General features: G+C 62.2%; 49 protein-coding genes and 2 pseudogenes (1 of these 51 running past the window's edge). 25 read left to right on the forward strand and 26 right to left on the reverse strand.

The genetic code is table 11. The annotated features are described in order from the left end of the window. The 4 genes and pseudogenes from ASF84_RS07100 to ASF84_RS07110 all read left to right on the forward strand — a co-directional run. Positions 1–1,275, forward strand: a 1,275-nt coding sequence (locus ASF84_RS07100; RefSeq protein WP_056836689.1) for an IS1182 family transposase, incomplete at its 5' end; no start/stop codon positions are given. A 182-nt stretch (positions 1,276–1,457) separates the two neighbouring features. After that, positions 1,458–1,637 (forward strand): annotated as a pseudogene (locus ASF84_RS28400) (DUF1289 domain-containing protein). A gap of 109 nt (positions 1,638–1,746) precedes the next feature. Next, the gene (locus ASF84_RS07105) at positions 1,747–2,295 is read left to right on the forward strand and encodes a hypothetical protein (protein ID WP_056836691.1); all 549 of its coding nucleotides are present in this window, start codon (positions 1,747–1,749) and stop codon (positions 2,293–2,295) included. A gap of 87 nt (positions 2,296–2,382) precedes the next feature. Next, positions 2,383–3,030 (forward strand): hypothetical protein, encoded by a 648-nt coding sequence (locus ASF84_RS07110; RefSeq protein WP_156684169.1) that lies wholly within the window; start codon positions 2,383–2,385, stop codon positions 3,028–3,030. Between the two features lie 144 nt (positions 3,031–3,174). Here the strand turns inward: ASF84_RS07110 and ASF84_RS07115 are convergent, their stop codons facing one another. The 5 genes from ASF84_RS07115 to ASF84_RS07135 all read right to left on the reverse strand — a co-directional run bounded on the left by ASF84_RS07115 (position 3,175) and on the right by ASF84_RS07135 (position 7,016). Next, positions 3,175–3,423 carry a DUF6124 family protein gene (locus ASF84_RS07115; protein WP_056836695.1) on the reverse strand — a complete coding sequence of 83 codons (249 nt, stop codon included), beginning with the start codon at positions 3,421–3,423 and terminating at the stop codon, positions 3,175–3,177. 516 nt (positions 3,424–3,939) lie between these two features. Then, positions 3,940–4,857, reverse strand: coding sequence for a restriction endonuclease (locus ASF84_RS07120; protein WP_082481414.1), 918 nt, complete (start codon positions 4,855–4,857; stop codon positions 3,940–3,942). Between the two features lie 123 nt (positions 4,858–4,980). Beyond that, positions 4,981–5,718 (reverse strand): hypothetical protein, encoded by a 738-nt coding sequence (locus ASF84_RS07125; protein ID WP_056836699.1) that lies wholly within the window; start codon positions 5,716–5,718, stop codon positions 4,981–4,983. Positions 5,719–5,931: 213 nt separating this feature from the next. Further along, positions 5,932–6,180 (reverse strand): DUF6124 family protein, encoded by a 249-nt coding sequence (locus tag ASF84_RS07130; protein ID WP_056836701.1) that lies wholly within the window; start codon positions 6,178–6,180, stop codon positions 5,932–5,934. Positions 6,181–6,767: 587 nt separating this feature from the next. Continuing rightward, positions 6,768–7,016 carry a DUF6124 family protein gene (locus ASF84_RS07135; RefSeq protein WP_056836701.1) on the reverse strand — a complete coding sequence of 83 codons (249 nt, stop codon included), beginning with the start codon at positions 7,014–7,016 and terminating at the stop codon, positions 6,768–6,770. 544 nt (positions 7,017–7,560) lie between these two features. Between ASF84_RS07135 and ASF84_RS07140 the strand changes: the two genes are divergently transcribed. Then, on the forward strand, positions 7,561–7,800 hold the full coding sequence (locus ASF84_RS07140) for a hypothetical protein (RefSeq protein ID WP_056836703.1): 240 nt from the start codon (positions 7,561–7,563) through the stop codon (positions 7,798–7,800). Between the two features lie 111 nt (positions 7,801–7,911). On the opposite strand, the gene ASF84_RS07145 is transcribed toward ASF84_RS07140, so the two are convergent. After that, on the reverse strand, positions 7,912–8,622 hold the full coding sequence (locus tag ASF84_RS07145; RefSeq protein WP_056836704.1) for a hypothetical protein: 711 nt from the start codon (positions 8,620–8,622) through the stop codon (positions 7,912–7,914). A 134-nt stretch (positions 8,623–8,756) separates the two neighbouring features. Here ASF84_RS07145 and ASF84_RS07150 point away from each other — a divergent pair, with 134 nt between their 5' ends. From ASF84_RS07150 to ASF84_RS07165, 4 genes are all read left to right on the forward strand, one after another. Beyond that, positions 8,757–9,413, forward strand: coding sequence for a VOC family protein (locus tag ASF84_RS07150; RefSeq protein ID WP_056836706.1), 657 nt, complete (start codon positions 8,757–8,759; stop codon positions 9,411–9,413). A 132-nt stretch (positions 9,414–9,545) separates the two neighbouring features. Next, positions 9,546–10,301 (forward strand): hypothetical protein, encoded by a 756-nt coding sequence (locus ASF84_RS07155; protein WP_056836708.1) that lies wholly within the window; start codon positions 9,546–9,548, stop codon positions 10,299–10,301. A gap of 119 nt (positions 10,302–10,420) precedes the next feature. Further along, positions 10,421–11,596, forward strand: coding sequence for an HWE histidine kinase domain-containing protein (locus tag ASF84_RS07160; protein WP_236709383.1), 1,176 nt, complete (start codon positions 10,421–10,423; stop codon positions 11,594–11,596). 133 nt (positions 11,597–11,729) lie between these two features. Next, entirely contained in the window at positions 11,730–12,167 is a 438-nt protein-coding gene (locus ASF84_RS07165) for a GNAT family N-acetyltransferase (RefSeq protein WP_056836710.1), read from the forward strand. Between the two features lie 511 nt (positions 12,168–12,678). Here ASF84_RS07165 and ASF84_RS07170 read toward each other — a convergent pair. Further along, on the reverse strand, positions 12,679–13,641 hold the full coding sequence (locus tag ASF84_RS07170) for a helix-turn-helix domain-containing protein (protein ID WP_056836711.1): 963 nt from the start codon (positions 13,639–13,641) through the stop codon (positions 12,679–12,681). Positions 13,642–13,808: 167 nt separating this feature from the next. Between ASF84_RS07170 and ASF84_RS07175 the strand changes: the two genes are divergently transcribed. The 4 genes from ASF84_RS07175 (at position 13,809) to hhe (ending at position 22,898) form a co-directional block, all read left to right on the forward strand. Beyond that, positions 13,809–14,831 (forward strand): nitrilase, encoded by a 1,023-nt coding sequence (locus tag ASF84_RS07175; RefSeq protein WP_056836713.1) that lies wholly within the window; start codon positions 13,809–13,811, stop codon positions 14,829–14,831. A gap of 1 nt (position 14,832) precedes the next feature. Beyond that, positions 14,833–15,867 carry a phenylacetaldoxime dehydratase family protein gene (locus tag ASF84_RS07180; RefSeq protein ID WP_056836715.1) on the forward strand — a complete coding sequence of 345 codons (1,035 nt, stop codon included), beginning with the start codon at positions 14,833–14,835 and terminating at the stop codon, positions 15,865–15,867. Between the two features lie 19 nt (positions 15,868–15,886). Beyond that, positions 15,887–16,765 (forward strand): transporter, encoded by an 879-nt coding sequence (locus ASF84_RS07185; protein ID WP_056836716.1) that lies wholly within the window; start codon positions 15,887–15,889, stop codon positions 16,763–16,765. 376 nt (positions 16,766–17,141) lie between these two features. After that, positions 17,142–22,898 (forward strand): DUF4011 domain-containing anti-phage protein Hhe, encoded by a 5,757-nt coding sequence (gene hhe, locus ASF84_RS07190; protein ID WP_236709384.1) that lies wholly within the window; start codon positions 17,142–17,144, stop codon positions 22,896–22,898. 262 nt (positions 22,899–23,160) lie between these two features. Here hhe and ASF84_RS07195 read toward each other — a convergent pair whose 3' ends face one another. The 7 genes from ASF84_RS07195 to rutR all read right to left on the reverse strand — a co-directional run bounded on the left by ASF84_RS07195 (position 23,161) and on the right by rutR (position 30,805). Then, a complete protein-coding gene (locus tag ASF84_RS07195; RefSeq protein ID WP_056836718.1) occupies positions 23,161–23,934 on the reverse strand; it encodes an outer membrane protein OmpK in 774 nt (257 codons plus the stop codon). Positions 23,935–24,108: 174 nt separating this feature from the next. Beyond that, positions 24,109–25,035, reverse strand: a complete 927-nt coding sequence (locus ASF84_RS07200; protein WP_056836721.1) for an ABC transporter permease — start codon at positions 25,033–25,035, stop codon at positions 24,109–24,111. After that, positions 25,035–26,150: an ABC transporter permease gene (locus tag ASF84_RS07205; RefSeq protein WP_056836722.1), complete on the reverse strand. Its 1,116-nt coding sequence runs from the start codon at positions 26,148–26,150 to the stop codon at positions 25,035–25,037. Before ASF84_RS07205 ends, ASF84_RS07200 begins: the two co-directional genes overlap by 1 nt. After that, positions 26,143–27,648: an ABC transporter ATP-binding protein gene (locus ASF84_RS07210; protein WP_056836724.1), complete on the reverse strand. Its 1,506-nt coding sequence runs from the start codon at positions 27,646–27,648 to the stop codon at positions 26,143–26,145. Before ASF84_RS07210 ends, ASF84_RS07205 begins: the two co-directional genes overlap by 8 nt. Further along, on the reverse strand, positions 27,645–28,748 hold the full coding sequence (locus ASF84_RS07215) for a BMP family ABC transporter substrate-binding protein (protein WP_056836726.1): 1,104 nt from the start codon (positions 28,746–28,748) through the stop codon (positions 27,645–27,647). The genes ASF84_RS07210 and ASF84_RS07215 overlap by 4 nt, the downstream gene beginning before the upstream one ends. A gap of 272 nt (positions 28,749–29,020) precedes the next feature. Further along, a complete protein-coding gene (locus ASF84_RS07220; protein WP_056836727.1) occupies positions 29,021–30,073 on the reverse strand; it encodes a PDDEXK nuclease domain-containing protein in 1,053 nt (350 codons plus the stop codon). Positions 30,074–30,103: 30 nt separating this feature from the next. Further along, a complete protein-coding gene (rutR, locus tag ASF84_RS07225) occupies positions 30,104–30,805 on the reverse strand; it encodes an HTH-type transcriptional regulator RutR (protein WP_056836787.1) in 702 nt (233 codons plus the stop codon). 363 nt (positions 30,806–31,168) lie between these two features. Here rutR and rutA point away from each other — a divergent pair, with 363 nt between their 5' ends. The 6 genes from rutA (at position 31,169) to ASF84_RS07255 (ending at position 35,735) form a co-directional block, all read left to right on the forward strand. Beyond that, the gene (gene rutA / locus ASF84_RS07230) at positions 31,169–32,293 is read left to right on the forward strand and encodes a pyrimidine utilization protein A (RefSeq protein ID WP_056836730.1); all 1,125 of its coding nucleotides are present in this window, start codon (positions 31,169–31,171) and stop codon (positions 32,291–32,293) included. Continuing rightward, positions 32,290–33,036: a pyrimidine utilization protein B gene (gene rutB, locus ASF84_RS07235; protein ID WP_082481417.1), complete on the forward strand. Its 747-nt coding sequence runs from the start codon at positions 32,290–32,292 to the stop codon at positions 33,034–33,036. The genes rutA and rutB overlap by 4 nt, the downstream gene beginning before the upstream one ends. A 31-nt stretch (positions 33,037–33,067) precedes the next feature. Further along, positions 33,068–33,460, forward strand: coding sequence for a pyrimidine utilization protein C (gene rutC, locus ASF84_RS07240; protein ID WP_056836732.1), 393 nt, complete (start codon positions 33,068–33,070; stop codon positions 33,458–33,460). Positions 33,461–33,468: 8 nt separating this feature from the next. Continuing rightward, the gene (gene rutD, locus ASF84_RS07245; protein ID WP_201783671.1) at positions 33,469–34,263 is read left to right on the forward strand and encodes a pyrimidine utilization protein D; all 795 of its coding nucleotides are present in this window, start codon (positions 33,469–33,471) and stop codon (positions 34,261–34,263) included. Continuing rightward, positions 34,260–34,757: an NADH-dependent FMN reductase RutF gene (rutF, locus tag ASF84_RS07250; protein ID WP_056836735.1), complete on the forward strand. Its 498-nt coding sequence runs from the start codon at positions 34,260–34,262 to the stop codon at positions 34,755–34,757. Before rutD ends, rutF begins: the two co-directional genes overlap by 4 nt. 216 nt (positions 34,758–34,973) lie before the next feature. Next, complete coding sequence (locus tag ASF84_RS07255) at positions 34,974–35,735, forward strand: SDR family NAD(P)-dependent oxidoreductase (RefSeq protein ID WP_056836737.1); 762 nt, start codon at positions 34,974–34,976, stop codon at positions 35,733–35,735. A gap of 87 nt (positions 35,736–35,822) precedes the next feature. On the opposite strand, the gene ASF84_RS07260 is transcribed toward ASF84_RS07255, so the two are convergent. The 4 genes from ASF84_RS07260 to ASF84_RS07275 all read right to left on the reverse strand — a co-directional run bounded on the left by ASF84_RS07260 (position 35,823) and on the right by ASF84_RS07275 (position 40,363). Continuing rightward, a complete protein-coding gene (locus ASF84_RS07260; RefSeq protein WP_056836740.1) occupies positions 35,823–36,476 on the reverse strand; it encodes a hypothetical protein in 654 nt (217 codons plus the stop codon). A gap of 103 nt (positions 36,477–36,579) precedes the next feature. Next, the gene (locus ASF84_RS07265) at positions 36,580–37,671 is read right to left on the reverse strand and encodes an XAC2610-related protein (RefSeq protein WP_056836742.1); all 1,092 of its coding nucleotides are present in this window, start codon (positions 37,669–37,671) and stop codon (positions 36,580–36,582) included. A 321-nt stretch (positions 37,672–37,992) separates the two neighbouring features. Continuing rightward, positions 37,993–39,237: a saccharopine dehydrogenase family protein gene (locus tag ASF84_RS07270; protein WP_056836744.1), complete on the reverse strand. Its 1,245-nt coding sequence runs from the start codon at positions 39,235–39,237 to the stop codon at positions 37,993–37,995. 28 nt (positions 39,238–39,265) lie between these two features. Further along, positions 39,266–40,363 (reverse strand): carboxynorspermidine decarboxylase, encoded by a 1,098-nt coding sequence (locus ASF84_RS07275; protein ID WP_056836746.1) that lies wholly within the window; start codon positions 40,361–40,363, stop codon positions 39,266–39,268. A 714-nt stretch (positions 40,364–41,077) separates the two neighbouring features. Here ASF84_RS07275 and ASF84_RS30155 point away from each other — a divergent pair. Continuing rightward, positions 41,078–41,899 (forward strand): annotated as a pseudogene (locus tag ASF84_RS30155) (cache domain-containing protein); the annotation flags it as partial. Between the two features lie 12 nt (positions 41,900–41,911). After that, positions 41,912–42,754 carry a methyl-accepting chemotaxis protein gene (locus tag ASF84_RS30160; protein ID WP_421957943.1) on the forward strand — a complete coding sequence of 281 codons (843 nt, stop codon included), beginning with the start codon at positions 41,912–41,914 and terminating at the stop codon, positions 42,752–42,754. A gap of 118 nt (positions 42,755–42,872) precedes the next feature. Here ASF84_RS30160 and ASF84_RS07290 read toward each other — a convergent pair whose 3' ends face one another. From ASF84_RS07290 to ASF84_RS07315, 6 genes are all read right to left on the reverse strand, one after another. Further along, positions 42,873–44,120, reverse strand: a complete 1,248-nt coding sequence (locus ASF84_RS07290) for an OprD family porin (protein ID WP_056836749.1) — start codon at positions 44,118–44,120, stop codon at positions 42,873–42,875. A gap of 184 nt (positions 44,121–44,304) precedes the next feature. Beyond that, on the reverse strand, positions 44,305–45,234 hold the full coding sequence (locus ASF84_RS07295) for a dihydrodipicolinate synthase family protein (protein ID WP_056836751.1): 930 nt from the start codon (positions 45,232–45,234) through the stop codon (positions 44,305–44,307). A gap of 132 nt (positions 45,235–45,366) precedes the next feature. After that, the gene (locus ASF84_RS07300; RefSeq protein WP_056836753.1) at positions 45,367–46,758 is read right to left on the reverse strand and encodes an MFS transporter; all 1,392 of its coding nucleotides are present in this window, start codon (positions 46,756–46,758) and stop codon (positions 45,367–45,369) included. Positions 46,759–46,901: 143 nt separating this feature from the next. Continuing rightward, positions 46,902–47,744 carry an IclR family transcriptional regulator gene (locus tag ASF84_RS07305; RefSeq protein WP_056836756.1) on the reverse strand — a complete coding sequence of 281 codons (843 nt, stop codon included), beginning with the start codon at positions 47,742–47,744 and terminating at the stop codon, positions 46,902–46,904. A 423-nt stretch (positions 47,745–48,167) separates the two neighbouring features. Continuing rightward, positions 48,168–50,441: a bifunctional acylase PvdQ gene (gene pvdQ, locus ASF84_RS07310; protein WP_177339455.1), complete on the reverse strand. Its 2,274-nt coding sequence runs from the start codon at positions 50,439–50,441 to the stop codon at positions 48,168–48,170. Positions 50,442–50,526: 85 nt separating this feature from the next. Further along, positions 50,527–51,015, reverse strand: a complete 489-nt coding sequence (locus tag ASF84_RS07315) for a sigma-70 family RNA polymerase sigma factor (protein WP_056836758.1) — start codon at positions 51,013–51,015, stop codon at positions 50,527–50,529. A 145-nt stretch (positions 51,016–51,160) separates the two neighbouring features. Between ASF84_RS07315 and ASF84_RS07320 the strand changes: the two genes are divergently transcribed. After that, positions 51,161–52,165 (forward strand): FecR family protein, encoded by a 1,005-nt coding sequence (locus ASF84_RS07320; protein ID WP_056836795.1) that lies wholly within the window; start codon positions 51,161–51,163, stop codon positions 52,163–52,165. Position 52,166: 1 nt separating this feature from the next. On the opposite strand, the gene pvdP is transcribed toward ASF84_RS07320, so the two are convergent. Next, positions 52,167–53,780, reverse strand: a complete 1,614-nt coding sequence (gene pvdP, locus ASF84_RS07325; RefSeq protein WP_156684170.1) for a pyoverdine maturation tyrosinase PvdP — start codon at positions 53,778–53,780, stop codon at positions 52,167–52,169. Between the two features lie 212 nt (positions 53,781–53,992). On the opposite strand from pvdP, the gene azu reads away from it, so the two are divergent. Further along, complete coding sequence (gene azu / locus ASF84_RS07330; protein ID WP_056836760.1) at positions 53,993–54,442, forward strand: azurin; 450 nt, start codon at positions 53,993–53,995, stop codon at positions 54,440–54,442. A gap of 5 nt (positions 54,443–54,447) precedes the next feature. Here azu and ASF84_RS07335 read toward each other — a convergent pair whose 3' ends face one another. Beyond that, a complete protein-coding gene (locus ASF84_RS07335; protein ID WP_056836762.1) occupies positions 54,448–55,572 on the reverse strand; it encodes a cupin-like domain-containing protein in 1,125 nt (374 codons plus the stop codon). 199 nt (positions 55,573–55,771) lie between these two features. On the opposite strand from ASF84_RS07335, the gene ASF84_RS07340 reads away from it, so the two are divergent. Continuing rightward, positions 55,772–57,130 carry a dipeptidase gene (locus tag ASF84_RS07340; protein WP_056836764.1) on the forward strand — a complete coding sequence of 453 codons (1,359 nt, stop codon included), beginning with the start codon at positions 55,772–55,774 and terminating at the stop codon, positions 57,128–57,130. A 15-nt stretch (positions 57,131–57,145) separates the two neighbouring features. Beyond that, on the forward strand, positions 57,146–57,671 hold the 5' portion of the coding sequence (locus ASF84_RS07345) for a DUF1624 domain-containing protein (RefSeq protein WP_056836766.1). It continues 683 nt past the right edge of the window; only the first 526 of its 1,209 coding nucleotides appear in the window; the start codon lies at positions 57,146–57,148; its stop codon lies off the right edge, out of view.

Below are 57,671 nucleotides of genomic sequence, written 5' to 3' on the forward strand. Positions count from 1 at the left end.
CCCAAGGCCACTGGGCGTCCTTCGTACGATCCCGCCGACCTGCTCAAACTCTATCTGTACGGCTATTTTCAGCGCATTCGTTCGTCGCGGCGACTTGAGGCAGAGTGTCGGCGCAACGTGGAGGTCATGTGGTTGTTGGGTCGACTGGCACCTGACTTCAAAACCATTGCTGATTTTCGGCGCGACAACAGTGCCGCGTTCACCGCAACCTGTCGTGCCTTCGTCCGATTCTGCCGACAGGCTGGTCTGATTGCCGGCGAGTTGGTGGCCATCGACGGCAGCAAGTTTCAGGCGGTCGCTTCCAGCCGCAAACACCTGACACCGAAAAAACTCCAGGACCGCGAAGCGGCGCTCGACAAGAAAATTGCGCGTTACCTGGCGCAACTCGATGAAGCGGATTGCGACGAAGAAGGAGAGTCGATCGACCGCTCAGCGGTACAGGCAGCGCTGGCCGGGTTGCGGGTAAAAAAGGCCAATAACCAGACCTGCCAAGTGCTGATGCAAGCTCAAGGTCTGGCTCAACACGTGGTTGGTGAGTCCGATGCGCAAAAAATGCGAACGGCCTCCGTCCCGCTGGTGGCTTACAACGTTCAACGTGTTGTGGACGCGAAGCACTGCCTGATTTTGCACCACGAAGTCACTCAGGAAGGTACCGATAACCGCCAACTCGAACCGATGGCCAAGGCCGCTAAAGACGAGCTGCAGCAATCAAAACTCTGCGTCACAGCGGATGCAGGTTACTCCAATGGCGCCCAGTTCCAGGCGTGCGAGGACGCGGCGATCACTGCTTTTGTTCCACCGAACAGGGCCAACAACCCTACCAGTGGTGAGGAGCAGTACTTTGACCGGACAGACTTCAGCTACGACAAAGATACCGATCAATATCAGTGCCCTGCTGGCAAACCACTGACACTTAAACAGCTGAACAAAGGCGATCGAATCTACCAGGCGGCCATCAGCGACTGCGGGAAATGCCCGCTGAAAAGCCGCTGCACCAAGGCTCAGCGTCGCTATCTGATGCGCCATGCCCATGAAGCGGCGTTTGAGCGAATGGAACAGCGGATGAAGGTCCATCCCGAGATGATGGTCAATCGCCGATCCATCGTTGAACATCCCTTCGGCAACCTGAAGCACTGGATCTTCGGCAATGGCCGGTTTTTGCTGCGCCAGTTGAAGGGGACTCGCGCAGAAATGGCGCTAGCGGTACAGGCCTACAACTTGAAAAGGGCTATCCAGGTGCTGGGAGCACAACAGCTGATAGCGCTGATGGGCTGAGAGGCGCTGTATTTTTTACATTCCAGAAAAGCAAATGCCCCGACAAGTCGGGGCATTTGCTTTACGCCGCCGCAAACTGCGTTTTCACACGGTCTGTACGGCCGTACTTTTTGTGCCTGCCATTCCGAGAACATGAGCAAAGCCAGGACGACATCGAACGCCCGGCACCGAGGCATTGAGCAATGGCCAAAGACATCGAACCCCCTGCACATCCACCAGCCAACTCAGCGGCGATCTGTGTGAGCTGTGGGCGCAACAAAGAAGACATTCGGAAATGGCGACGCATGAACCGACCGGAGAAAATGGCTGCGGTGCAGCGGGCTGATCAGCGGTTGAAGAGCCTTAACAAGAAGAAGGGCTGAGCAAGATGGATTGGCCGATGTGAGACCTGCTGCGGTCTGCAAGACTTCGCTAAAATCTCTGGCCTCTGACACTGACATACCGCCACCCTTACCAGCTACTGGACAATCCATGCACACAAAAAGCCTGGCCCTCTCATTTCTCATTACCCTACTGGCCATATTCCAAGCCAATGCCGCAGACAAAACCTGCGCCGAAGCCATCGGCCAGAAGCGCGCCGAGATGCTGGTCAAGCAATGCATCAACGTATCCCCCGCCACCCGCCCGCCATGCAACGCGGCCAACAGCTGCGCGCTAATCAACAGCGAAGTCGAACGCGGATGCGGCCTTCTAGGCGATGACGCAAACACGCCGGGCTACTGCCACTTCAAACTGACCAAACCGGAGACCGTGCAGGGTGCATTGATTACTGGTGGCGGCATCGATGACTACAGCATTACTGTGCTGGTCAATGACGGTCGACGGTTTAGCGCCTATTGCGATGGCAACTGCGGTGACTGGTTTACTGCCGAAGACGAAGGTGAGGCAAGCTTGTTACCGGCCATGATTGGCAAGAACGTCAAGGTTACCGTTGCCAGCGAACCCAACAACGAGCGCATCGCCGGGCCTGCTGCGGATGACACGCTGATCTTTGTAAAAAAGATCGAGGTCGTGAAGTGATAGCGGCGCGCTAGAATCTCAGAAACTCTGGTTTGAGCAGGGTGATATTCAGAACTCTCTTTCAACACGACCGAATTCGGAGCCCTCATGCCTCGCAGTACCGGACTGGACCCAGCACGCCTCCCAGACATCGCGACGCTGCGCCAACGAGCGAAAGCCCTGGCAATGCTCGACGCAATCCTTTCACCTGAATGGGAATACCGGTACTACAGCTTTGACGCACGCTGGAATGAAGGCGAGGAAATGGCCTCCATGCGAAACGGTTCGGGTGATGACTGGTTTCTGCTCTTTGGACCGTTTGGCGCAGCAATCAAGGGACTGGCTCACGAATCGTCCTTGGCAGGCGATCCGAGCCTGACAGCCGCCGTTAAAAGCCAGGTGCCGGAGACGTTCGCCTCATTTCTGAATGAGCCTGCATTCAGCATGGATGAATTGAGTTACTGCTATTGGAAAGGCGCAGAGGACTTGAGCTGGCAGAAGGCGGAGCACGGCAACACGCTGGCTACCGGTGTTGACGATGGGTCCACAGAGTTCCTGTTACCTCTGATAGAACCCGCGTCCGCCTATGTAGACTTCGCCAGTGAGTACTACGAAATCGAAGTGCCGCTCTCGGCTGTTGAGCTTATCTACGAACAGGGTGTTCTGACTGAGAGCCTGGTGAAGTCGCTCAATCCCGACTTGAGTTTTGCCGAGGCCAAAGTATTCGCAGCCGAAATAGGCTACCCCTGCGCGTAGCCTGACTCGATACATCCAGCCAGAAATACAACCTGCATAAACATTCCAACCTGCACTACAGCCCAATAAAACCCCGCCACCTGAAAAGGCAACGGGGTCCACACAACACAAGCAACACGCCTGACGCCGTCAGGCCAACGGCCCTTACGTCTCCCCTACTTCCGTGCTCATTACCGGCCACTGATCCAGCACCTGGTCTAGCGTCAGGTGCGCCTGGGTGATCAAGTGCATACCGGCCATGGCCAGGTGGCGTGGCGGGCCTTGCAGGTTATCGGCGCTCTCATAGACCGTGGTGGTCGCGCAGCGCAGCAGTTCCACGGCATGGGCCAAGCGGCATTCAAGGAGGCTCAGGGTAAATTCGAGGGTGGGTGGATCGGGGACGATCTTTTTCATGGGTACAACTCCAGTGAGACCAAAAGAGTCGTCACCCATTGCCTACCAAACGCTGGGTGGCGACCGTGCACAAGTTGGTAGGACCGGTCACTGGCGTCCGGCGCGCCCGAAGGCGCCAAGCACACGGCCGCCATAAAACGCAGGCCGTAGAAAAGCGCCTCGCTAGGCGGGCGCCTTGCGTCAGTGAACTTCAGGCCTACCAAACCTGATCGCTGGATTTACAGCGACGTTCGGAGGGTAGTGACCGAAATTGACGAGCGCAAGCGGTCGGGATTTTCTCGGAAATTTCCTTCAATAGAAAGAGAAGCGTCTTGCTATCACCTGTAGAACCTAAGAAAAATCTGACAGCTTCAGGCGCCGATGCATGACATAGCGCCATCCGATTTCCTCAACCGGCTTCCTTGCCCAAACTCCGTATTTTGCTTAAGACACCGTCAAACCTGAGGCAGGCAGTTTGCAGGCGATTGCGATGGCACAGACCTAATAGCGTGCGTGAAGCCGCTGCCAAGCAAATCATCACTCTGTAAAGTAATCACTATCAATCTGCTTCACTTCATAAATCTGCTTAACACTCACGCCCAGGTTGTTCTCGACCATCAGGCGCGCCAACTCAATTCCGTCGATCAGCACCACTTTAATATCCAGCCCCAGCGCTGCAGTACGAGCCCCTTCCGAGAATTCTGAAGTAGTGATAAACACACCCTTACGCGCACGCTGGCGGGTCAGTGCGCCTATAAACTTGTCTATCTCTGGGCGATGCACGGTGTTGGTCCAGCGTTTGGCCTGCAGGTAGATCACATCAAGGCCGAGCTTGTCTTCTTTGATGATGCCGTCGACACCGTCATCATTAGTCGCCTGCGTCGCCTTCCCCGCTTCCTTGCGCGAACCGCCGTACCCCATGGCGATCATCAGATCGACCACCAGTTGCTCAAAGAAACTGGGAGTGGCTACCCGGACTTGTGCAAGCAGTTCGTCGGCAAGGGACTGCATCAACGCCTGATGCGCCTCGGTCAGCTGTTCGTCCGGTGTGGTTTCGGCAATCTCAATGTTATCAACGCTCAGTACGGCAGGTGCCTCGACTGTTTGCGACTTGGCAGTATGGAAGTCTGCGAATTCCGGAAACTGCTTTAACCACCTCACGGTTATGCGCTGCGGACCACTGGCCAAGGCGTCAAGGCCACGTGGGGTGATTTGCACCAGCCCTTTGGACGGAATGCACAGTAACCCTGCCTTGTTTAAATAAGTGCGCGCCCAGCCCACGCGGTTGTTGATGACGGTCTGATGGCCGGAAGGAAGACGCTCTTTGAGTTCATCTTCGGTCAACAGGAACTGCTCAGCCACCCGCTCACGTAACTCATTGAGCGGCAGCGGCGTACCGTTCTGAACCGCGCTCAGCACAGGGCGCATCACGCTTTGAAAATCTGGAATTGCCACCGTAACTCCCTGATCCTGATGGTCGCTTTGGACATCTTGTAGGACTTATCTACTTTTTTGAGCTTCTGCCAAAGATTGCCACAGCACCTGCGATCTTGAATGCACCCAAAGCACTTCTACTTTCTACTTACGCAACAATTCATGCCTGAAGCGCGCCTCCAACGACGGTATTTCCAGCAGCACGTCTTCGTCCTGCCACACGTCATAGGAACGTTTTGTCTCGATATTGCCAGCCATAAAATCATCGTCGACCGGAGTATCTTCATCGATCTCCTCATACAGCGACGATGTGTAGCCCTTGATCCATAGCTTGCGTTTCTCGGCAGTGATCACATAACCGGAGGTGTATTCACTGCCGGCCAGGCGAACAGGTTCTGCCGTTCCCTTGCGGCTGAGCGCCGTGATGGCAATGACCAGGTGCGCCAATTCGTCCATGTCCGGACAAACGAACTCATGAAGGGCAGGCCAGAATTCCATGTCGGCATCAGAGGCTCGCCACCCCTTGTTATCGTTGACCTCGGTGATGTCCTCGTAAGGATGCGAGTGGAACGTGCCGATCAACTCCAGTTGCGGCCAGTATTCCCCGAAGAAATCGCGTTTCATCGCAATGGATTCGAAGTCGGGGCGCACCCAATGGGTATGCCGCAGGGCCGAGGTTTCGACGGTGGCGACCACTGCGACCAAGCGTGCCGGAAGGCCCTTGCGTACAGGCAGCGCATACCCCCACAGCAAGCCGAAGGTTTCGAGACTCTTGTTGCTCCGGCCTCGCTCATGGGCTTTGTGCGACACCTCATAAGCTTCGATGGCCGAAGTCAGCAGTTGCGGCAGGACATGATCCTCGATGATGACTTGTGTACGCACGTGCTCCTCCCTGGGAATGCATGACGGCCTGCGGCGCTGCGCCAAAGCGCGGTTAAAAAACCCGTACATAATAGCAAATCGCCTGACATCGACCTGGGTCGGGAATACTGGCTTTGAGGCAATTGCGCCGCCAATAAAAACCCCGCCACCTCTCCAGGCAACGGGGTCCACACAACACAAGCAACTCGCCTGACTGCGTCAGGCCAACGGCCCTTACGTCTCCTCTACTTCCTTACTCATCACCGGCCACTGATCCAGCACCTGGTCGAGCGTCAGGTGCGCTTGAGTGATCAAGTGCATGCCGGCCATGGCCAGATGGCGTGGCGGGCCTTGCAGGTTGTCGGCGCTCTCATAGACCGTGGCGGTGGCGCAGCGCAGCAGCTCCACGGCATGGGCCAGGCGGCATTCAAGGAGGCTCAGGGTAAATTCGAGGGTGGGTGGGTCGGGGACGATTTTTTTCATGGGTACAACTCCGCTTATACAGATGGAGCCGTTCACCCATTGCCTACCAAACGCCGGGTGGCGGCCGTGCACAAGTTGGTAGGACCGGTTAGCGGAACCCGGCGCGCCCGAAGACGCCCTGCGCACGGCCCCCATAAATTGCAGGCCGAGAAAAAGCGCCTCGCAAAAGGTGGCGCCTTGCGCCGCTAAACCTCAGGCCTACCAAACCTGATCGCTGGATTTACAGCGACGTTCGGAGGGTAGTGACCGAAATTGACCAGCGCAAGCGGCCGGGATTTTCTCGGAAATTTCCTTCAATAGAAAGAGAAGCGTCTTGCTATCACCTGTAGAGCACAGGAAAAATCTGACAGATTCAGGCGCAACCAAACACTGTTCACTGGCGCTTGGCTATGAGCAACATGTCGCTAAAAATCCATTTCAAGAACACGTTATGCGTACATGTCGCCGCCAGCGACATGAAAGCACCGCGCAGTGTTCAAGCGTTGCAAGTTCGCGCTTCTCACGCAAAACAAAACCCCGCCACCTCTCCAGGCAACGGGGTCCACACAACACAAGCAACTCGCCTGACTCTGTCAGGCCAACAGCCCTTACGTCTCCTCTACTTCCTTGCTCATCACCGGCCACTGATCCAGCACCTGGTCTAGCGTCAGGTGCGCTTGGGTGATCAAGTGCATACCGGCCATGGCCAAGTGGCGTGGCGGGCCTTGCAGGTTATCGGCGCTTTCATAGACCGTGGCGGTCGCGCAGCGCAGCAGCTCCACGGCATGGGCCAGGCGGCATTCAAGGAGGCTCAGGGTGAATTCGAGGGTGGGTGGGTCGGGAACGATCTTTTTCATGGGTACAACTCCAATTATGACTATGGAGCCATCACCCCTTGCTACCAAACGCAGGGTGGGGGCCGCGCACAAGTTGGTAGAACCGGTAATTGGCAACCCGGCGCGTCCGAAAACGCCATGCGCACGGCCCCCATTACCGAGGCCGTAAAAGCCTCGTCAACGGTTGCACCTTGCGCCAATTGACCTCAGGTCTACCAAACCTGATCGCTGGATTTACAGCGACGTTCGGAGGGTAGTGACCGAAATTGACCAGCGCAAGCGGTCGGGATTTTCTCGGAAATTTCCTTCAATAGAAAGAGAAGCGTCTTGCTATCACCGGTAGTGCCCAGGAGAAATCTGACAGATTTGGATGTCGGTGTATGACATGGGAGTCATTCGGTGCTGTGAGACAGATCCAACAGATGCGCTGCTCTTACTGGCCTCATCGTCGGATCGCCGCCCGGGTCAGAGCCTTCTCCCACATCGACCGCGTTGGCTTTATGAACACGTGATTTACAGGCATCATCCCTGCACGCCTGCCATCCGCTTCCAGAGTCCCCACGCCATGCCCCAGGAAAAAATCGATCTCCTCCGCCTGCAAAAGCCTATCCGCGACGAGATGAACGACCTGCTCCGCGCGCTCAATGCCGCCAGCACCCGCGAGGACATTGAAGCCGAGCGCGCCATTCAGATCGAGTCGATCCAGGCCCTGCAAAACACCAAGCGCCTGCGCCCGGCGGATGCCGAAGCGCTGTTCATCATTTTCGATGACGCGGCAGAGGCGAAACTGGAAAACCTGCCCTGACGGTTGTGTAGCCCTTCAGCAGGACGGTGGACCTGTATTCCCGGCCGAGAGTCGCTTGGCGCCGTCATTGCCGTGCGTCCACGAATCATCACCGCCAACACGCCGGATCCTTCATCGCTCGTAATAGAACTTGGCGGGATAGTTGTAGTTGCGTTCCCGCTCCGCGCACCATTCGGGGAAGTCGCCTGTGGGGTTTTCCGAATAGGCTTTCCAGTCTGTGATAAGGCGATCGAAATACTCCACTTCACGTGTCAGGTGAGCCAGCGCTTCGGGATCGGGGGCTTTGGCGATGTAACTTCGGGCAAGATCCACGGCTGAAGTCGCCTCGTCAACGCTGCCCAGGAAGACCGATTCGTCAAGATGATGGGTGGCGTGGTCAGCCCATCCCAGCGCGAAGTCGATCAGTACCTTGCGCACGGGTAAATCGTCGGGGCACATGGACAGTGCTCGTCTAAGCAGTGCCGGATCACGGTTGAGTAGTCCGAGCCATCGCACGGGCAAGGCTGCTTCTGCATCCTCCTCCATCCATGCCCCCAGCGTCGGCAGCAGAAACCGGGCGGTGAGCGGCTGTGTCAGAAACTGATGGGCTTGCGAGGTGCGCGAATTGGCTTCGAGGATTTCGATGGCGGCGCGACGTGCGGTGGCGCTGTCAAACGAACGGGATGCGACGAGAAACTGTTCAAGTGCAGCAAAGGCTTCGCGACGTAGCCCTTGTTCGCGATACCGACAATAGCTCGCCAGTGGTTTCAGATCGGCCTGGGCATCGAAGCTTTGTGCAAGCGCCAGAAGGCCTTCGAAGTTGTCTTTGTTCCAGTAATACACGGTAGTCAGCCCCGATAAGTGCAGCGTCGAACCTATACTCCACGAGCGTTGCAGGCAAGCTGGAAGCCCTGTCTCATTAAATGGGTGCTGCTGCCAAGCGCCTGAGCACCGCAGCGAATTAAAGGGCATTAGCCATGGAAATAGATCATATTTTTGTTTGCGTGAAGGATGAAAATCACGGCGCTGAGGCCCTGAAATCCCTCGGGCTTGTTGAGGGAACGCCCAACGTGCACCCAGGCCAGGGCACTGCCAACAGGCGGTTTTTCTTGCGCAATGCGTTTATCGAGCTGTTGTACCTCACTGATGAGTCAGAGGCTCAAAGTGACCTGACCGCGCCCACCCGACTCTTCGAACGCCTCACCTGCGCAGAGGGGGCCGCGGCCCCCTTCGGGATTTGCTTCAGGCCCTCCATCGCCGGCGAGAAACCCATGTTTCCTGTCTGGGCGTATCGGCCTGTTTACCTACCCGCTGCACTGAGCGTCGATGTGGGGCATGCGCCTGTATCGGAACCCATGTGGTTTTTTCTGTCGTTTGCCAAGCGGCCCGATGAGGCGCCGAGAGAGCGAGCGCAGCCGTTGGAACACCCCAATGGCTTTCGCGACATCACGTTTGTGCGCGTGACCACGCCCAGCCGCCAGGTGTTTTCTACCGCTGCCAACTGTGCCAATCAGCTTAAGGGGTTTGAGATGGTTCAGGGTGATGAGCATTTGATTGAATTGGAGATCGATCATGGTGCAAGCGCGCAGACCATCGATTTGCGTCCAGAGCTGCCGATGATTATCAACGGGTGAGGCAGTGACATCACCGTGATGCACTGAATAGCGCTGCCGCTAACTAAAGCGCGTGGATACGTTAATCGACCAGAACTTCGTGCCATTCGCTGTAGCGAGGCCACGCCACTCATATTTCAAGAGCGCGCTTTGATGAATGCCACCCACCAAGCCTTGACCCAGGCTTACAAGCACATTCTGTCTACCCTGCCGCTGCATTGGCTTGATCGCAGCCAGTCCCACACACCCGAGTTTGCAAAGCTTTCAGGGCTGTTTCTTCCCGGGGCATCGCAGGCCTACGAACAAGCCTCCCGACGCATCATGGTCGTGGGGCGGGAAACGCGGCGCTGGAACATTACCAACAATGAAGTGCCATTTATTGACCTGGATGAATACATTCAAAGAGCCATGGCCAAGCAGCAGGCTTGCTTGACGCAATACATGTCAAAACCCAAAGACAAAGGCGCCAGCTTTTTTAACCTGCTTCGTGCGCTGGCCGCCGATCATGGGAATGAGGGTATCGCTTGGGCCAATTTATTCAGTTTTGCCTGGGATGGAAAATCGCCGATGCGTTGGCCGAAATACCGTGAACTTGAGGCGATCTCTATGCAGCTATTAAAAACCCAGGTCGACATCCTCAAGCCAGACATCATCATTTTTGCCAATGGTGCCAGCAGCGCCAAAGCTCGCCGAACGTATTTTCCGCATACCGGTGAACACAGCGTATGCACTCAATTGGCTGATTATCGTGAACAAGGGATTGCCAAGGACCAACTCTGGCAGTTTTGCCTGAACGGGAGCATTCAGTGTTACCGCATCCAGTATCCAAGCAGTATCAGCAAGGCCTCCAGAGAGGCACGGCAGTTTTTGCTGGAGCGGGTACTGCGCAAGGACGTTGTCGAGGCTTGAGGTGTGAGCAACTTCACGACGGCTGCGCAGCCGGTCGAACCCGGACAGAGCGCGCTCCTTGTCTGTGTTTGCCGTGAGATAGCGAGGCGACATGCGTAGGCGGGTCTGCTAAGGACGCCTTGCTGACGCCCCTGTACAATCACCGGTTTCCGGCATTCGAGGGCTGTTTCCCCATGCAGTCGCTGCTTGAAACCTTTCACGACAGCGCCCTGGACCTGATGGCTTGCGGTGCGGCTGTGGAACCATGGCTAGGCCAGTTCGCCCTTTTCCTGCAGTCTCGTCTGCCCGGCTCGACCGTCGGCATCAGTGTGCTCGACCGTCCTGGCCGTACGTTCCGTCACTCGACCTTCCCGGCGCTGCCACGCGCCTTCAGCGAGCGTCTGGAAAACAACATTATCGTCACCGACCGTGGCACCTGTGGTCTGGCGATCTTGAGTGGGCGACCGATCGATGTACCGGATGTCACCGCCGATGCGCGCTTTGCGCCGCAATGGACCGCCTTACTGCAGCAGTATGGGCTGACGTCCATCCTGTCGACCCCGGCGCTGGACGTGGAGAGTACGCCGCAGGGCTGCATTGCAGTGCTGCATGCGGTGGCCACGCCGCTGGATGCCGATCAGCACGCGTTGATTCAAGCCGCAGCCACGCTGTGCGCCAAGGTGTGTCGCTACAGCCGTACGCGGGAGTCGCATCAGTTGCTGATCGGTGAGCTGGAGCACCGGATGCGCAATATCTTTGCCGTCATCGGCGGTGTGGCGGATGTGACGCTGAAAAGCAACCCGGAGCCGAAGGGGTTCAGGGAGGCGTTCGGCAAGCGGCTGGTGATGATGCACCGTGCGCATGCGATTGCCATGAGTGCCGATGAAATGGATCTGGGCACGCTGCTGCACGAGGTGCTGGGGCCTTATGCCGGCCATTTCGATATCCAGTGCCAAGGACCGGCGATGCAGTTGGTGCCGGAGGCGGCTTCGGCGCTGGCTCTGGTGATCAATGAGCTGGCCACCAATGCAGCGAAATACGGCGCGCTTTCGGTGCCGGGCGGGGTGTTGCAGGTGCAGTGGTCTGTTGCGCCTGAGGATGGCCGGGCGGAGCCCGTGTTTGGCATGGCGTGGATGGAAAGTAACGGGCCTTGTGTGGCGCCGCCGGCGCGCAAAGGGTATGGCACGGCGATGATCAATGGCAGCCTGCGCAATGCCTTTGAGGGGGCGGCAGTGCTGGCGTATGAGCCGGCGGGGTTCCGGTGTGAGATCAGGGCGCCGTTTACGGAGCGGCTTGGGAAGCGCGCAAGCCTGTAAATTACTGCACCTGTGCCGCCGTCGTGGCGGGCCAGCGTCAGACCGTGCTCAGTCAGCACACTATACGATTACATGAAGTCATGATCTGGAGACTGATCACCCCCCGGATCAATGGAGCACACAGGCAACCCTCATGGAAAAAACAATACGGCTCGCCACGGTTGAAGACATCCCTGCCATTTTCGAGATTCGAACCGGTGTGCGGGAAAACCATCTTTCTTATCAGCAGCTGGCTGACATGGGGATTACCCCGCAGACCATTCAGCAGGCCCTTGCCGAGGCGCCCTGCGCGTGGGTGGCCGAGGTGGCGGGTGTGCCGGTCGGTTTTTCCATGGCGGATGTCGAGGACGGCTGCGTGTTTGCGGCGTTCGTGCTGCCTGGGTTCGAAGGCCATGGGCTGGGGCGTGCGTTGGTGGAAAAGGCCGAGGTGTTTCTGTTTCAGGATCACGAGGTTCTGTGGCTGGAGACGGCTGAGGCAAGCCGGGCCAGTGGTTTTTATCGGAGGCTTGGCTGGCAGGCTGTGAAGAGCTTGCCGGAGGGGGATGTGCGTTTTGAGAAGCGTCGGATGTAGCGGGGTGCTGGTCATTGAGGCGGGGGTTTGGGTTTGCCGTCAGGGTCAGGTCTCTGTTGCGCCTGTGCCGTAGTCATCGCGGGCAGAGCCCCCTCCCACAGTTTCTGAGCGGGCTCGGGAATCGGGTTGTGTCAGTGGCACTTTCAGGGCAAGACCAGGCAGGTATCTGTTGCGCCTGTACGGCAGTCATCGCGGGCAGAGCCCCCTTCCACAGGTTCTGAGCGGGCTCGGGGATCGGGTTGTGTCAGTGGCATTTTCAGGGCAAGACCAGGCATCGATCTGTTGCGCCTGTGCCGTAGTCATCGCGGGCAGAGCCCCCTCCCACAGTTCTGAGCGGGCTCGGGGATCGGGTTGTGTCAGTGGCATTTTCGGGGCAAGGCCAGGCATCGATCTGTTGCGCCTGTACGGCAGTCATCGCGGGCAGAGCCCCCTTCCACAGTTCTGAGCGGGCTCGGGAATGCCCGGGATTGTGATCCGGGGAACGTTTGTTCGTTGAAGCGGCGCTGAGTGATCAGTCGCCGCTTTTTCTTTGCCCTTCGCCCAGGCGGTAGTCGCGGGCTGTCATGTCATAGGCCTTGCGGAATACGCGGCTGAAATAGGCCATGTCGCTGAACCCCCAGCGGTAGGCAATCTCGCTGATCTGCCGTTTGCCCAGCAAGGGTTCGCGCAGGTCGCGGGCGCAGCGTTGCAGGCGTGACGCCAGCAGGTAGCGGCCGAACGAGGTCTGTTCTTCCTGGAACAGGCTGTTGATGTAGCGCACGCTGATGCCGAACCGGGCGCTGACGCTGGCCAGGGACAGCTCGCTGTCGCCCAGCCGGGTCTGGATGTCGTCCTTGAGGCGCAGCAGCAAGGCGCTGCGGCGTGGGCCCGGGATGTCGCCCTTGACGCGTTCGGACAGCGCCATGGCCAGCAGGTCCAGGCCCTGGTCGACCAGACGTGTCTGTTGTGCTTCGGCCATGCGGTCTTCCAGGCCCGAGAGGCCGGTGAGGAAGTCGAACACCAGGCGGTCGAGGGGGTTGTTGCGTGACATCGGTAACGCGGTCAGGTACTCCAGGTTACACAAGCGCTGTTGCAGGTGGTGCCGCGGAATCTGCACCACGGTCTGGCGAAACGCACCGTCGAAGTGCAGTTGGTAGGGGCGGCGGGTGTCATAGATGGCAAAGTCGCCGACCTCCAAGTGCGCCTCGCGGCCTTCCTGGCAGACCCGGGCGCGGCCTTCGATGGCCAGGCTGACGAGCACGAACTCGTCATCGCTGCGGGCGATGCGCGAGGCGTCTCGCACAACGCTTTGCTCGTTGGCCTGCACGTCCACCACGGCCAGTTCACCGAGGCGGTAGGCCTCCAGGCGGCCGTAGAAATGCTGCCGGTCGGGGAACGCACACGCCAGCGGCACGAAGGTGTTGCAGACCACGTCCTGCCAGAAGTCGGCGCGCTCGTGCACGCCAATGCTGTGGGTATCGAATGAGATGCTCATCGCGTTCAACCTGCGTTTTCAAGCCTTGAGCCAATAAAGATGCAATTGCGGCACCACTGCGCCCCTCCCCGCCGAGGCAGTCAATAAGCGCTTCCTTTGGGTCCTACTGCTGAAGGTGTCGGCGCGCCTAGCCTGTGGTCACTTACCCGCCATTGGAGTCGACCGCGATGCAAGCCCCCCTGAAAGTTGCCTGTGTACAAGCCGCCCCGGTGTTTCTGGACCTGGAGGCCACGGTGGACAAGACCGTGGCGCTGATCGAGCAGGCTGCTGCCGAGGGCGCGGGCCTGATTGCCTTTCCGGAGACGTGGATTCCGGGTTACCCGTGGTTTCTGTGGCTGGATGCGCCGGCCTGGAACATGCCGCTGGTGCACCGTTACCACCAGCAGTCGCTGGTGCTCGACAGCCCGCAGGCACGGCGCATCAGCGCAGCGGCGCGCCAGGCCGGCATTTATGTGGTGCTGGGCTACAGCGAGCGCAGCCAGGGCTCGCTGTACATCGGTCAGTGGATCATCGACAACCACGGCGAAACCGTCGGCATACGGCGCAAGCTCAAGGCCACGCACGTCGAGCGCACGCTGTTCGGGGAAAGCGACGGGTCGTCGCTGCGCACCTTTGAAACGCCCATCGGCGTGCTCGGCGCGCTGTGCTGCTGGGAGCACCTGCAACCGCTGTCCAAGTACGCGCTGTATGCGCAGAACGAGCAGATCCATGTGGCGGCCTGGCCCAGCTTCAGCCTGTACACCAACGCCACCCAGGCGCTGGGGCCGGAGGTGAATATCGCCGCCTCGCGCGTGTACGCCGCCGAGGGCCAGTGCTTTGTGATCGCGCCATGTGCGGTGGTGTCGCCGGAAATGATCGAGCTATTGTGCGACACCGACGCCAAGCGCAGCCTGTTGCAGGCCGGTGGTGGTCATGCGCGGATCTTTGGCCCGGATGGCAGCGAGTTGGCCACGCCGCTGGGCGAGCATGAAGAGGGCCTGCTGTACGCCACGCTGGACCCGGCCGCGCTGATCTTCGCCAAGGTCGCGGCGGACCCGGCCGGGCACTACTCGCGCCCCGACGTCACCCGCCTGATGCTCAACACCAACGCCAACCCGTGCGTGGTGCCGCTGCCCGGCCTGCCGGTCGCGGCGGCTGAAGCGGCGGTACAAGCGAACGAATCCACAGCCGCTGCCCACGTCGAGGTGTGACATGGATTCTTCCATTGCTGAACACTTGCGCCAGCCGCGCCGCCAGGCCAGCAGCACCCCGCCCGGCTACCAGCCGCCCTACCCGGCCTGGTCGGCGCGTTTCGATCCGCTGGTGGGCCAGGTGGTGATGGCCTGCTTCGGCGTGCAGTCCCGGCAGGCGGTCGGCCTGGCCGAGCTGGGGCCGATCACGACGTTGTTCGCAGCCGACGCCGGCCCCCGCTACTGGGACAGCGCCCATTGCGTGGACGCCAAGGGCTTTGCGACCTGCATCGCCATCGCCTACTGGAGCGATGTGGCGGCCTTCGAGCAATGGCGACAGGCCTCGGGGTTTGCCGCGTGGTGGCAGGACCCGGCGCGGGAAACCGGACCGCTGGGCTGGTTCATGGAGGTGGTGTGCCCCACCGCCGACCGCTTCGAGACGCTGTTTTCGGCGCTCGATGCGCCGGAGGGCGTCAGCCACCTGGCCCACGGCATGAGCGCGCCGATTGTGGAGCACGCCTACTGGGGCAGCGCCCGCGACCGCCTGCCGCTGGCGCAGGTCGAGGCGCTGGCCGGCAGTACGGCGCCAGTGGTGGCAGAACAGCTGCGGCCGGGCCGGGTGCGGGTGCCGGGTCGCGACAACCTGTGCCTGATCCGCTCCGGGCAGGACTGGACCGGCACCACCGGCCGGGAGCGCGAGATGTACGTCAATGATGTGCAACCGGTACTGCGCACCGGCATGGATTTTCTGCGCGACGAGGGCCAGGCCATCGGTTGCCTGAATTGCCGGCTGATGCAGGCGCTGGACAGCCAGACCGGCGCGCCGGTGGAAAAGAGCTTTGGCCTGGTGTGGTTCAACGACCTGGCCAACCTGGAGCGCTGGGCCAAGACCCACCCGACGCACCTGGCGATCTTCGGTGGCTTCATGCAGTACGTGCAGGCCCTGAATTTCCAGGTCCAGTTGCGCCTGTACCACGAGGTCGCGGTCATTCCCGCGGACGCGCAGTACTTCGAATACCTCAACTGCCATCCCGACAGCGGCCTGCTCAGCCGCTGAGCCCGCCAGGAGAACGACCATGCCGTACCTCACCCGTCACACCCTGGCCGGCGCCTCGCTGTTGTGCTGCGCCACCGCCAGCCAGGCGCTGGAGATCACTGCCGGCGACTACGAGCCCTTGCCGCCCGGCATGGGCGCGCTGATCCTGTACGCCCAGCACAGCGAAAGCTCGGACTTCTACCGCAACGGCCATAAGGTCTCGGACGATTTCAAACTCAAGACCGATGTTGCGCTGTTGCGTTATATCCAGTCGGTGCCGCTCAGCCCCACGGCCTCGTTCGAGCCGCAGTTCATCCTGCCTTATGGCCGCCTGAAAGCCGGAGGTGATGCCCGCGCCCTGGGGCAGACCACCGGCACCGGCGACCTGATCCTCGGCGCACCGGTCAAGTGGACGCTGGACACGGCGCACAAGGATGTCTTTTCCCTGGGGCCTTACCTGTACCTGCCCACCGGCAGCTACGAGCGCAACGACCCGCTGAACCTGGGTGAGAACCGTTGGCGGCTGTTGCTGCAAGCGGCCTATATCCACCACTTCAACGCTGACTGGGCGCTGGACACCGCCGCCGACGTGTCGTGGTTCGGCCGCAACACCGATGCCGGCCCGGACGGCGTCACCCTCAAGCAAAAACCGCGCTACGAATACCAGGCCTACCTGCGCTACCACCTCTCGCCCGGCACCCACCTGGCCTTTGGCGGCGGCTATGTCGACGGCGGCAAGACCCGGCTCGACAACGTCGACCAGGACGACGCCCTCGGCACCCAGTACATCCGCTTCAGCGCCACCCACATGCTGACCCAGACCGTGCAGGTGCAGGCCGTGCTGGGCAAGGACCTGGAGGTGGAACAAGGCTTCAAGGAAAAAGCCCGGCTCAACCTGCGCCTGACCAAGCTCTTCTGACCCCCGTACACCCCGGTAGGAGCGCGCTCTGCCGGAATGCCGGACCACCGCGACCGAGTGCGCAGCGCTCGCAAAATTTGCGAAACGCCACACATTTACAGCTGTGAACACATTCGAAATCTGCGAAACGCCACAATTTTACGACTGCTGCGCACTCGGTCGCGGGCAAGCGCGCTCCTACGCCGGTCCAGTCTTTGATGCATAACAGGGTGCCGTCTCGTCGGCCTCCATAAGCCACGCCCCGGCCGCGTCGGTGAAACACTTTGCAAGACTACCCGCAGTCGTTACTGTGTAGCCCATCGCAAGCTCCGCTTGATCGCCCCACCGATACGTTCGGTCTGCATGGGCTCCATCTTTTTTCCGGTAGACAAAACACATGACCGCGCAACCCACGGCCGGCCGGCCGTTGACCATGGATGAACGCAACCTGCTCAAAGACCTGATGCTCGCGCAGGTGCCCCGGGACGGCTCGGCGGTGATCAACACAACATTGCAGCAACGGCTGGCGCAGAAGGCGGCGGCCTATGGTCTTGAGGTCGATGACGTCACCTATGAAACCATCCGCGACGAATTGATCGCCAAGGGCTGGCTGTACCGCATGGGCGAAGACGGCGACGCGGTGTCGCTGACGGACCAGCCCACGCCAGACGAACAAGAGCCGGTCACCCCAGAACCACCCGACGACCTGCCCGAGCCCGCCTTCGAAACCCCGGGCAGCATGGAAAAACTGCGTGGTCGCCTGCTCGACCTCAGCGCCCGCAACCGCCTGCTCAACTTTTCCCATGCCCGCTCCAAACGCTTCGTGCGCCTGGTCGACGAATTGCCCGATCAGTTGTTCACCGCCCTGCTCGACGAAACCACGCTGCGCTTTGCCGCGATCCCCGAGCCCACCGAGCGGCAACTGATCGACCAGGGCTACCTGAAATACGACGCCGCCTCGGGCAGTGTCAGCGAGCTCAAGAAACCGCCGAGCAGCGAAGCCTGGGCCATGTGCTCAGGGATCAACACCGAATACGATCTGCCGCTGCCACACCCCGACGGCACCGACAGCGAAGACAAGAAGCACACCGACAACACCCTGCAGACGCTGTACTACCCCGGCGAGCTGGAGGCGCGCCTGCAAACCCTGCACGCGCAGGCGCGGCTGTCGCAGGAAGAGACCGGCGCCAATATCCTGTACCTGGCGCTGGGGTTCCTGGAGTGGGACGAATCCATCGCCGGCAAGAACAGCCCGCGCCTGGCCCCGCTGATGCTGCTGCCGGTGCGCCTGGAAAAGGGCAAGCTCAATGCCAGGACCGCCACCTTCAGTTATGAGATGCACTACAGCGGCGAAGACATCCTGACCAACCTGTCGCTGCAGGAAAAACTGCGCCGCGACTTCGGCCTGGCGCTGCCGGGCATCACCGAAGACCTGCTGCCCGAAACCTATTTCGCCCACGTGCAGAACACCCTGCTGGAAACCAAACCCGACTGGAAGCTGCACCGCTACGCCTCGCTGGGCCTGTTCGAGTTCGGCAAGCTGATGATGTACCTGGACCTGGAGCCGGAGAAGAACCCGGCCCTGTTGCAGAATGCGCTGGTGCAGCGCCTGACCGGCCTGTCCGGCAGCGCTGCCACCGAAGAAGACCACACGGCAGGTTCTGGCTCTGCGGGCGGCAGTTTCAGCAGCGAGCACGCCATCGACGAACTGCCGGACGTGCATCAGCAGTTCCCGCTGATCGACGACGCCGACAGCTCACAGCACAGCGCCTTGATCGATGTGATGCGCGGCGAGAACCTAGTCATCGAAGGCCCACCTGGCACCGGCAAGTCGCAGACCATCACCAACATGATTTCGGCGGCCCTGGCCCAGGGCAAGAAGATCCTCTTCGTGGCCGAGAAACGTGCCGCCCTGGAGGTGGTGAAAAACCGTCTGACCCGCGCCGGCCTCGGTGATTTCTGCCTGGAATTGCACAGCCACAAGAGCCAGAAAAGCGCCGTGGCCGCCAGCATCGGCCAGCGCATCAGCAGCCAGGGCAGCTACCTGCCACCGGAGCAATTGCAGGCGCTGATCGCCAACTACGAGCGCCTCAAGCAGCAGCTCAACGACCACGTCAAGCAACTGCACGCGCTCCACGAAGACAGCGGCCTGAGCGCGCACCAGATCCTGATGCAGGCCACGCGCCTGCGCGAAGAGCTGGGCCTGCGCCCGGCCGATGTGCACCCGGCCCAGGTGCAGGGGCTCGACCGCAACGAGATCAATGAACAGGCTGGCTACTTCACCCACCTCTACAGCAAGACCGCCGCCGAGGCCGGGCCCACCGGCGAGCTGGCCACACACCCGTGGTTTGGCTGCACGCTGACGCAACTCACCGGTCTGGAACGCACCGCCTTGCTGCAACAGTTGCAGCAAGCCATCGCGGCCTTGGTGCAACTCGACAGCGCCCGCACCACGGCCGCCGGCCAGCTTGAGGCTGCCGAGATCACCAGCGCCTCGCTGAGCACGCTTGAGCAACTGGCCCAGGCGCTGGCCGCCGTGCCGTTGCCCAAGGGCGATGAAGACTGGGCGCTGATCGAGCGCCTCGACGCGGCCCGCTGTGCCGCGCTCCAGGCCTGGCTGCAGGCCATGGACAAGTTGCTGGAGCAACGGCAACTGCTGGCCCGCTCGCTGGCCGTCGAGGCCATTGACTCAGGCACCACCGTCGACACCCTCAAGCAGGCGTGCGCGCACATCCATCGGCACAACGACAGCGACAGCCTGAAACTCGATGACCTGCTCGACCTGACCCAAGCCACCCGCGACCTGCTGGCGGGCGCCGCGCCCACTGCGCAGTTGCTGCAGACGATCAACCGCACCGCCACCGGCCAGACGCTCAAGACCGACAAACAGGGCCTTGAGCACCTTGACCTGCTGCTTGATCTGCTGCGGCAATTGCCGGCCGGCGTGGCCGGGCTGCGCCACAAGCGCTTTGAACAGGCGGCGATGGACAGCGTGTTGCCCGAGCTGCAGCACCTGATCGCCGACATCCAGCGCCTTGAAACGCAGACCGCTGAAACCTTCAGCCTCGAACGCCTGCCCGACCACACCCGCCTCGAAGACCTGCAACGGGTGCTGGCCGACGACTCGCTGCTGGCCTGGCTCAAGAGCGACTGGCGTGCGGCCAAGGCCGAAGTGCTGGGCATGGTGCGCCCCGGCGTCAAGCTCGCGGCGGCGCGTGAGGCGCTGCCTGACAGCATCGCCTACAAGCGCAGCCTGCAGCGGCTCAACACCCATGCGCTGTACCGCGACACGCTTGAAGAGCTGTTCAAGGGCCGCGACACCCGGGTCGACGACCTGCTCGCCCTGCGTCACTGGTATCGCACCTTGCGCGACCGCTGTGGCCGCGGTTTCGGCGCCACGGTCTGGGTCGCGCAGTACCTGCTGGAAGAAAGCAGCCAGACCCTGGAGCTGTTGCAGGCCGATGTCGGTGCCCAGCAAACCTACCTGGGCGACGTGCTGAACCACCGCACCCGCCTGGAAAGCGCCCTGCCGCTGGACGCCCATGCGCTGAAGTCCGCCGACCTGCTTGGCGCCGAGGGCCTGTACGCGCACCTGGTGAGTGAACTCGGTGGTGCGCTGAACACGCTCCTGGCGCTGGTGAAAGAACAACAGCCCACCACCGCCCGGGTGTTGAAACTGGCCAAGGCCCTGGAGATCTGGCAGGAACTGGCCCACGCCCAACAAAACAACCTGGCGATGCGCGAATGCCTGGGCGAAGAGCAGCTGCCGCGTCTGGATCAGCTCGCCAACGCCCGTGTCCGCTTGCAGGCCTGGCAGCACACCGTGGCGCTGGCCAGCCCGCTGATGAACCTGTCGATTCGCCCGCGGCTGCTGGCGCAACTGGCCGGCGGCACGCCGCGCCAGGCCGAGCAACGTGTGCAGGACTGGCACGCACTGAGCGAGCCGCTGGCCGCCGCGCTGGCGCACGCCCGGCAAACACTGGGCGAGTTCATCGCCAGCGCGCAGCTCGATGAGCCCGAATGGTGGGGAGCGCTGGACCGCGACGACCTGGCTGCGTTGCGCCTGCGCCTGCAACGCGCCGCCGATCACGAACCGCTGCTGGAGCACTGGCTGGAATACCGCCGCCTGCGCAAGCGCCTGGCCGACCTGGGTTTCGAGGCGGTCATCCGTTTGGTCGAGAACCGCACTGTTCTGGCCGAGCACACCCGCGACGCCTGCCTGCTGGGGCTCACCGACCTGTGGTCGCGGCAGATCCTGGAAACCAATCCGGCGCTGGGGCAGTTCTCGGGCAAGGACCAGGAAGCCATTCGTGCCCGCTTTGCGGAAATCGACAGCCAGTTGACCCGCCTGCAACGCCAGCAGGTGGCGGCGCAGATCGACCGCAACAAGGTGCCGGAGGGCAACAACTCCGGCAAGGTCAAGGAACGCACCCAGCTTGCCCTGCTCAAGCACGAGGCCGGCAAGAAGACCCGTCACGAACCGATTCGCGCCCTGATGCTGCGGGCAACCGAAGCGCTGCAAGCGCTCAAGCCGTGCTTCATGATGTCGCCGATGGCCGTGGCGCAGTACCTGCCCGCCGGCAAGGTGCACTTTGACATCGTGATCATGGACGAAGCCTCGCAGGTACGGCCCGAAGAGGCGCTGGGCGCGATTTCGCGCGGCAGCCAGCTGGTGGTCGTGGGCGACCCCAAACAGTTGCCGCCCACCAGTTTCTTTGCCCGCCAGGGCGATGACGACGACGAAGAAAACCCCGAGCGCTCGGTGGCGCAGGACTCCGAGAGCATCCTGGAGGCGGCCATGCCGCTGTTCCGCCTGCGCCGCCTGCGCTGGCACTACCGCTCGCGCCATGAAAGCCTGATCGCCTTTTCCAACCAGGCGTTCTACGACAGCAACCTGGTGGTCTACCCCTCGCCGCACCGCGAGTCGCCGGAGTTCGGCGTCAAGTTCGCCCGCGTCGAGCGCGGCCGTTTTGTCGAGCAACGCAACCGCGAAGAAGCCGAGGTGGTGGCCAAGGCCATCGAGCATCACCTGCTGCACAACCCCGAGGAATCGCTGGGGGTGGTGGCGATGAACATCAAGCAGGCCGAGCAGATCGAGCGGGCGCTGGAGCACCTGGCCAAGCAGAACCCGGCCCTGCAAAGCGCCCGCGACCACAATGAAAAAGGCGACGAGCCGCTGTTCATCAAGAACCTGGAAAACGTCCAGGGTGATGAACGCGATGTCATCTACATTTCCGCCACCTACGGGCCGGTGGAAGCCGGCGGCACGGTGCCGCAGCGCTTCGGCCCGATCAACGGCACCGATGGCTGGCGCCGCCTGAACGTGTTGTTCACCCGCTCGAAGAAGCGCATGCAGGTGTTTGCCTCGTTCACCGCCAGCGACGTGCTGATCACCGGCACCTCCAGCCGTGGCGTGCAGGCACTGCGCGACTTTTTGCACTTTGCCGAATCCGGGCGCATGCCGCATGTGCGTGAAACCGGCAAGGCGCCGGACAGCGACTTCGAGGTGTCGGTGATCGAGGCGCTGGAGCGTCATGGTTATCAGTGTGAAGCCCAGGTGGGCGTGGCCGGGTTCTTCATCGACCTGGCCGTGCGCGACCCTGGCCAGCCGGGCCGCTACCTGATGGGCATCGAGTGCGATGGCGCCGCCTACCACTCGGCCAAGTCGGCCCGCGACCGCGATCGTCTGCGCCAGAGCGTGCTGGAGCAACTGGGCTGGCGCATCCGCCGCATCTGGTCGGTGGACTGGTTCCGCAATGCGCGCCTGCAACTGGAGACGATCCTGCAAGAGCTGGCCACCTTGCGCACTGAGCCTGCCGCGCCTGAAGCACAGCCCACCACCGAAGAAGAGATGATCCGCCTGGTGGCCGAGGAATACAGCCAGCACGCCGAGCGAATCACCCTCAAGGGTGGCAGCGACCTGCGCGAGAAACTGGTGTACCTGGACCAGCACATCATCCGCCCGGCCCTGCCGGACACCCCCGAACACCGCCGCCTGCTACGCCCGGCGATGCTCGAAGCCCTGCTGGACAGCAAACCGGCCGACCGCAGCGATTACCAGCAACACATACCCGGTTACCTGCGCGACGGCACCGACCCCGAGGAGACGCGGTTTATCGATGATGTGCTGACCCTCATCAGCGACACCGCCTGACCACTTGCAACCCCGGACTGCTTGCAACCCCGGACCACTGGTAGGAGCGCGCTTGCCCGCGACCGAGTGCGTAGCGCTCGCAAAATCTCGGAAACGCCACAAATTCATGACTGTGAACACATTCAAAATGTGCGAAACGCTGAAATTTTACGACTGCTACGCAGCCGGTCGCGGTGGTCCGGCATTCCGGCAAGCGCGCTCCTACGGGGGCGCGCGGTGTAGGGGGCGCGCGGTGTAGGGAGCGCGCGGCGTAATAGCCGGGTCAGAAATGCGCCTTCAGCAGCAGGCTGATGGCGCTCTGGTTGGTGGTGAACACCTGGCTGTCCCGGATGCCGTACTTGTCGCTCCAGTAGTCGTACTCCACCCCCACATAGAATTTCTTGCCCCAGCCCATGCCCTTGGCCAGGTCGTATTTGACCTGCGGGTTGAAGTGCAGGTTGGCGTGGTAGCTTTTATCGTTGTCGACCACCCAGTCCATGAAGCCGTCGATCACCAGGTCAGAGTTGCCCACCGGCACGGTGTAGCTCCAGACCGGGGTGATCTGCCACACGCCGTCGCCGTCGCGCTTGCCGTCGGTCTGGCGCAGGTAGGTGTTGATCTGGAAATAATCGAAGCCCGGCAGGTTCAGGTCCACCGCCGGCCCCAGCAAGTAGGCGTCGACGTCATCCTCGCCGAACTCGTAGGTGGCCGAGATCAGCACATCCTTGACGATACCGAACGACAGGTCGGTGCCGGTCAGCTTGCCCAGCGACAGGCGCGGGCTGATCTCGCCATAGAAGGTATGGCCGTCGCCGGCGCCGTTGGTGGCCTCGCCATTGAACTTGATGGTGTCGACGAACAGGAACAGGTCGCCGACACTCCAGCCGCTGGCGTGCTCGAAGGTGACGGTCTGCTGCCGGGCCGGGTCGACCTTGAAATCAATACCGTTGAGGTAGGTCAGGCTCTCGTCGTGCCACAACAAGGTGTCGCCCGCCAGGCTTTCTCCGGCCACGAGCAGGCCGCCCGCCAACATCAGGAATTTTGCAGTGCACGTCATGAGAGGTCTTGCTCCGAGGGTTCTGGATCAGGGGTGATAGGCAGGTGTATACGTTTCTTATTGTTGGGTCGGACGCGCGTAGGAGCGGCTTCAGCCGCGAAAGCATTCACCGCGAAATGACAAGGTGTCCTGTTCCCGGCTAAAGCCGGTCCTACGGGTCCTACGGGTTCTGGATCAGCGGCGTTCCTCGCGAATGAACGGCTCGCCCAGTGCGCCCGGCTGGCTGCGCGACGGGTGACTGGCCTGCGCCACCCAGACCATCACCAGCAAGGTCACCGCGTACGGTGTCATCAGCACGAAATACTGCGGCAGGCGCACGCCGGCGGCGGCCAGTTGCGGAATCAAGGCCTCGATGCTGCCGAACAACAGCGCACCGGCCAGCGCCCGCCACGGCGACCAGCGGGCAAAGATCACCAGTGACACGGCAATCCAGCCGCGGCCGCCCATCATGTCGGCGATCCACATCTTGGTGCTCAACACCGCGACATAGCCGCCGGCCAGGCCGATCAGCGCCGCGCCCAGCACAATGGCCGCCAGCCGGTAACCGAGCACGGAAATGCCGGCGGCATCGGCGGCCTGCGGGTTTTCCCCGACCGCGCGCAAGCGCAGGCCGGTCTGGGTGGCCTGCAACAGCCACACCACGGCGACAAAGATCAATAGGGTCAGAAACACCACCGGGTTCTGCACGAACACCTTGCCCACCAGCGGCAACTCCGACAGCGGCCACAGCTCCACCGCCTGCAGGCCGCTGACCGGCCGGTTGGTCCAGCCCAGCACGGTGCCCAGCAACCCGGTCAGTCCCTGGCAGAAGAACACCAGCGCCAGCCCGGCGATCACCTGGTTGATGCGCAGCACCAGCACCATCAGCGCAAACAACAATGAAACGGCCGCCGCCGCCAGCATCGAGGCGCCCAGCGACAGGCCGCTCAGGCCCAGGGTCAGTTGCAGGCCGACCCCGGCCAGCGCCCCCACCAGCATCAGCCCTTCGGCGCCCAGGGCCAGCACGCCAGCGCGCTCGGTGATGATCAGCCCCAGCGCCGCCAGGGCAAAAGGCACCGCAAAGTCAGGCGCATTGCCCAACCAGTGAGTCAACAGCTCCATCAGCAGTCCCCCGCCTGAATACGCCGCACGCGGTGGCGAATGAAAAAGTCCGAGCACGCCACGCAGATCACCAGGATCGCCTGGATCAGTTGCACCATCGAAAACGGGATCTGGTAGAACACCTGCAGGTTGCGCCCGGCCACGAACAGCAAGGCGATCAGCAGCGCCACTACCGTGGCCGCTGCCGGGTTATTGCGCGCCAGAAAGGCGATGAGAATTCCGGAAAAGCCATAGCCCTGGTAGAACGACTGGGTCAGGCGCCCTTCCTGCCCGGCCGTGGCGACAAACCCGGCCAGTCCTGCCAGCGCGCCCGACAGCAACACCGTGCCAATGATCATCCGCCGCACCGGCACCCCCACCGCGCCGGCCACCCGCAGGTTGGCGTCGACAAAGCGCAGGTACAGGCCGGCCCGTGACACGCCGACGAACCACAGCGTGAACACCGCGATCAACAGCGCCATGAAGATGGCCAGGTTGTAGCCGGCCACCAGGTCGGGCAGGCGCTCGAACGCCTTGAACGGCGGCGAGTACGGGAAGTTGTCACGCGGGTCTTTCCAGCTGCCGTACACCAGATGCAGCAGGACATTGGCGGCGATGTAGTTGAGCATCAGGGTCGAGATGATCTCGTTGACCTTGAGCCGCAACTTCAGCAGCACCGGGCCCAGGGTCCAGAGCATGGCGCACAGCATGGCCGCGAGCATCATCAGCGGCAGGCGCAGGGCCTCAGGGCCGATCTCGAACAACGACACCGCCGTGGCGCCAATGGCCCCCCAGATCATCTGCCCCTCCAGGCCCAGGTTCCAGAAGCGCGCCCGAAACGCCATGCACCCGGCCAGGCCGACCATGATCATGGGCGCGGCCTGGAACAGCACGGCGCGAAAGTTCTGCGCATCGAACAGGGTCTGCACCACAAACTCATTGAGCAGCTCGCCGGCCGGCACCCCGGCACCAAGCAGGATCACGGTGCAGATCGCCACCCCGCACAACAAGGCCAGGGCGATGATCAGCGCCTGCCACGGCCAGGCCAGTTGCTGGCGGATTTCCAGGGTGTAGCGGCGCCCCAGCAAGGGTTGCCGTGGGGGTGTGATGGCTGGATTCAGAGTGGTTTCAGTCATGGCTCACCATTGCTTTGCCGATGGCCTGGCGGTCGGCCGGGTGGTCGAACTCGGCGACGATACGCCCGCTGTTCATGACCCCGATGCGGTCGGCCAGGGCCATGACCTCGTCCAGGTCTTCGCTGATCACCAGCACCGCCGCCCCGCCGTCACGGGCGGCGCGCAAGCGGGCATGCACCGCCTGGGTGGCACGCACGTCCAGGCCACGGCTGGGGCTGTGGACCACGACCAGTTGCGGGTCGCGGCTGAATTCGCGGGCAATCACCAGCTTCTGCGCATTGCCGCCGGACAACAGCGCAGCGTTCTGCGCCAGCGAGCGCACGCCCTGCACGTCGAAATCGTTGACGGCAGCGGCCGCATCGGCCTGCATACGCTTGCCGAACAGGCGCAGCCAGGAGCCGTAGCGGCCGCTGTGCACATGGCCGATGCCGAAGTTCTCGGCCACGCTGAGCGAGCCGGCCAGGGCGGCGCCATAGCGGTCGGCAGGAATCGAAGCAATGCGCAGGTCACGGCGCTGCTCGGGGCTGGCCTGGCGCAGGTCGCCAAAGCCTTCCAGGTGGATCTCACCTTCAGTGGGTTGCGCCAGGCCCATCAGTGCATTGGCCAACTCGCCCTGACCATTGCCGCCGACCCCGGCAATGCCGTAGATCTGCCCGGCCCGCAGGCTCATGTCGACCCCCTTCAACGACCCGGGGCTGCGCAGGCCACGCACCTGCAGGCGCACCGCGCCCGGTGCCGGTCCCGGCTGATAACCGGCGCGGGTCGACTCCCCGACGGTCAGGCGCACCAGTTCTTCGACACTGACGCTGTCCGGCACCAGGGTCTGAATCGTGCGGCCACCGCGCATCACCGTGACCCGGTCGGCAAAGCGTTTCACATCGGTCATCTTGTGCGTCACCAGCACCACCGCCGCCCCTTGCCGGGCAAAGGCCTGCACCGTGCCCAGCAGGCGCTCGGCCTCCTGGTCGGTGAGCACGGCGGTGGGTTCGTCGAGAATCAGGATGCGCGCCCCGGCCAACAGCACCTTGAGGATTTCCACCCGTTGCTGCTCGGCCACCGACAAGTGTTCGACAATCTGGCGCGGGTCCAGCACAAAGCCCAGTTCCCGGGCCTTGGCACTGATCTGCTGCTCCAGCGCCTGCAAGCGCTGGCGGTAGCTGCCAGACGAGGGTTGCGCCGGCAGGCCCAGCAGGATGTTCTGCGCCACGGTGAAGGGTTTCACCAGCTTGAAGTGCTGGTGCACCATGCCGATCCGGTGGCGCGCCGCCTCGCGTGGGCCGTTGAGCCGCACCGGGTTGTCGTCGATCAGCAGGCTGCCGGTTTCGGGGGCATAGAGCCCGGCGGCAATGTTCATCAGCGATGACTTGCCGGCGCCGTTTTCACCCAGCAGCGCATGCACCTCGCCCCAGGCCGCGGTGAAGTGCGCATCGGTCAGGGCCTGGAAACCGTCGAACGACTTGTTGATACCGGTGAGTTGCAGCGCATTGACCTGTTTCATCGCTGCGTCATCACGCCGTTGACGAACCAGTCCATTTTCCACAGATCAGGGTCGCTCATGACCTGGCCGGCCTTGAGGCGTTCCTGGCCGTCGCGGTCGGCCATCGGCCCGCTGTAGATGATTTTCTTGCCCGCCAGCAGCTCGGCGCGTGCGGCCTGGATCTTCTCGCGGCTGGCGGCATCGATGACCGGATCGGCGGTCAGGCTGATGTCGGTGCCGCCCTGCGCCATCGACAGCAAGGCGCCGTCAGGGGCTGGCACCCAGTGGCCGGCAATGACCTTTTTCAGCTCCGGCGCCAGAAAGCGGTCCCACACCCACATCGACGAACACACCGTGGCCCTGGGTGCGAATTCACTGAGGTCACGGTGGTGACCGGTGCCGTGCACGCCACGCTCTTGCGCCACGATCTGCGGGGTCGGGCTGTCGACGTGCTGGCCGATCACGTCGGCGCCGTTGTCGATCAGCGCCATGGTTGCTGCGCGCTCCTTGACCGGGTCGTTCCAGGCGCCGGTGTAGACCACCGTGACCGTGGCCGCCGGGTTGATCTCACGGGCGCCCAGTTCGAAGGCATTGACCGTCCAGTTGACCTGGCCGAAGGGGTTGGCCGCTACGAATCCCAGCTTGCCGGATTTCGACACCGCCCCGGCAGCCATGCCGCACAGGTACTGGCTTTCATAGGTGCGCCCGTAGAAGGATTCGAGGTTGGCGGCGTTGGTGGTGCCCGAACCGTTGAGAAAGGCGACGTCGGGGTATTTTTTCGCCAGCGCCAGGAAGGTGTCGGAATACCCGAAGGCGGTGCCGATGATGATATTGGCGCCCCGGGCGATCAGGCGGTCCACCACCGGGGTGATGGCGGCGGCATTTTCCGGCACGCTTTCGACGAACTGGATCTTCTGGTCCAGTTCTTTCTCCAGCTTGAGCCGCGACTCGTCGAACGCCTGGGTCCAGCCACCGTCATTGCGCGGGCTGATATAGACCATGGCAATCTTCGCCGGCCCCTTGAGGGTCAGCCCCTGGGCCTCTTGCGCCTGAGCCTGGCCCGCCGCACCGCCGAGCACCATGGCTGCACACAACGTCCCCTGCAAAACAGTCCTGAACATAAAGTCGTTTTCCTGATGGTAGGCGAATGATTGACAGAGCAATGCTGACCCGGCGGGCCCTCTGGCTCAGCATGTCAGAGGCAATAGCAGCTTCCATGCCACAAAAAATAAGCCTTTAAAATCATCAGGTTGTTAAATTAAAGGCGATATAACGGATCAAATGGTCCGGTTCGGAGCACTCAGTTTGTGCAGGACGCACGAGAAGCGGGCAGAGGCCGCCATACGGCGGACCTGCACCTGAGAACCTCAGCAATCAATGCAAGGCTGACCCGTCATGGCGAATCATCGCTGTCACCACCTGCCAGCTCACGCTCGATCTGTTCGATGCTGGGCAAGCTGGTTTGCAGCTCTGCCGGCAGGGATTCCACCAACTGATACTCCGCCACACCGATGGGGCGGGCATTGTCCCGCAGGGCATATTCGGCCACGACCTTGTTCTTGCTCTTGCACAGCAGCAGGCCAATCGTAGGGCCATCCTGTGGGTGCTTGAGCTGGGCATCGACGGCCGTGAGGTAAAAACCCAGCTGGCCCAGATGCTCGGGCTTGAACTTGCCGGCCTTGAGTTCGATCACTACATAGCAGCGCAACTTGAGGTGATAGAACAGCAGGTCGATGAAGAACTCGTCACCGCCCACATCGAGCAGCACCTGCCGACCGACGAAGGCAAAGCCTGCGCCCAGTTCCAGTAGAAACTCGGTGACATGCCTGACCAGAGCGTTTTCGATCTCACGCTCCTGCGCCTCAAGGGTCAGGCCGAGAAAATCGAAGCGATAAGGATCTTTCAGCGATTCGCGAGCCAGATCAGACTGCGCCTGGGGAAGGTGACTCTCGAAGTGACTGACGGCCTTGCCACTGCGCTCCAGCAGACGGGCCTCGATCTGCATCACCAGAATGTTGCGCGACCCGTTATGTTCGATGGCCTTGGCGGCATACCAGCGGCGCGTTTCGGGGCCGGGCAGTTTGTCCAGTAACGCTAACTGGTGATACCAAGGCAATTGTGCAAGCACCCCTTGCACAAACTCCGCGTCCGGCCATGCCTGGGCAAAGGCGCGCATGTACTTGAGGCTGCGCGGTGAGAAGCCCTTCATATCGGGAAAGGCGGCGCGCAAATCCTGCGCCAGGCGTTCGATGACCTTGGCGCCCCAGCCCTGCTGTGTCTGCCGGGTCAGGATATCGTGACCGATCTGCCAGTAAAGCAGCACCAATTCGCGGTTCACCGCCAGGGTGGCACGTTGCTGGGCCGTATGGATACGGTATTTAAGCTCGGTCAGCCAATCGCCGTAGCCTTCAGGTGGCGGGCTCAGGTTGACAGGGGTATCGCTCATGGCGTTTCCCTCGTGGTTCTTGAAGACAGGTCAGGGCCGTGGCGCGATGCCTTGGCAAATCAGCGTGCGCAGATTGCCCAGCACCTCGTCGAAAAACACAGGGTCCGCCAGGGTCTTGCCGGTGATGGCCTGCACCTGGGTGCTGAAGTCGGCGTAATGCTGGGTGGTGCTCCAGATCGAGAAGATCAGGTGGTAGGGGTCGACCGGCGCCAGCCGGCCGGCATCGATCCAGCCCTGGATCACCTCGACCTTGCGCGCCACCATCTCGCGCAGCGCCTGCTCCAGCTGGGCCTTGATCAGCGGCGCGCCCTGCATGATCTCCATGCAGAACAACCGTGACTCGGCGGGGTGGTCACGCGACAGCTCCAGCTTGACGCGAATGAAGTTGCCAATGGCTTCAAGCGGGTCCTGCGCGGCGTCAAAGCCGCTGAGCGGCACCAGCCAGATGTCCAGCAGGTGCTGCAGCACATGGGTGTACAACGCCTCTTTGCTGGCGAAGTAATAAAGCAGGTTGGTCTTGGACACATCGGCTGCCACAGCGACCTGGTCCAGGCTGGTGCCGTGCATGCCGAACTGCGAGAACAGCTCGAGCGCGGCCTGGATGATCGACTCGCGCTTGGCCTTGATCTGTTGCAGGCGGCGTTGTTCGGAGGTGGGGCTCATGGCCCGCGGGGTTTTCGCCCTGGCATTGGGTGCCGGCTTGTCGGTCTTTTTGACTGCCGCCTTCTTCACCTGCGTCTTCTTTTTGGCCGGCGCCTGGGGCGCCTGCACGTCGTCGATGGATTTACTGTTCACAGCCAGAACCGTCAGCCCGAATGAAGGCGCGAGTGTATCAGGGTTGTCTGTGGGCGACGGACTACGGGGCAACGGCGCATGGCATAGCGGCCTGAAAATGCCCGCTAATGTTCCACACCCCCGGCGTCTCGCCTCAAGAGCGGGCACATCAAACGATCCAAAACAGACCAAATGGTCCAACAAAAACGCATAAAACAATCCAAGCCATTGATATAAAACAGTAAAAAATAACTGGCACGACACCTGCAAAACACCATTCGAGACGCATGCACCTGGCTTGCGAAGCGCATGGAGAGGATTATGAAGATTGGTATCTTTATCCCGATTGGCAATAACGGCTGGTTGATTTCCGAAAACGCACCGCAATACAAACCGACTTTCGAGCTGAACAAACAGATCACCCTGGCCGCCGAGCACTACGGCTTCGACTTCGCGCTGTCGATGATCAAGTTGCGCGGGTTTGGCGGCAAGACCGAGTTCTGGGACCACAACCTGGAGTCCTTCACGCTCATGGCCGGGCTGGCAGCGGTCACCAGCCGCATCCAGTTGTTCGCCACCGCCGCCTCGCTGGTGCTGCCACCGGCCATCGTGGCGCGCATGGCCGCCACGGTCGACTCCATTGCCAACGGCCGCTTCGGCGTCAACCTGGTCACCGGCTGGCAGCGGCCGGAGTATTCGCAGATGGGCCTGTGGCCGGGCGACGAATTCTTCGGCAACCGCTACGAGTACCTGTCCGAGTACATCCAGGTGCTGCGCGATCTGTGGGCCACCGGCCAGTCCGACTTCAAGGGCGCGCACTTCCAGATGGACGACTGCCGCGTCAGCCCGCGTCCGCAGGCCGACATGAAGGTCATCTGCGCCGGGCAAAGCGATGCCGGCATGGAGTTCTCGGCCCGGCATGCCGACCACAACTTCTGCTTTGGCAAAGGCGTGAACACCCCCAAGGCCTTCGCCCCCGCCGCGCAGAAACTGATCGAAGCCAGCCGCCTGACCGGGCGTGATGTCAGCACCTTCGTCCTGATGATGGTCATCGCCGACGAGACCGACGAAGCCGCCCGCGCCAAGTGGGAGCACTACAAGGCCGGGGTCGACGAAGAAGCGGTGGCCTGGCTGGGCGTACAAGGCGCAGTCGACAAGAAGGCCGACAGCAACGTGCGGCAAATGGCCGACCCGACCTCGGCGGTCAATATCAACATGGGCACCCTGGTGGGCTCGTATGAATCCATTGCCCGCATGCTCGACGAAGTGGCCGAAGTCGAAGGCACCGAGGGCGTACTGCTGACCTTCGACCATTTTGTCGAGGGGGTCGAAGCCTTCGGCCAGCGCATCCAGCCGCTGATGAAAAGCCGCCTTGACGCACTGACCCCAGTGCCGTCACAGGTCGGCCAGCCGGCCATTAACCTGAGTGTGGGAGCGGCCTCATGAGCACTGAAAAGAACGTGACGATTTCTTCGACCACGCCGGCCGGCATCGCCGAGGCCGGCGGCGGCCAGCCCTGGGTGCTGAGCGCCCGCCCCGAGCCTCTGTACCTGCACGCCTCGAACACCGCGCTGGTGGTAGTCGACATGCAGAATGCCTATGCCTCGCCGGGCGGCTATGTCGACTCGGCCGGCTTTGACATTTCCGGTGCCCGTTCGGTGATCGCCAGGGTCGGCCAGGCCCTGGAGGCGGCGCGGGCCGCCGGCCTCAGCGTGGTGTACCTGCAAAACGGCTGGGACGCCGGCTATGTCGAGGCCGGTGGCCCCGGCTCGCCCAACTGGTACAAGTCCAACGCCCTGAAAACCATGCGCAAGTACCCCGAGCTGCAGGGCCGCTTTCTGGCCAAGGGCGGCTGGGACTACGAGATTGTCGATGAACTCACCCCGCAACCGGGCGACCTGGTGGTGCCCAAGACCCGCTACAGCGGTTTCTTCAACAGCACGCTCGACAGCACCCTGCGCGCCCGCGGCATCAGGAACCTGGTGTTCACCGGCATTGCCACCAATGTCTGCGTCGAGGCCACCCTGCGCGATGCCTTTCACCTTGAGTACTTCGGCGTGATGCTCGAAGACGCCACCCATGAACTGGGCGGTGCGGTGATTCAATCAAGCTCGGTCTACAACATCGAGACCTTCTTTGGCTGGGTGTCCACGGTGGACCACTTTGTCAGCGCCGTGACCGCCAACTGATCCGTTCATTGTTCATTCCGGAGACGCCCCCATGCCCAAGACCATCATTACCCCGCCCGGCACCGGCACCCCACTGGCGCCGTTCGTGCCCGGCACCCTGGCCGACAACATCCTGTATGTGTCCGGCACCCTGCCCTTCGACCATGACAATAACGTCGTGCATGTGGGCGATGCCGCCGCGCAGACGCGCCATGTGTTGAACACCATCAAGCGCGTGATCGAGACCGCGGGCGGCACGATGGATGACGTGACTTTCAACCATGTGTTCCTGCGTCACTGGGAGGATTACGCGGCCATCAATACGGTGTACGCCGAGTTCTTTCCCGGTGAGAAGCCGGCGCGGTATTGCATCCAGTGTGGACTGGTCAAGCCTGATGCCCTGATTGAAATCGCCAGCGTGGCGCACCTCGGCAAAGGCGCTTGAGCATGAGCCTGTACACCGAAGTTCACGGGCCGGCCGACGCTGAAGCGGTGCTGCTGTCGTCGGGCCTGGGCGGCTCGGCCGGCTACTGGTCGTTGCAGATACCGGCGCTGGTCGCGGCCGGCTACAGGGTCATCGCCTACGACCAGCGCGGCACCGGCCGCAGCCTGCAAGCCCTGCCCGATGGCTACCGGATCAAGCACATGGCCGATGATGTGCACGCGGTGCTGGAGGCTACGCAGACTGAGCGCTGCCACTTCGTCGGTCATGCCCTGGGCGGCCTGGTCGGCCTGCAACTGGCGCTCGAGGCACCGACACGCCTGCGCAGCCTGACCCTGATCAACGCCTGGTCGCAGCCCAACCCGCACTCGGCGCGCTGCTTCGAGGCGCGGCTGGGGTTGCTCGATGCACTGGGCCCGCGGGCCTATGTCGAGGCACAGCCGATCTTTCTGTACCCGGCCAGTTGGTGCGTTGCTCACGCCGAGCAGGTACAGGCCGAGGTGGAGCATGCCTGTGCGCATTTTCCGGGAGCCGCCACCATGAAGGCCCGCATTGGTGCCTTGCGCGCGTTCGATGTGGCGCAGCGCCTGGCCACGATCACCACGCCGACGCTGGTCAGCACCGCCCGGGACGATGTGCTGGTGCCCTGGACCTGTTCGCAGTACCTGGCGCAGCACTTGCCCCATGCCACGCTGCATACCGTCGACCACGGCGCGCATGCCCATAACCTCACCGCAGCCGATGACTTCAACGCCGCGCTGCTGTCGTTTCTCGCCGTCCAGCCCACCGCAGAGGCCACGCCATGACCGGTTTCGAACCCAGCAAGAGCGACTTTCGCAACGCCATGGCGCGCCTGGGCGCCGCCGTCAACGTCATCACCACCGATGGCCCGGCCGGGCGCGCCGGCTTTACCGCGTCGGCGGTGTGCAGCGTCACCGACGAGCCGCCCAGCCTGCTGGTGTGCCTGAACCGCAGCGCGTCGGTGTACGAAACCTTCAAGGCCAATGGCGTGTTGTGCGTCAACGTACTCGGCGCCGGCCACCAGGCAATCTCCAACCTGTTCGGCGGCAAGACGCCCATGGCCGAACGCTTTGCCGCGGCCCGCTGGACCCTGGGACCGTCCGGCTCGCCGATTCTGCAAGAGGCCAGCGTGTCGTTCGACTGCCGCCTGAGCCAGATCACCGAAGTCGGCACCCACGACGTGCTGGTGTGCGAAGTGATGGCGATTACCACCAGTGAGCAGGCGCAGAGCCTGATCTACTTCAACCGCCAGTACCACGAGCTGCAGGCCAGCGCCTGAGCGGGTCGGCACAAAATCCATTGGCACCCGGGTAGGAGCGCGCTTGCCGGAATGCCGGACCACCGCGACCGAGTGCGTAGCGCTCGCAAAATTTGCCAGACGCCACAAATACTGAACTGTGGACGCATTCAAAATTTATGAAACGCTGAAAATTTACGACTGCTAACGCAGCCGGTCGCGGGCAAGCGCGCTCCTACAGGCCCCATAGAGGTTCATATGCACAAGGTTGTCTTTATTACGGGTGCCACGTCCGGCTTTGGTCGGGCCACGGCGCGGCGCTTTGCTCAGGCGGGCTGGTCGTTGATCCTCAGCGGACGGCGCCTGGAGCGCCTGCACGCGCTGCAGGACGAACTGGCGGCGCAGGTGCCGGTGCATGTCGCCGCGCTGGACGTACGCGATGCCGAGGCCGTCAGGCAGGTGGTCGATGCGCTGCCGGACGGCTTTCGCCGCGTTCATGCCCTGATCAACAACGCCGGTCTCGCCCTGGCACCGGAGCCTGCCCAGCAGGTCAGCCTGCAGGACTGGCACACCATGATCGACACCAATATCACAGGACTCGTCAACGTCACCCACGCCGTGCTGCCGTTGCTGCTGGAGACCGGCACAGGCGCCAGCATCATCAATATCGGCTCGGTGGCCGGTGCCTGGCCCTACCCCGGCGGGCATGTGTATGGCGCCAGCAAGGCCTTTGTCACCCAGTTCAGCTACAACCTGCGTTGTGATCTGATCGCCACCGGTGTGCGCGTCACCGATATCGCGCCGGGCATTGCCGAAACCGAATTCACCCTGGTGCGCACCAAGGGCAACCAGGCCGCGTCCGACACCCTGTACGGCAACACCACGCCGCTGCGCGCCGAAGACATCGCCGAACAGATCGTGCATGTGTGCAGCCTGCCGGCGCACATCAATATCAACCGCCTGGAAATCGTGCCGGTGCGCCAGGCCTGGTCGGGCTATGCGATCGATCGTGACGTGTGAGCCTCATAAATCTGACGGACGCATGCGGCTAACGCTTGGTCGTTAGCGGTCAGGAGCGTGCAGGCCTCTTCGCGGCCAAAGTCGCTCCTACCGTTCGCCGCGCTCCAGCCGGTGCAGGCCGCGCCGCTCTTCATCCCATAAATAACCGCCGAGCTTGGAGATGCTGGTCAGCCATTCGCTGCGCTCGCCGTCGATCAGCAGAATGACCCGGCGGTTGCTGACAAAATCGCCGTCGAAACTCATGGAATACTGCTCGATCTGCAAGCGCCCGCCCGGTGCCAGTTCGGCGGAGCCGGCGATGCCATCGGCAAAGGCATTGCCCGAACGCTGGTACTCATCGATGCCGTCGTCGGTGCTGGCAAAGGCATACAGGCGCCGGCCCAGGTAAGTGATGCGCTGCTCGCTGCGGTTGACCAGCCACACCGGCTGCTTGTCCGAGCAGCGGGAGAAATACGGAATGGCCAGGTACAAACCCGGCGGTGCCTGCTGCTCCCAGGCCTGCAGGTTGGCCGCAGCGATCAGGTCGGCGTGTTGGGCGCGACGGGCCGACAGCACATCAAAGGCATCGTCGTCGGCCCGGGGGCGCAACCCATGGAAAGACTCCAGGGCGTCGCAGGCGCAGTTGAGCCGGGCGTAACGGGCCAGCTCGGCGCTGTGCTGCTGCGCCACCTGTGGGTGACATTCTTCGACCAGGCGGGTGGTCAGGCTTAACACCGCATCGCGGATCGGCTGACGGATCATGGCACTTCCTTGAAGTCCTGGGTCGGTAACGAAATGTACGCCCTTTAGGGGCCAGGCCCAACGATTGTGTTGGGGGTACATGTTACCGACGCAGCGCCTCAGGTCATGGGGCGGCCTTCAACGCCTCCTGCACCTGTGCCAGCGACCCCCTGGACGAGCCAGGCTGCACCTTGAGTGCGGTGGTCTTGCCACGGATCACCACGTCCATGCCTTTCACCGCCCCCTGCGCATCGCCCAGGATGCGGTAAGTGGTGTCGCCACGCACAAAGCTGAGCACCTGTGCGCTACTGTCCAGCTCAAACCGCTCGGTCTCTTGTTCGGGATACAGCAGGCTGACCTCGTTCTTGCTGTCGACCGCCGCGTAATACACCTGTTCGCCGGGGGCCGAACGAAACAGGACGATGCGCTTGCCGGACGGCGCCAGCCGGAACGCCAGCAGCTCCTGGCGCTGCTCGTCGTCTTCCCAGAGCGTGCGCTCGACGCCATCCGCGACCATCTTGCCGTTGCGGTTCACCGATCGGCTTTCGCGGGCCAGGCCCGAGGAGCTGGTCTGGTCGATCACCGTCTCACGCTCCATGACCGGCTCGCCGTCCTTGATGATGTAGGTGGCGAACCAGTGGGTGCAGCAACCGTCCTTGGTCATGGTCTTCACGCGACGGGCCTGTTCGTCGACCTGGAACAGGCCGCAGTAGTCCTGCGCCAGCTGGGTGAAGGCAGCGCTGTGGCGAAAGCCGTTCTCGGTGCCGACGAACACCTCGAACGAAGGCCCGTGGTAGCAACTGTTCTGGCCGTCCATGACCGCCAGGTCCTTGATGCCGTCGAAGTTGAAGTCCTGGTAGATCAGCACGCTCTGCTCGCCATACGGCAGTTGCTGGACATTGGCCTTGACCTCACCGCCGGGGTTGACGTCCAGCACCAGCTCATCGGAACGGACCTCGAACAGCGGCGCGGGATTTTGCCGGTCGAAGACGCGGATGATGCCGGGGCGGAACACTTCGTCGTTGTCGGCGATTTCCAGAGTGGCGCGGTACTGTTTCGAAAAATCCTGCAAGGCGTAGGTCTTGCGGGCGGTCGCCTCGAAGGCGGGCACATCCATTTCGCCATAACCGGTGACTGGCATGATGGCGCTGGCGCTCATCGACAGCAGCAGGCCGGCTAGCAGCGTGAGGGTGCGTTGGGTGATTGAAAACGGCATGACTTGATTCCTGTCGATGGGGATGGCGTGACGCGCTGTCGCCTGGCAAACACTGGACCGGCTGTAGGAGCGCGCTTGCCCGCGACCGGCTGCGTTAGCAGTCGTAAAATTGTGGCGTTTCGCAGATTTTCAGATCGTAAATGTGTGGCGTTTCGCAGATTTTGCGAGCGCTGCGCACTCGGTCGCGGGCAAGCGCGCTCCTACGGCACCATGACCGTAGTGTCGTTGGGTGGTGTCGTTGGGGCACCATGACCGTAGTGTCGTTGGGGGCACCATGAAAAAGGACCGCCGAGGCGGTCCTTTTTATCCAGCAGCGCAGCCTTATGCAGGCTGGTCCCACGGACGGTCGCCGTGCTCATCCTTGATGCGCGTCGGCAGGCCCATCACGTCGAGCAGCTTGAGGAACGGCTCGGCCGGCAGTTCTTCGACGTTGGCCATGTGCTTGACATCCCACTCGCCACGGGCCACCAGTAAGGCAGCCGCCACCGGCGGTACGCCAGCGGTGTAGGAGATGCCCTGGCTGTCGGTCTCGTCGAAGGCTTCTTCGTGGTCGGCCACGTTGTAGATGAAGACTTCACGGGCCTTGCCATCCTTGGTGCCCTTGACCAGGTCGCCGATGCAGGTCTTGCCGGTGTAGCCCGGCGCCAGCGAAGACGGATCAGGCAGCACGGCCTTGACCACTTTCAACGGCACGACTTCCAGGCCTTCGGCGGTCTTGACCGGTTGCTCCGACAGCAGGCCGAGGTTTTTCAGCACCGTGAAGACGTTGATGTAGTGCTCGCCAAAACTCATCCAGAAGCGCACGTTCGGCACGTCCAGGTTCTTGGACAGCGAATGCACTTCGTCGTGACCGGTCAGGTACAGGTTTTGCGAGCCCACGACCGGCAGGTCGTCAGTGCGCTTGACTTCGAACATGGTGTTGCTGGTCCACTGGCTGTTCTGCCAGCTCCACACCTGTCCGGTGAACTCACGGAAATTGATTTCCGGATCGAAATTGGTGGCGAAATATTTGCCATGGGAACCGGCATTGACGTCGAGAATGTCGATCGAATCAATGCGGTCGAAATGCTGTTGCTGCGCCAGGGCTGCATACGCGTTGACCACACCCGGGTCAAAGCCTACGCCGAGAATGGCGGTGATGTTGTTCTTCTGGCATTCCTCGAGGTGTTTCCACTCGTAGTTGCCGTACCAGGGCGGCGTTTCACAGACCTTGCCCGGTTCTTCGTGGATGGCGGTGTCCAGGTAGGCCACGCCGGTATCGATGCAGGCACGCAGCACCGACATGTTCAGGAACGCGGAGCCCACGTTGATCACGATCTGCGATTCGGTCTCGCGGATCAGGGCCTTGGTGGCTTCGACATCAAGGGCATTGAGCGAGAAGGCCTGGATGTCGGCGGGCTGCTTGAGGCTGCCCTTGGCCTTGACGCTGTCGATGATGGCCTGGCATTTGGAGATGTTGCGCGACGCGATGGCAATACGACCGAGTTCGTCGTTGTGCTGCGCGCACTTGTGGGCCACCACCTTGGCGACACCTCCTGCACCAATGATAAGAACGTTCTTCTTCAATTTCTTTAGGTCTCCTTAATACGCCAGCTTACGAAAGGCTGGACAAGTAGTCTTCAAAGCCGAACTCACGCACAACTTCGATGCTGCCGTCGAGTTGCTTGACGGCGATGGATGGCATTTTCAGGCCGTTGAACCAGTTTTTCTTGACCATGGTGTAGCCGGCGGTGTCGAGGAACGACAGGCGGTCACCGATGGCCAACGGACGATCGAATTGATACTCGCCGAAGATATCCCCGGCCAGGCACGACTTGCCGCACACCATGTAGGTGTGTTCACCGTCGCTGGGGGCCAGCTTGGCGTTGAGGCGGTAGATCAGCAGGTCCAGCAGGTGCGCTTCGATGGAGCTGTCGACCACGGCCAGGTGCTTGCCGTTGTAGAGGGTGTCGAGCACGGTCACTTCCAGCGTGGCGCTGTTGGTGATGGCTGCCTCGCCCGGCTCCAGGTACACCTGCACGCCGTATTTCTCGGAGAAGCCTTTCAGTCGCGCGCAGAACTTGTCCAGCGCATAGCCTTCGCCGGTGAAGTGAATGCCGCCACCGAGGCTGACCCACGTAACCTGGTGCAGCAGTTCACCGAAGCGTTCTTCGATGGTGGTCAGCATCTGGTCAAACAGGTCGAAGTCGCCGTTCTCGCAGTTGTTGTGAAACATGAAGCCGGAGATCTTGTCCATCACCGCGCCGATCTTCACCGGGTCCCACTCGCCCAGGCGGCTGAACGGGCGCGCCGGGTCGGCCAACAGATAGTCGGAGCTGCTCACTTGCGGGTTGACGCGCAGGCCACGGATGGTGCCGGTGGTGGCCTCGGCAAAGCGCTCGAGCTGGCCGATGGAGTTGAAGATGATCTTGTCGCAATTGGCGATCATTTCTTCGATTTCATCGTCGGCCCAGGCCACGCTGTAGGCATGGGTCTCGCCGTCGAACTTCTGCTTGCCCAGCTTGAGCTCGTACAGGGAGCTGGAGGTGGTGCCGTCCATGTACTGCTGCATCAGGTCGAACACCGACCAGGTGGCAAAGCACTTGAGCGCCAGCAGCGCCTTGGCGCCTGAGTGTTCGCGCACGTAGGCGATCTTTTCCAGGTTGCTCAGCAGCTTCTGTTTGTCGATAAGGTAGTACGGCGTCTTGATCATTTCGCTTCCGTATTAAAGGTCGGCCAACAGGAGTCCGCGAACCTCCTGAAAAAAGCGGACGCGAATTGTGCCGATAACCGACGTCGACCGAAAGTCCATTGAGCACATTTCGTCCATCGCGTGCCATTACGGCAATGGCGCCGAGCATGGCGCCGGAAGATGACAATAATGTGACATTTTCTTGATAAGCAGCCTGCCAGAGGCCTGCAGGGCGACCCATGTGCCTGATGGCGGCGCACGTTCGCGCGCTGGCCGGCGGCTGGAAACGGCTTCATCAGGCCCGGCAAAAAGACCGGCGGCTATCACTTGGCGAGTGTGATGAGCCTTTCGAGGACAGTGCCTGGAGAATATTCCTGTCCGGGCCAGGCCTGTTTTATGCAGCGCAACGCATGATCGCCGTATAACAATTCCACGGAAATGACATACTCCGCCGCGCACTTGAAAGACCGTCTTCAATGTGGCGACGCCCCGTGATTCCATCGGCCCGCCGCCTGACCCGACCTCGGTCCATGAAGTCGGGTTACAGAGCGCCGACGCCCGTCTGCTTCAACGTGTCGCACAGTAAACAGTGATTCAAGCGCTGCTGGTTTTTGATCTGAAATCGTCAAATCGCCTTTTTCTGGTGCGCACGTCTGCCTGATCGACTGTGACAACAGCCCCGCTCAACAGCGCTGACTCAGGATGAGAGCACCCATCGATAAGTAAGGGTTGTTCATGAAATGGAAAATTCGCGACAAGGTTTTATTGCTCTCTGTTATTCCCGCGCTGTTGCTGGCCTTGATCATTCAGTTATTGGCCCTCTCCGAACTGCAGGTATTGACTGAGCAAAGCGCCCGGGAAACACGTGATGCCCTGATCAAGACACGCAAGGACGAGTTGCTCAGTTATCTGGACATCGCCTACAGCACGATCAAACCGTTGTATGAAGGACCGGATGCCATGTCGCCCGAGGTCAAGGAAGAGGCACGCCGTCGCCTGCGCGACCTGCGCTATGGCAAGGACGGTTATTACTTCGGCTATACCGACAATGGCGACAGGGTGTTCCTGGCCGGCAAGGACGAAGGCAAGAACTTCTGGGACCTGCGCGACACACACGGTGTTTACCTGATCCGTGAGTTGATTGGCGCCGCCAAGAACGGTGGCGGCTTTGTCACCTACTACTTTCCAAGGCCCGGTGATGACAGCACGGCCTACCCGAAGTTGTCCTACAGCCGCTACCTGGACAAATGGAACTGGACGGTTGGCGCGGGCTTTTACGTGGACGGCGTCGACACCTTGATTGACGAGCAGGTCCGGCAACAACAAAAAGCCATGCAGGTCTTGCGCTGGAAACAATGGAGCATCATTGCCGTCTTGCTGGTGCTGCTGAGCCTGGTCGCGGCGTATGTCGCCCGCAGTATCGTCAAGCCCATCAAACTGTTGACACTGAACCTGCAATCACTGGCGTCGGTGGAAGGTGACCTGACCCGGCAGTTGCCGGTCGATGGAAATGAAGAAACGGCCCAACTGGCAGGCGCCTTCAACAGTTTCGTGGGCAAGATCCGTGAAATGATCCTGAGCCTGGCACGGTGCGCGCAGTTACTTGAAGAGCACAATGCCCAGCTTGGGCACAGCACTCAACACGCAGCCGACGCACTGGTACGCCAGGCCGAGGATGCCGATCAGGTCAATCACGCCATGGAACAGATGGCCCTGGCCACGCACAACGTCGCGCAGTCGGCACAAAGTGCCGCACAAACCACACGAGAGACCGACGATCAGGCCCAGAGCATGCAAGCCAATGTGGGCCAGACCATCATTGCCATCGGTGATCTGGCAGCCGGCATCAGAACCGCAGCGCTGGATATCCAGAATCTGGGCAGTGATGTGGAGTCCATCGGCTCGATTCTCGATGTCATTCGAGGCATAGCCCAGCAAACCAACCTGCTGGCCCTGAACGCGGCGATTGAAGCCGCCCGTGCCGGCGAACAGGGGCGCGGCTTTGCCGTTGTGGCGGATGAGGTGCGCTCCCTGGCGCAACGTACCCAGCAAAGCACCGAGGAGATCCAGACCAAGATCAGCCAACTGCAGCAAGGGGCGCGAACGGCGGTCATCACCATGCAGGGCAGCCTCACGGGCAGCGAAGCGGCCGTAGAAAAAGTCAGCGGTACGGTAAAGATTCTCGAAGGGGTCAGCAGTGCCGTTTCCGAGATCAACGGCATGAACAACCAGATCGCGACGGCGGCCGAAGAACAGTCGAGCATTGGCAGCGAAGTCAATCAAAGCCTGTCCCAGATCAGTCAACACATCAAGCAGACCCAGACCATTACTGCACGTAACAATGCGTTGTGCGGGCAACTCGACGAGCTGTCGCAAGAGTTGAGCGTCCTGGTCAAGCGCTTCAAGGTCTGATTGACAAAAGGCCCGGGGTTGTCAGGCCTGGCGACAACCCCGGGGCCTGGTGGAAGTCTACTTGCTCACGCCAGCGCGCCTGGGCAGCCCACAACCGGACAGCAGCGCTGCACACGCCTCACAGAAACCTGATCGGGTAACTCACTATCACCCGATTCTCATCATAATCGGTGGCATTGAAATCCCGGCGCACGCTCGAATTGCGCCAGCGCAGCGACAGGCTCTTGAACGTCCCACCCTGCACCACATACCCCAACTCGGACTCACGCACCCACTCGCCGCCATCGTCGACATTGCGCAGCTGTACATCGCGGCCCTTCACGTAGCGCGTCATCAGGCTCAAGCCCGGCACACCGTAGCCGGCAAAGTCCAGGTCATAGCGCAGTTGCCAGGATTTTTCCTTCGGGTTGTCGAACGCATGGTTGAAGGTGTTATTGGCCAGGTAAATGCCGCCGCTGCCGGTGATTCTCATCCAGCCCGTGTCACCGCCCACCTGTTGCAGGCCGACACTGAAGGTGTGCTGGCGCATGCCCAGCCCCAGCATCAAGGAGATGGTGTGGTTGTCCAGTTGCCCGGCTCTGGCGCTGCCGTCGTCCTTGCCGCGAAAGTGGCCGAGGTTGGCGTTCAGGGTGATGCCTTCGGCCAGTGACCAGCGCTGGATCAGGCCGGCGTACTGCTGCTGATAGATGTCCTTGAGCTCACCGGCCCACAGGCGCACGGTGGTGTTCTTCGATTCGCTGCGGTAGTCGCCGCCCAGGTAGCGAAAGCCATCGCTCTGCACGCCGGCATAGGCCAGGTCTTCCATAGAAGAGTCATTGCGCAGGCTGGTCTTGCTGAACTCGCCGGCGTACAGCGTCCAGTGCCTGATGTCTTCGGACGCTAATTGCGCGCCCCTGAAGGTTTGCGGCAAGGCGCGAAAGTCGTCGGCGGTGACCAGCGGCAGGTTGGGCATCCATTCGCCGACTTTCAGTTCCGTGGCCGAGATCCGTGCCTTGAGCGCGACACCCAGGCGACCAAAACTGCCGGCCGGGTCGCCATCGCCGTCGCGCGGCAATAACAACGCGTTGTAGCGGCCGGCACCGCCGTCCAGCTTGACCGCGTACTTGCCCAGCACGTCGACACCAAAGCCAACAGTACCGGTGGTAAAGCCCGAGCGTGCGTCAAGAATGAAACTCTGGGTCCACTCCCGCGCTTCGCTTTGCGCCGCGCCGGGCGCGGTGAAGTTGCGCTCGAAGAAGAAGTTTCTGAGGTTGAGGCTGGCACGACTGTCATCGATAAAACCCTGGGCGTGCACCGGGGCGTGCAGCAAGACCGAGGTGAATAACAGTGCGCCGGTTGTTTGGGCGGTAAGTGCTTTCAAGACCATGACTCCCTTGTTGTTTTTATTGAGGGGCTCGCTCGATCAGTGATGTCCAGGCAGCCGATCGCCGTCCCGGAAAACCTGGATCGACAATGGCATCAGGAATCAGTGGCAAGGCTCCAGGAACAGGGAGCCTTGTCTGGGTTAGAACACGGGGATGGGCTGCGCCATTGCGGCGCAGCCCCCGGGGTCAGACCAGGCCGGCGGCGCGCAGCGCGTCGGCGATTTCACGGTCGGCGCCTTCGGCCAGCGGCAGCAGCGGCGAGCGCACGGTGGCGTGCTCCAGAATGCCGCGGGCGACCAGGCCATGCTTGAGAGCCACGGTGCCTTCCATGTGCGAGCCGCGATGGTAGACAGTGCGGGTCACCGGCAGCAGACGATCATGCAGGGCGCGGGCGGCCGGGTAGTCCTTGCGCTTGCCGGCTTCGATCAGCTCGATCAACGGCTCGGGCGTCAGGCCGCCATAGCCGACCAGGGCACCGTCGACGTCGAACATGGTGTGCAGCAGGTATTCGTCGTGGCAGGTGAGGATCTGCAGGTCCGGCACTTCACGGCGCACCACCGGGATCTCGGTGTCCCAGCGACGCATGTTGCGCACGCCGTTTTTCATGGCGAACACGCCCGGCTGTTTGGCGATGTCCAGTTGGGTTTCCAGGTCGTAGGTGGCCTTGGTGACATCCGGGTACTGGAACAGGATCAGCGGCAGGCCGCTGTGTTCGTAGATCGCCTTGTAGCGATCCTGCGCGGCGCCCTTCTGGTAGCCGAAACGCAGCCAGCCGTGGGACGGGTACACCAGGCCCGCCGAGGCGCCAGCCTCGACCGCACGCACCGCTTCAGCGGCCGCCACCTGGGTGCCTTCGCCGGTGATGCCGGCAATGATCGGCAGGCGACCGCCCACCGACTCCTTGAAGGCCTGGATCACCCGGGCCTGTTCGGCCTGGGTCAGGAAGGTGCCTTCACCGGCATGGCCCAGCACGACCAGCCCTTTGACGCCGTCGAAACTGCCCAGCCACGCACCCAGTTTCTGGATGGCGTCGTAGTCGACCTGGCCATCGCGGGTAAAAGGGGTCACGGGTGCCGGGACCAGACCGCGCAGATCGATGGTGTTCTTGGTGCTCATGGTAGTTCCTCTTTTTGGGTTCAAATGTCCACAACTGACGCGTGCAGGGGCGCAGAACATGCACAACGGCACGCTCTGAAGTGAATGGGTAAGTTGGGGTGTAACGGACAGCGGTTTATCGGGTTATTGAAGTTACGGCGACAGTTCTTCGAGCATCCGTCCTTTGGTTTCAATGGCAAACAAGGCGGTGACGATACCGGTCAATAACAGCACGACCGCAAAGACACCGAACACGTAATGCACGCCCGCCCCGGACACTGCCAAACCGACCACCAGCGGGCCTGCCGCCGAGCCCAGGCGCAGCCAGGCACTGCCGACCCCGGTGCCCAGCGCCCGCAAGCGGGTCGGGTAGAGTTCGGCCGAGTACAGGTACAGCGAGAAGGTCACGGTCTGGATCAGCGCGTAGCCCAGCCCGGCCAGCAGCAGGATCTGCAGCGGTGTGGTCGCGCCGGTCAGGGCCAGGGCCGCCAGCGGCACGGCGCCCAGGAACAGCGCGCCGATGTACCAGCGCCGCCGCCCGACCTTGTCGATCAGCAAGGCACAGATGATCGCCGCCACCACGCCGGCCGCCGAGGTCATGAAGCCGTAGGCCAGGCTGGTGTCCAGCGGCAGGTTGAAATGCTGCCGGTACAGCGTCGGCAGCCAGGTGATCAGGCCGTTGGCGACCATGTAGGCGCCGAACCACATGCTCCAGATCACCAGCGAGCGCTTGAAGTACATGCCGCGAAACAGCTCCTTCCAGCCCTGCACGGCACCCGGCTTCTGGATCGGTGGCACTTCGACCGGCGGGGTCAGGGTCTTGCCGGACTTGATGGCGCTGTCTTCAAGACGCGTGACAATGCGGTCGGCCTCGTCCAGGCGGCCCTTGGAGGCCAGCCAGCGCGGCGATTCGAACAGAAAGAAACGCAGTGGAATCAGCAGCATCGCCGGCACCAGCCCGACCGCAAACATGGCCTTCCAGCCATAGACCGGCACCAGCAGGTAGCCGATGATCCCGGCCCCGACCAGTCCGAGCAGAAACATCACTTCATAAAGCAGGAAGAACCGCCCGCGCTTTTTCGAGCCGATCAGCTCGTTGACATAGGCACTGGCGACCGGCACCTCGCCGCCGGTGCCGATGCCCTGCAAGAACCGGAAGGCCATCATCGCGACCGCGCCGGAGGCGAACAGGCAGGCCACATCCATTGCCACGAACAACAGGATGGTAAAGGTCAGCACTTTCATGCGCCCGATGCGCTCGGCCAGCCAGCCGAAGAACACCGCGCCAAACAACTGCCCCAGATAGCCTGCCGACAGAATCATGCCGATCTGCGTGGCACTCAGGCTCCACTCCTTGGCCAGTACCGGCATCGCATAGGCAATGGCGATCACGGTATAACCATCAAAGAACGTGGCGGCACCAATAATGTTTCGCGCCCAGAACACTTGCCGGGTAATTGGCAGGCGTTCCAGGCGGGCGCTGATATTGGCCTGGCTCTTTCCTCCTTCGGTCAATGGCGCCGTTTCTACGTGCTGCATCAACATGGCACTTCCTCTTCTTGTTGTTCGGATTATCGGGCGTGCGCGGGCCTGCCGTGCAACACGCACAGTGCTTGAAAGTGTTTGAGAACGGCGGGCAAGTTGAACAGGCAACTTGCCCTCTGGTTATTCAGTCTTTAGTTATTGGCTTATAACGTCGGTCCGATACTGCCGTTGGCTTCCAGTGCCTTGCCAATGGCAACGGCCGCTTCCAGCGTCGAGGACAAGGCCCGCTCGCGCAGCTCTTCGGCCGAACAACGCACGGTCGGCGCGGCAATGCTGATCGCGCCGACCGGATAACCGTCGATATCCAGTACCGGTACGGCCAGGATGCGCAGGCCGTCGGTGAACAGCGATTCGGTGAGGATGTGGCCATCGGCGCGGACGCGGCCCAGCAGCTCGGGCAGCGCCAGCTCGCTGGCATGGGGTTTCATGATGAACGGGGTCAGGGGCGTGAGTTGCCGGACCTTGTCCACTTCCTTTTCAGGCAGAAACGCGAGGATCGACTGGCCGATGGCCGTCTGCGTGGCCGGCACCGTGGTGCCGACGCGGATATCGACGCCTAGCCGGGTGATGCCGGCGCGGACCCGCTCCAGGTACAGCACATCGGCGCCTTGCAGCACGGCAAAGCTGGCGGCCTCGTTGGTCTCGCCGACCAGGCCGCGCAGGATCGGGCGCACGATGCTGCGCAGGTCGGTACGGGCGATGGCATGAAAGCCCAGGTCAAGCACCTTGAGGGTCAGGGCGAAGCGGCGGCTTTCCGGAATGCGGGACACATAGCCCAGCTCGACCAGGGTATTGAGCATGCGAAAGGTGGTGCCGGGATCAAGGTCGGCAGCGGCCGCAATCTGGCTCAGGGTCAGTTCTTCGTTGTCCGCCGAAAAAGCTTCCAGAACTCGAAAGCCCTTGGCCAGGGACTGGACGGTGCTGCGCAACTTCTTGTCGTCCGGCTCTTTTAGCGAAGCCGTGAGGGATTTGTCGCTCTTCAACATGTTCTTCGCACCTTTTTTGTTTTTTCGGATTGCGAAATATTTTTCTCTTATATAGAATACCAGTTTGCCGATGCGTGTCCTATTCGATTTATCTTGCTGATTTTGGCTTTTATATTCTGTTTGAATATATGAAGGCGTATTGGCGGGATTCTTTTTGGCTCTGCTTCTAAGTTAAAACTTAACTAACTCTTTGATTTTTATATATTTAACATGGATCACCCGTAGGAGCGCGCTTGCCCGCGACCGGCTGCGTTAGCAGTCGTAAATTTTCAGCGTTTCGTAGATTTTGCGAGTGCTAGCGCACTCGGTCGCGGGCAAGCGCGCTCCTACTGGGCCATGCAAGCCGGTGTATCAATGAAAAGGCCCGAAATCTTCTGTGATGAGGATTCCGGGCCTTTTCAGTTCTGTCACGGCATTGAGCGATTATTCCTTCAAGCGCACAGTCTCCAGAGTCGGGTCGGCCTCGATCTGTTTTTCATTGAACGGCAGCGGCTGCCACTGCTGGCGCGAGAACAGTTCGGTCTGGTCGGCGTAGTGCGGCGAGGCCGGGTCGCTCGATTGCGAGAACGACAACAGCCCCTGCGCCACCGGCCCCTGATCGTCAAAGCTCACCAGCTGGATATAGCTGCTGCCGCTGACGACCTTGAGCGTGCCGTCTTTCTGCGGCGTGCTCTGCATGGCGTTATAGATGCCCAGGTGCCCGTCACCGCCCGGCACCGCAATGGCCTTGCCGTTACGCTCGGCCACCTGCACCTGGCCCCAGGTGATACTGGCGGGCAGCTTGAGGGCATCGACCTGCGCGACCGCCTTGCGCAGCATCTCAGCCACGGCACGGGAAACCTCCGGCTGTTGCCAGGCGATGCCGCGCGGGGTGTGTTGCGGGTCTTGTGCATCGAACGGCTGGCGCCAGCCCTTGCCCTGGGCCTGGAACTGCCTGGCGAAGGCCTGGAAATACAGCCAGCCGCGTGAGGCGTCGACGCCGGCGCTGCGGTCCCAACCGTGCAGGGCGATGCAGGCGCGCTGCAATTCGCTGTCGCCCTTGAGCTTGCCGCACCATTGCAGCAGGTCATCAAGCAGCAGGTCGGCGGCATGCACCCGGTTGCCGGTCACCAGCCCGCGCAGGAACGCCTCGCTGATCGGCGCCTGGCCCAGGCCGCTCAGTTGCGTGAGGGCAAAGCGCGCCCGCAGGCCCAGTGGCGAGCCTTCGCGGCTGACCAGCGGCGAGAAGCCGGTCAGCGGCTGGGCCGGATTGGCCAGCCAGGCGCTGTCGTTGGAGTTCTGCACAAAATCCTTGCGCAGCAGCACCGGCAGTTGCGCGCCCGGCACGATGCCCGGTTGTACGGCGCCTTCGGCATTCTGCCAGTCACAGGCGCTGCGGCTACCGTCCAGCCCCGGCAGGCCCTGCGCCTGCAAGGCGGGCACGATGCAGTCTTTCAGTTGCGACAGCGCCACGTTGGGCACCACCGAGACGTTCATATAAGCCGCCTGCCCCTGCCGATCGGCGGCCAGGGTGTTGACCCACGGAATGCCCTGAATGCGCTGCACCACATCGCGCAGTTCGATGACGCTGGTGGCGCGATTCATCGCGTACCACTGCTCCACGGCGCGGGTGTTGGCCAGGTTCGCGTCCTGGAAGGCGTAGGCGTTCTGGCGATCCCAGTCGGCCACGCCCGGCCACTTGATCAGCGGGCCGTAGCGCGATTCATGGATCACCTGTTTGCGGGTGGTCAGCGTGCCGTCGGCTTCACGGACCTGGATCTGCACCTCACGCCGCTGCAATGGATAACGTTTGCCGTCGACCACGTAGTACAGCGGATCCTTCGGGTCCAGGGCCAGCTTGCGCAGGGTGAAGTGCCCGGAGGTGTCCACGGTGTGGGTCCAGGCCAGTTGCCGGTTGAAGCCGATGTTGATCACCGGCAGGCCGGTCAGGGACGCGCCCATCACGTCCAGCTTGCCGGGAATGGTCAGGTGCATCTGATAGAAACGCAGTGCGCCGAACCATGGAAAATGCGGGTTGGCCAGCAGCCGGCCACGGCCATTCTCGGTGCGCTCGCCGCCCACCGCTACGGCGTTGCTGCCGCGCTCATAGACAGAACCCAATACACGCGCAGGATCGATGCTTGCGCTTTGTGCGGCCCGTGACGTCGGCGGCGCGGCGGCCAGCAGCGGCTCGGCAAAGCGGCCGATGCCGCCCTCGACCATCAGCCGGTGGATCAGCCGCACCATGTCGGTCTCGTGCAATGGCCGCACCCACTCGGCACCCTGGCAGGCCTTGGGCGCGCCCTTCTCGCTCAGGTAGCGGTTGAAGCCGGCGACATAGCCGCCCAGCAGTTGCTTGACCGGCTCTGGCTGCGCCTGCCAGTAGGCGTCGACCGCCTTGTCGTTGTTGAGCCAGGTAAAGAACAGGTCTGACTGCACATTGCCCAGCCGTGCGCTCGACTGCCCGTCACGACCCAGAAAGCGCGAGCGCTCGCCACGGGCGGTCAGCACCTCGTCGCTGAGCAGGCACAGGTTGTCGCGGGCATAGGCATAGCCCACGCCATAGCCCAGGCCACGCTCGTCATGGGCCTTGATATGAGGGATGCCAAAGGCGGTCCAGCGGATTTCGGTTTCGCCGCTGTGCAAGGCATCGCGGGCGCAACCCGCCTGAGACAGCAGCAGCGCGGCCAGGGCACTGGCCAGAAGACTTCGACGCACCTGAATACCTCTTGCAGATCATTGAGCGGCCGGAACGGGCGCCATGGAGGGGGGTGCAGGAGGGACGTACGGGCACAGCCGGAATTTAAGACGGCGACAGACGCTCCATCTCCGAGACCCGGACACGGCAGTGCTTCATGGCATTGACGATGTGTTTCTCGACCATGGCCTTGGAAATGCCCATCACCTCGGCAATCTCGTCATGGCACAGACCGTCCAGCTTGCGCAGCAGGAAGGCCTGGCGGCACTTGTCGGACAGCTCATCCAGCGCCGCCATGACCAGCTCGGCCCGCTGCAGCTGATACAGCGTGGCGTGGGGGCTTTGCGTCTGCGGGCTTTCTTCGGCCGTGATATCGACCAGCGACTCGCTGTTGCGCACCACGCCCCGGCGAAAGGCATCCACGCAGAGGTTGATTGCGGTGCGATAAAGAAATGCCTTAGGGTATTCGAGCGTGTCGAGGCGCGGGCTTTCCAGCACTTTCAGGTAAGCGTCGTGAGCCACATCCGCCGCCAGATTGCGGTCACGCAATTTGATCGTCAGGTAACCCAGCAGGCCTTGATAGTACTGTTCCATGTTCACTCCGTCAGGAAACCGTGTACCGGATCCTTGACACTCAGATGCCCTGTTAAACAGGGGCTAACTGTATATAATTCTCATCCGCATAAAAAGAATTTCATGCAGTAACCCCAGGAAAAACGCAGTTCAACCGGTAATGCCGATGCCCAGCCAAACGCCTCCGCCCGCGCCCGATGACCGCCTCAGCGATGAAGCGGCGCACTGGTGCATGCGCCTGCATGAACCGGACTTTTCCGCAACCGAACGCATGCACCTGGAGCAGTGGCTGAACAGCGACCCGGCCCACCAGCGTGAATTCGATGCCATGCTGGAGATCTGGGACATCAGCGAATTTCTGCCCGTGGTCACATCGGCCTCAACGGCGCCGGTGTTGGTCGCTCCCCGTGCGGTCCGCCTGCCTCGACGCGCCACCCGGCGCCCGCTGATGGCCGCCGCCGTACTGGCCTTCACCCTGCCGCTGGCCGGGCTGATCGGCTGGAACCAGGGCTGGATTGCGGACAGTTACCAGCGCTTCGAGAGCGAAACGGCCACCCGGAACGTGACCCTGGCCGATGGCTCGCATGTGCAGATGAACCTTGGCACGCGGCTGTCCTACAGCAATTACAAGGATCAGCGCAGCGTGACCCTGAGCCAGGGCGAAGCCTTCTTCAAGGTGCAGCACGATGCGGCGCACCCGTTCATGGTCAATGCCGGCAGGGGCCAGATCCAGGTCACCGGCACGCAATTCAACGTTTGGACCTACAAGGATTCGGTGATTGTGACCCTGGCCGAAGGTTCGGTCAGGGTGCTGGGCGACAAGGCCGAGCGCGACCGGGTGGCTTACCTGTCACCGGGCATGCAGGCACGCTATGACCCCGCCAGCATCGACCCCCAGGTCAGCGCCGCTTCGCTGGATAACACAATGGCCTGGCGCAACGGCAAGCTGGTGCTCGACAACCTGACCCTGGCCGATGCCCTGCCGCAGATCAACCGCTACCTCGACACGCCTGTGCACATTGCCGATGCCGCCACCGCGCAACTGCGCATCGGCGGCATCTACAACACCCATGACATCGCCGGCCTGGTGCAGGCGCTGCCCAAGGTGTTGCCGGTGGTGCTGAGTCGTAATAACGAGGGTGAGACGGTGATCCGGCGCAAGGCCGGCTGAGTCACGCCTTGCCGGGACCGGGTGGCAGGTAGCGGCCGTACCAGGGGCGGCGCGGGATGCGCCCGGAAAGGCGCTCCATTTCCTGTTCACTGGCGCGAATGACGCGCAGCGCCAGCTTCATGGTCTCGACGTCCAGCTCGCCACCGCCGCCGCCATTACTGCGTCCCCAGGCCCCGCAGCCAGCCTCGGCGGGGCCGAGCCAGGGCTGATCGACCTCGACCCAGCGGCCCTTGGCAAACCAGTGCACGCCGCCGACCTCGGCGCGTCGCACCTCGCCCGGATGCACCTGTTCATGGGCCTCGAACCAGTCCTCGATACGGTCATCGATCCAGCCGTGAAACGCCCAGAACACCGGGTTGACGTGCGAGGAAAAGGCATCGGCCAGATAGTCGTTTTCTGCGCGAAACCAGCGCTCGGAAAAATCGTCGGCCGGGCGGTCATAGATCATCGGGTACTGGCTGTTCGGGTCACGCCCCACCGCCGCCCAGCACATGTGCAGCCAGTCATGCAGGCCCAGTTCGATACGACTGCCCAGTTCGCCCAGGCAGATCGTGCTCAGGTACTCGGGATTCTGGTACTGCGCTTCCCAGACCTGAAAGTTGCCGTAGTAGCCCTCGCTGCTTTTGACATCGCGCAGCCACTGGTTGAAGGCATCGTCGCCCTGCGATTCCCAGGCCGGCGGCACCGAGTAGCCGTCATGGTTTTCCAGGTAATCCACAAAAGGCTGAATACCGTGCCCGATAAAAGGCCGGGGCGGCGGAAAGGACTGCCACGCTTTCAAATCCTGGAAGCTGCGCGCGTGCCCCAGCATGCCGCGGTGCATGTACAGGAAGTCCTCGCCGGAGCCGTTGGTGTGGCGGTGCTTGCCCCGCGCATCGCGCTCCTGGCCAAGCGGCCCCGGCTGCCAGCCCAGCCCGCGCAAGGCCTGTTGGTGCTCGGCATTGAGCCGGTGCCAGCGATCACGCGTCGCGTGCCAGAGCTGGTGATAAAGCCGGTGCTCGGGAGAGATCAGCCAGGCGTGCAGGTCAGCTGTGTAAGGCAGGCGTTCACGGGCCTGGATGAAAGGCCGCCGGACGGCCACGAAACGCGCCTGTACCGTGGACGCCCCTACCTGACTGCCGCGCAGGCGCAAGGCACCGCTGAGTGTCGCCTGGCCGCCGCCGGTGCTCCAGATGCCCCAGACCTCGTCGAAGATGGCCGAGCATTCGTAGGCCCGCCCCTGCCGGTCCGCCAGTTTCCAGCGCAGGTTAGGCGCCTTGCCGGTGTCCAGATCGCCAAAGAGCTCAAAGCCGCCGGCCTTGAACGGTCGGCGCCCCAGATGCCCACGCAATGCCCGTCCCGACGGACCGACGTCCAGCAACAGCTCCAGTCCTTCACCAGCCAGCTCGGCAAACCCCTGCTGGCCATCGAGCAGACGAAAATCCCAGATCCCGACCAGGCGCCCGGCCAGCAGGCTTTGCCCCAGGGTGGGCGGGACGATGGTGGGCTCCTCGACCAGCGCCGCCTCTTCGGCCGCCTGATAGCGCTGGTAGCCCAGAACCGGCAAGCCAATCCCACCCGCCGTGGCTGCCACGGCTGCTGCACCTGCGAGCAATCCCCGCCGAGAACACTTCATCTAGACCCATCCGCTTGTCCGCTCTCTGGTCAGAGCGCCTGCCCCAAGAACGAACGGCCGGCATCGAAATTTATGCCGTCGCGCCATGCCGCGCAGACCAGGGGTCTGTTGCCGTCTCATCACGGCTGTGCTGAAACGGCAACAGCCCCTAAAACCACCGGCGCCTGATTCGTCTGCTTTGCAGAACCTTTGAACAGCCGTTGGAGAATCACATGCACCGCGCCTTGCTTTTGGCTCTTTCCCTCACCCTGCCAGGCTTCGCCTGGTCGGCAGCAGACTGCACCACCGAGATTCATGGCACCGACCAGATGACGTTCGACAAAAACGAAATCATCGTGCCGGCAAGCTGCAAGACCTTTACCGTCACCCTCAAGCATCCGGGCGAGATGCCCAAGGAAGTCATGGGGCATAACTGGATTCTCAGCAAGACCGACGACATGCAGGCGATCCTGGACGAAGGCAGTGCTGCCGGGGTCGAGAACGGCTATCTGAAGACCGCTGACACCCGTGTCATTGCTCACACCCGATTGCTCGGCGGTGGCGAGCAGGACAGCGTGACCTTCGACACCGCGAAGCTGAAAGCCGACGCAGACTATCAGTTCTTCTGCTCATTCCCGGCCCACGCGGTGCTGATGAAAGGTCGCTTGAAGTTCGGGGCCTGACCCGCCTACCCGCGCCCGGAGTTGACCCAGAAGTTGACCGACAGCGACGTCGACACCGACTCGACCTGATGGAACCAGCCCTCGGGCAGGAACAACAGGTCTCCTGCCTCAAGCACAATGCGGTGGAACACTACCTCGCGGGCGGCCGGGTACGCTTCATAGTCCGGCTGGTCGGGATTCACATCACAGCCCTCCAGCCCGCCGCCCTCGGAGGTCGACCAGGTGCCCAGCGCCTCGCGATGATGCGGCGCCGCCAGGATGAACGATTTCTGCCCCCAGACCTGGGCGAACAGGTTGTCCGAGTCATCACGATGCAGTGGGGTGAGCGTCCCCCTGGGACCGATCCAGATACGCGGCTTGATGTACAGCGAACGCTCGAAGTAGTGCGGAAAACGGATCAGCTCCAGCAGTTGCGCCGGCATCAGGTTGTTGCCCATGTACGGCGCAGGCTCGCCCGGTGCGCGGGGGCGCTCCAGCGATTCGATGAACCCGGCAATGGAGGTCGAGCGAAAGTCGCGATCGGTCGAGAAGGTCTTCTGCGCGTAGTCGCCGTGTCGGGTAATGCCCTTCAACTCGGCGAAATGGATGATCGACTCTTCGCGGCTCATGTTGAAGAACGGCCAGTCCTGCAAGGCATCGCTGAGAATGACCGGCGTGCCATACGGCAGATAGTCACGGCGAAAATCCTCCACCGACAGGCTGCCAAGCGAGCGTCGCTCGATGCCGGACAGCACCGGCTGTGCCGCCGACAGCCGATCACTGGCCCGCTCGCGCGCCGGATAACGCTGGTTCATTTTCGCCGCCGGCTGCTCGACGGTCGTACCACGCCGGGCCGCGCTGATGATCTGCGGCAACAAGGTTGCCAGCCCCATCTGCCCGTCGATTTTCAGCCGGCCATTGGCAAACAGCTCCTCGACGTCCTGGGTGCCTTGCAGGATGCCGGCAAAGGCCTGCGCGTCCACCGCAATGGTGACATCGGCGGCTGCATGCCGGCCCGGGCGCACCTCCAGCGTGTCATTCACTTGCGCCCACACCGCCTGGCCCTGGCCGAAATCGAACTGGAACACACCCTGCGCGCCCACCGCCTGCGCACCGGCAAACAAGCGGGTCAATACCGCGAGCACATCCATACGTCACCTCATCTGAGCACCTGATCAAGTGCCTGCCGCGTATTGCTTACGCGACGGCACATCCCATGCCCTGTAAACGGATGGCGCCGCGCTGAAATTATCGACAGCCGCCCCCGATTAAATTGCGCCGCGCCTGATTCGTTATTCCTCCCAACCACCGGCCGCTCGCCGGTACACGCCGATAACGCCCGGGAGTTTGATGAGCATGAGTCGCGCCGCCAGGAAATGGCTGATCTTGAGCCTCGTGACAGTGGCTGCACTGGTGGCTGCCGCCGCGCTGGCCTGGTGGCTGTTCATTGGCCGCCTGCAGCCCTACCCATCGCAGGTTACGCTGCGCGCCAACGAGATACAGGAACGCATTCTCTCGTTCGACAGCCATATCGATATCCAGCCCACCTTTGGCAGGGCCGGCAACGAAGCCAACAAGGATGGCCGGACCCAGTTCGACCTGGTCAAGGCCGCACGCGGGCGCCTCAGTGGCGCGGCACTGACGCTCTGGGCCTGGCCGGAATTCTGGAACGGCGCCAACGGCCCGCACCGGCCGACGCCGGGTTTTGTCGAAGCCGCCCGCCATGAGCTGGAAACCCGCTACCGCATCATCACCGGCATCGCCCGCGACTTTCCCAACCAGGCCGGCATCGCCTACACACCGGCCGACTTCAAGCGCCTGGCCCATGAGGGCAAGTTCGCCATCGTGATCAGCATGCTCAACGCCTACCCGCTGGGCGACGATGTCGCGGCCCTGGACGACTGGGCCGCACGCGGCATGCGCATCTTCGGCTTCAGCTATGTGGCCAACAACGCCTGGGCCGACTCGTCGCGGCCCATGCCGTTCTTCGGTGATTCGCCGGACGAGCACGGCGGCCTCTCGCCACTGGGCCGCCAGGCCGTGCAGCGCCTCAACGACCTGGGCGTGGTGATCGACGTATCGCACATGTCCAGCCAGGCCCTGGAGCAGGTCGTGCAACTGAGCCGTGCACCCATCATCGCTTCGCACTCCAGCGTCCGGGGCCTGGTGGACCTGCAACGCAACCTCACCGACAAGGAGCTGCGGCTGATCCGCGACACCGGTGGCGTGGTGCAGATCCCGGGGTTTTCGTCGTATCTCAAGCCGTTTTCCGATGAGACGCTGGACAAGATCAACCAGATGCGCGCCGGCTTCGGCCTGCCCAAGGTGCAGAACCTGTCCCAGGCCAGCATGCCGGCCGACCCGGTTTTTTCCATCTGGCCGGAGAAAAAGTTCGGCGAATACGCCGGCGCCCTGTACGCCATCCTCGACGAAGACCCACGCGCCATGCTCAAGGACTTTGGCGACGCCATCGAGTACGCCGTGAAGAAGATCGGTATTGACCATGTGGGCATCAGCTCGGACTTCAACGACGGCGGCGGCGTCATCGGCTGGGAGAACGTGGGCGATACACGCAACGTGACCGCCGAACTGATCCAGCGTGGCTATTCGGAGCAAGACATTGCCAAGTTGTGGGGCGGCAATTTCCTGCGGGTGTGGGAGCAGGTGCAGCAAGCGGGCAGCCAAAAGCCCGCCGCAGCCAGCCAGTAACCTGGAGGACGACCCATGAGCCTTTCACTCCAGACCGGCACCGGCAGCGCTGCGCCAGGTCATGCGGCGGTCGATGCAGGCGCCCGGTGGGTGGCACGCACCCGATTGGCGTCGATCGATGCCCTGCGCGGCATCATCCTGCTGGCCATGCTGGTCGATCATGTGCGCGAGACGTTCTTTCTGCAGCATGAAGTCGCCGACCCGGTGGACTACCACACGCCGCTGGGCCTGTACCTGACCCGGATGATTACCGAGCCCTGTGCGCCGCTGTTCGTGTTCCTGACCGGCCTGTCGGCCTGGCTGTACAGCCAGTCGCATGGCCTGAAGGACACCAGCGCCTTCTTGTTCAAGCGCGGACTGTTTCTGATTGTGCTGGAGGTCACCCTGGTGGATTTCGCCTGGAGCGGCGAATTTCCGGCAAGGTCCCTGGACCTGCAAGTGATCTGGTGCATTGGCGTGAGCATGATTGTCCTGGCCTGCCTGCTGCGGGTGCCCAGGCCTGTGCTGTGGCTGCTGGGCATTGCGATCATCGCCGGGCACA

The sequence above is a fragment of the Pseudomonas sp. Leaf127 genome, from assembly GCF_001423155.1.
GTDB classification, from domain to species: domain Bacteria; phylum Pseudomonadota; class Gammaproteobacteria; order Pseudomonadales; family Pseudomonadaceae; genus Aquipseudomonas; species Aquipseudomonas ovata.

Bases quoted from the DNA above. Each gene is read 5' to 3' on its own strand.
- ASF84_RS07105 (WP_056836691.1), top strand. From the start codon at position 1,747: ATGCACACAAAAAGCCTGGCCCTCTCATTTCTCATTACCCTACTGGCC.
- ASF84_RS07110 (WP_156684169.1), top strand. From the start codon at position 2,383: ATGCCTCGCAGTACCGGACTGGACCCAGCACGCCTCCCAGACATCGCG.
- ASF84_RS07115 (WP_056836695.1), bottom strand. From the start codon at position 3,423: ATGAAAAAGATCGTCCCCGATCCACCCACCCTCGAATTTACCCTGAGC.
- ASF84_RS07130 (WP_056836701.1), bottom strand. From the start codon at position 6,180: ATGAAAAAAATCGTCCCCGACCCACCCACCCTCGAATTTACCCTGAGC.
- ASF84_RS07135 (WP_056836701.1), bottom strand. From the start codon at position 7,016: ATGAAAAAGATCGTTCCCGACCCACCCACCCTCGAATTCACCCTGAGC.
- ASF84_RS07140 (WP_056836703.1), top strand. From the start codon at position 7,561: ATGCCCCAGGAAAAAATCGATCTCCTCCGCCTGCAAAAGCCTATCCGC.
- ASF84_RS07150 (WP_056836706.1), top strand. From the start codon at position 8,757: ATGGAAATAGATCATATTTTTGTTTGCGTGAAGGATGAAAATCACGGC.
- ASF84_RS07155 (WP_056836708.1), top strand. From the start codon at position 9,546: ATGAATGCCACCCACCAAGCCTTGACCCAGGCTTACAAGCACATTCTG.
- ASF84_RS07165 (WP_056836710.1), top strand. From the start codon at position 11,730: ATGGAAAAAACAATACGGCTCGCCACGGTTGAAGACATCCCTGCCATT.
- ASF84_RS07170 (WP_056836711.1), bottom strand. From the start codon at position 13,641: ATGAGCATCTCATTCGATACCCACAGCATTGGCGTGCACGAGCGCGCC.
- ASF84_RS07175 (WP_056836713.1), top strand. From the start codon at position 13,809: ATGCAAGCCCCCCTGAAAGTTGCCTGTGTACAAGCCGCCCCGGTGTTT.
- ASF84_RS07180 (WP_056836715.1), top strand. From the start codon at position 14,833: ATGGATTCTTCCATTGCTGAACACTTGCGCCAGCCGCGCCGCCAGGCC.
- ASF84_RS07185 (WP_056836716.1), top strand. From the start codon at position 15,887: ATGCCGTACCTCACCCGTCACACCCTGGCCGGCGCCTCGCTGTTGTGC.
- hhe (WP_236709384.1), top strand. From the start codon at position 17,142: ATGACCGCGCAACCCACGGCCGGCCGGCCGTTGACCATGGATGAACGC.
- ASF84_RS07195 (WP_056836718.1), bottom strand. From the start codon at position 23,934: ATGACGTGCACTGCAAAATTCCTGATGTTGGCGGGCGGCCTGCTCGTG.
- ASF84_RS07200 (WP_056836721.1), bottom strand. From the start codon at position 25,035: ATGGAGCTGTTGACTCACTGGTTGGGCAATGCGCCTGACTTTGCGGTG.
- ASF84_RS07205 (WP_056836722.1), bottom strand. From the start codon at position 26,150: ATGACTGAAACCACTCTGAATCCAGCCATCACACCCCCACGGCAACCC.
- ASF84_RS07210 (WP_056836724.1), bottom strand. From the start codon at position 27,648: ATGAAACAGGTCAATGCGCTGCAACTCACCGGTATCAACAAGTCGTTC.
- ASF84_RS07215 (WP_056836726.1), bottom strand. From the start codon at position 28,748: ATGTTCAGGACTGTTTTGCAGGGGACGTTGTGTGCAGCCATGGTGCTC.
- ASF84_RS07220 (WP_056836727.1), bottom strand. From the start codon at position 30,073: ATGAGCGATACCCCTGTCAACCTGAGCCCGCCACCTGAAGGCTACGGC.
- rutA (WP_056836730.1), top strand. From the start codon at position 31,169: ATGAAGATTGGTATCTTTATCCCGATTGGCAATAACGGCTGGTTGATT.
- rutB (WP_082481417.1), top strand. From the start codon at position 32,290: ATGAGCACTGAAAAGAACGTGACGATTTCTTCGACCACGCCGGCCGGC.
- rutC (WP_056836732.1), top strand. From the start codon at position 33,068: ATGCCCAAGACCATCATTACCCCGCCCGGCACCGGCACCCCACTGGCG.
- rutF (WP_056836735.1), top strand. From the start codon at position 34,260: ATGACCGGTTTCGAACCCAGCAAGAGCGACTTTCGCAACGCCATGGCG.
- ASF84_RS07255 (WP_056836737.1), top strand. From the start codon at position 34,974: ATGCACAAGGTTGTCTTTATTACGGGTGCCACGTCCGGCTTTGGTCGG.
- ASF84_RS07260 (WP_056836740.1), bottom strand. From the start codon at position 36,476: ATGATCCGTCAGCCGATCCGCGATGCGGTGTTAAGCCTGACCACCCGC.
- ASF84_RS07265 (WP_056836742.1), bottom strand. From the start codon at position 37,671: ATGCCGTTTTCAATCACCCAACGCACCCTCACGCTGCTAGCCGGCCTG.
- ASF84_RS07275 (WP_056836746.1), bottom strand. From the start codon at position 40,363: ATGATCAAGACGCCGTACTACCTTATCGACAAACAGAAGCTGCTGAGC.
- ASF84_RS30160 (WP_421957943.1), top strand. From the start codon at position 41,912: ATGATCCTGAGCCTGGCACGGTGCGCGCAGTTACTTGAAGAGCACAAT.
- ASF84_RS07290 (WP_056836749.1), bottom strand. From the start codon at position 44,120: ATGGTCTTGAAAGCACTTACCGCCCAAACAACCGGCGCACTGTTATTC.
- ASF84_RS07295 (WP_056836751.1), bottom strand. From the start codon at position 45,234: ATGAGCACCAAGAACACCATCGATCTGCGCGGTCTGGTCCCGGCACCC.
- ASF84_RS07300 (WP_056836753.1), bottom strand. From the start codon at position 46,758: ATGTTGATGCAGCACGTAGAAACGGCGCCATTGACCGAAGGAGGAAAG.
- ASF84_RS07305 (WP_056836756.1), bottom strand. From the start codon at position 47,744: ATGTTGAAGAGCGACAAATCCCTCACGGCTTCGCTAAAAGAGCCGGAC.
- ASF84_RS07315 (WP_056836758.1), bottom strand. From the start codon at position 51,015: ATGGAACAGTACTATCAAGGCCTGCTGGGTTACCTGACGATCAAATTG.
- ASF84_RS07320 (WP_056836795.1), top strand. From the start codon at position 51,161: ATGCCCAGCCAAACGCCTCCGCCCGCGCCCGATGACCGCCTCAGCGAT.
- pvdP (WP_156684170.1), bottom strand. From the start codon at position 53,780: ATGAAGTGTTCTCGGCGGGGATTGCTCGCAGGTGCAGCAGCCGTGGCA.
- azu (WP_056836760.1), top strand. From the start codon at position 53,993: ATGCACCGCGCCTTGCTTTTGGCTCTTTCCCTCACCCTGCCAGGCTTC.
- ASF84_RS07335 (WP_056836762.1), bottom strand. From the start codon at position 55,572: ATGGATGTGCTCGCGGTATTGACCCGCTTGTTTGCCGGTGCGCAGGCG.
- ASF84_RS07340 (WP_056836764.1), top strand. From the start codon at position 55,772: ATGAGCATGAGTCGCGCCGCCAGGAAATGGCTGATCTTGAGCCTCGTG.